Genomic DNA, 55,511 nt, shown 5'->3' on the forward strand with positions numbered 1-55,511 from the left:
GCGCGCGGTGTGGAAGGGCGCTTCGCCGAGATCGAGTTCGACTTCCAGCTGCAGCAGGCCGTTTCCGCCGACGCCGAAGACCGCAGCAACCGCCCCCGCGCCTTGCAGCAAGCCTGATTCTGCGACCGCTCCAATCCTGCGCCGTAGGATGGCGTGGAGCGAAGCGATACCCATCAATCCGTGCACCGACCGCATGGGTATCGCTGCGCTCCACCTATCCTACGAAAGGCCGCTTAACTCAGCCTTTGCGCTCGCGATGCATCAACCATAGGAAGTACGGGCAACCGATGAACGCCGCCAGCAATCCCGCCGACACCGGCCACGGATAGGCGATATTCCGCCCCAGCCAGTCCGCGACCACCATGATCAGCGCCCCGGCCACCGCGCTCAGCAGCACTTGCGGCGCGGCACGGCGCACGCCGAGGTGGCGGGCGATGTGCGGGCCGATCAGGCCGACGAAGCTCAGCGGGCCGACGATGATGGTCGCGGTAGCCGTGAGCACCGCGGCCGTCAGCAGGATGGTCAGGTGGCTCAGCCGCAACCTCAGTCCCAGCGCGGTCGCTGTACCATTGCCCAGCGTCAGCAGGTCCAGCGGGCGAGCCAGCAGCAGGCTGACACCAATCATTACGGCGCCGACCAGCAGCCCGGTGGTCGCCGACAGCACATCCACCTGATAGGTCGAGCCGGTCATCCAGCTCATCATCGCCGTCATGCGCGGATCGCCGCTGGCCAGCAGCAGGGTGCTCAGCGAGTGCAGCAGGGTGGTCAGGCAAACGCCGGTCAGCAGCAGGCGCTCGGCATTGAAGGTCTTGCGCCAGGCGAACCACAGCAGCAGGCCGAGGGTCAGCAATGCGCCGATGCTGGCGGCCGGAACCATGTAGGCCTGCGGCTGCGGCATCACCAGGAACAGCACCAGCACCGCGATCGCCGAGCCGGAGGTGGCGCCCAGCACTTCCGGGCTGGCCATGGGGTTACCGGTCAGGCGCTGCACCAGCAGGCCGGCCACGGCGAGCATGGCACCGGCAGCCAATGAGCCGAGCACACGCGGCAAGCGCCATTGCAGGATGGCGTCGCTCAGGCCGGCGTCGCCCCAGTGCCAGCCATTGGCGTCCACCGCGAAGTAGATGGCCGGCAAGGTCAGCAGGCCGAGCAATATCGCTGCACCGATGATCAGCCGCCAAGGATGCTCGCGCTGCGGCTTGGCCGGCGCCAGGCGAGGGACGATGCCGCCGCTGCGCTGGCGACTGAGCAGCCACAGCAGCAACGGCACGCTGAAGACGCCGGTGAGGATGCCGGCGGGAATTTCCCCGGCGAAGCGCGACAGCTCGCGGGCGATCTGGTCCACCACGCAGAGCAGCGCAGCGCCTAGTAGCGGCGCCCAGATCAGACGCTGCCTGAGCGTACGCGCACCGCACAACCGGGCAATCGCTGGCGCGGCAAGGCCGACGAAAGCCAACATGCCCACGGCGCTGGTGACGAACGCGCTCAACGCCACGGTCACGGCCAGGCCCATGACACGGGTGCGCAGCAGGTTCACGCCCACCGCGGCGGCACCTTCATCTTCCAGCCCCAATGCGGCCAGCGGGCGCACCATCAGCAGCGCGATGACCATGGCCACCGCCAGGCGCGGGGCGAGGTACAGCACGCCGTCCCAGCCGCTCTGGTTCAGCGAGCCGGCTTGCCAAAGCAGCAGGTCGATCAGGTAGTCGTGGTTGAACAGCACCAGCAGCGCGTTGAGGGACACGCAATAAAGGCTGATGACCATGCCGGCAAGGATGAAACGCAGCGGTGACAGGGTACGGCCCCAGGCGAAGGCGAACAGCAGGCAGGCCGCCAGCGCAGCGCCAGTGAGGGTGACGGCTTCCAGGCCATGCACCAGCAAGGTGGGGGCGAAGATGGTGGCGGCCGACAGGGCGAGGTTGGCGCCGGCGGACACTCCCAGGGTCACCGGCTCCGCCAGCGGGTTGCGCAGGATCTGCTGGAACAGCGTGCCGGCCAGGGCCAGCGCGGCGCCAGCCATCAAGCTCACCGCCAGGCGCGGGAAGAAGCTGAAGTGCAGCAGTACCTGGCGCACGTCGTCCAGGTTCGGCGACCACAACGCCTGCCACCAGAGGTCGCGGGGCAGGGCGCCTTGCAGGCCATGGAACACCAGCAGGCCAGCAAGGATCGTCAGCAGCAGCGTGCAGATCGCCGGGCCCAGCGGCAGGCCACTGCGCGGGGCGGAGAGGTCGAGGGTCGATTCAGACATGGGCGACCTCCGTGGCGCTGTCCAGGTAGGCCGCGATGCGTTCGGCGAGGTCCAGCACCGAGGCGGCGCCGGCATAGGGGTAGAAGCGCTGCAGGGTCAGGGTGTGGCCCTGGCGGACGGCGGGCAGGTTGGCCCAGAGGTCGTTGGGTTGCCGCAGGCTCTGCAGGCGTGCCGAAGTGGTGGGAATATCGACATACACGAGATGCGCGTCCGGCCGTTCGGCCAGCCGCTCGATGCTGACCATGGCCAGTCCCACGGGGCCGACCGGTCCCTGCCAGGCATTCTCGACGCCCAGTCGGTCGAGCACGTCCTGCACCATGCTGTTCTTGCCGTAGACGGCAGCGTGGCGGCCGTCCTGGTTGAGTACGGCGACGCACACGGAGGGCAGGCTGCGTTTTGCCAGCTTCGCCCCCAGCTCTGCCAGGCGCAGTTCGCCTGCGGCGATGTAATCGGCGGCGACTTGCTCGACGCCCAGCCGCCGCGCCAGGTCGTTCATGAAGTCGGTAGTGGCTTTCCAGGCGCCCTCGGGAGCGGGGTAGATCGCGACTTTCTCGGTGGGTGCAATGCCGTTGAGTCGTCGCTGCAAGGTCGGTGTCATCGGGTCGCTGAGGATCAGTTGCGGCTGCAGCTGCTGGATCAGCTCGAGGTTGGGTTCCCAGTACGGCCCCACGTCACGCACGCTTTCCGGTAGCGCCATGGTGGGCATGCGCACCCGGTAGTAGCGGTCGTCGGAGATCGCCAGGGGTGGCACGCCCAGCGTCAGCAGTGTCTCGGCGGCCACCCAGTTGAGCGCGACGATCCGCGTCAGGCGCTCGCCGGCGAACACCGGCAGGCCGGACGCGCAGGCCAGCCCGCCGATGGCGAGCCCCTGCAACAGATGGCGACGGGTGAGGGACATGCACTACTCCTCGCTTGAAGCAACAGGCTTCTGAAACAACAGTCTTCTGAAACAAGAAAGGCCCCCTGCGTACAGGGAGCCCGGAAAGAGCGCGTGGAGGAGACGCGAGCCGCCTCCACGAGTGCCTTACCAGCTGTACTTCACGCTGGTCATGACGGTCCGGCGCAGGCCCGGGTAGCAGGAGATCGGGCTGTCGCAGGTCGCGGCATATTCCTCGTCCAGCAGGTTCTGGGCGTTCACCGAGAGGGTCACGTTCTTGTTCAGCGGGTAGCTCACACCGGCGTCGAACAGGGTGTAGTTGTCGACGTGGTAGGTATTGGCGTTGTTACCGTAGAGCGAGCCGGTGTAGCGCACGCCGCCGCCGATGGAGAGGCCGTCGACCGCACCTTCGTGGAAGGTGTAGTTCAGCCAGCCGTTGGCCATGTGCTCGGGCACGTTGGCCGGGCGGTTGCCTTCGTTGGCATCGTTGCTCTTGGTGATCTTGGCCTTGGTGTAGGTATACGAGGCCAGCAGGTCCCAGTTCTGGTCCAGCTTGGCCTTCAGCTCGGCCTCGATGCCGCGCGAGCGCTGCTCGCCGGTGGCCTCGCTGAAGCCGGTCGGTACACCGTTGGCGTTCAGCTGGTTGGTGAGGATGTTTTCCTTGGTCAGCTCGTAGGCGGCCAGGGTGATCAGCAGGGTTTCGTCCGGCTGGAACTTCACGCCCGCTTCGTACTGGTGAGCTTCGCTGGCCTTGAAGGCGCTGCCGTCAGAGCTGATGCCGGTGTTGGGCACGAAGGACTCGGAGTAGCTGACGTAGGGCGCCAGGCCGAAGTCGGTCAGGTAAGTCAGGCCGACCCGGCCGGTGAAGGCGTTGTCCTTCTGCATGCTGTGGGCGCCGACGTGGTTGTCCAGGTCGTTGCGCACGTAGTCGTAGCGGCCACCGGCAGTGAGGATCCAGTGGTCGTCGAACTTGACCTGGTCCTGCAGGTAGGCGCCGATCTGCTCGATGTTCTGGTCGTAGTCGATTGCCTGGCCGGCGAGGGTGGTGTCCTTGGTCGGACGCGGCACGCTCTGGCCGTACACCGGGTTATCCAGGTTCAGCGACGGGCCGAGGGTGCGCCAGCGAGCGATATTGGCGTCCTGCCAGCTGTAGTCCGCGCCCATCAGCAGGGTGTGCTTGATGGCGCCGGTGTCGAAGTTGGCCTGCAACTGGTTGTCGAGGTTGAAGGTGTCCATGTGCTGGTCGAAGCGATCCGCGGTGCGGATGATGTTCCGACCGACCTGCAGTTGCGGCAGCAGGTTGTTGAAGATCAGGTCGACCTGGCCGTAACGAGCGTTCTGGCGGAACTCCCAGGTGTCGTTCAGACGGTGGCGAAACTCGTAGCCCAGGGTGTACTGGTCCTGGTCGAAGTGGTTGTAGTTGTGGTCGCCCAGCAGCGTGCCGGTAGGGTGGCCATTGACGCTGTAGTCGAAGATCGAGCCGGAGTTACGGTCCCGCAGAAAGTCGGTGAGGATCGTCAGGCTGGTGTCTTCGTCCGGCGCCCAGGTGAAGGACGGGGCGATGTAGTAGCGGTTGTCCTCGACCTCGTGGCCGTCGTCGTACTCGGCCTGGGTGTTCGAGTCGCGGGCCAGGCCCACCACGCGGTAGAGGAACTGGTTCTGGTCGTCCAGCGCGCCGCCGAGGTCGAACTGACCCTGCTTGCGGTCATGGTTGCCGCCCGTCAGTTCGACTTCGTTGATGTGGTTGGCGGTGGGCTTCTTGCTCACACGGTTGACGATGCCGCCGGCGTCGCCCAGGCCGAACAGGCTGGAGGACGGGCCACGGACCACGTCGATGCGCTCGAAGGCATAGGGCTCGCTGCGAAAGAAGGCGTAGCTGTTGTTCTGCTGACGCAGGCCGTTGAGGTAGTCGCTGGTGGCCTGGGCGTTGAAGCCGCGGATATACAGCCAGTCGAAGCCTTTCGGGTCGAGGCCATAGGCTTCCACCTTGACGCCGGGCACGTAGCGCAGCGCTTCGGTCACGGTCTGGGCCCCCTGGGCGTCCATCTGCTTGCGGGTGATCACCGAGATCGACTGGGGGATTTCCAGCAGCGGGGTATCGGTCTTGCTGCCGCTGTTGGAGGTGCGCGGCACGTAGCTGTCTTCACCCTCAACAGTGCCGGTGATGACCTGGGCGGACATGTTCAGGGTGTCGCCGCTGGCGGAGTCGGCACCCAGCAGAGTCACGCGGCTGCCTTCGACCTGGTACTTGATGCCGGTGCCCTGCAACAGGCGCTCCAGCGCCTGGGTGGGCTCCATCTCGCCGCGCACGCCGGGGGCGCGCAGGTTCTGCACCTGGGTCTGGTTGAAGACGATCTGCAGGTTCGACTGCGCGCCCAGGCTGGTCAGGGCGGACGCCAGGGACTGGGCCGGGATGTCGATGCGGACCGGGGCGGCCTCCACGGCGGAAGCCGCCAGGACCATGCCCAGGGCGGTGGCGCGAACCAGGTGTGCCAGAGGCTTCACCTTGTGCTGGGATTGCAGCGCAGTGCGGGTGCGACTCACTTGTTTAGCTCCTATGATCTTAATGCAGTTTCTAATAAGAATGATTCAGCTTTATGTGACGCGCCGGCTGGAAAAAACCGGAAAAATCCGTTCGATCTTTTTTGTTGCTGAGTGACGGCGTTATGAAGAGGGCGGCCATCCGGACCGCCGGCCGTCAATGCATCGCCATGCCGGAACCGCCCCGTGGCGCCTTGGCGCGGGGCTCCGCGATTTCCACGATCTGCCCGGCGCTCATGCGAAGCAGGCGATCGGCGACGTCGAAATAACGGTCGTCGTGGGAGATCACGATCAGCGTCTTGCCCTGGGCGCGCAGCTCGGGCAGCAGCTCGGTGTAGAAAATCCGGCGGAACTCCGGGTCCTGGTCCGCCGCCCACTCGTCGAACACCAGTACCGGGCGTTTCTCCAGCCAGGCCTGCACCAGGGCCAGGCGCTTGCGCTGGCCGGTCGAGAGGTCGGTGGTGGAGAATTCCTGGCCCTGCAGGCTGACCTTGTGGGCGATTTCCAGGCGCTCCAGGTAGCGGCCGGCTTCGGCCGGGATGTCCTGGCTGCCCTTGAGCAGGTCTTCGAAGAGGAAGTAGTCGGCGAAGATGGTGGTGAACAGTTGGCGGTAGTCATCGCGGTTGGCGTCGCCCACCGGCTGGCCGTTGAGCAGCAACTCGCCACCACGCGGGGTGTAGAGGCCGAGCAGCAGCTTGATCATCGTCGTCTTGCCGCAACCGTTCTCACCGGCGATGAAGAGGGTCTCGCCTCGGCTGACCTTGAGGTTCAGCGGGCCGACGCCAAAGCCACGGGAACCGTCGTCGGTGGGGTAGTGGTAGGCCAGGTCGCGCAGTTCGATGGACTGGAAGTCCAGCGGCTTGCGACCGTCGTCGGCCAGCAGCAGGTTCGGCTCTGGCGAGGAGAAACGCACCGACAGTTCGGCAATCCTGCGGAACGCAACCTGGGCGCGGGTCACCACCGGCAGCTGGCCGATCAGCCCCTCCAGCGGGCCCTTCATGTACAGCAGCACCAGGATGAAGCCGGACAGCGTCGCCTGGTCGGTGCTCGGCCACAGCGACTGATAGGCCAGCGCCACACCGATGACGATGAAGAACAGCGTCGAACCGAAACCCTTGGCGACGTTGAACAGGTTGATCGAGCGCAGCTGGATGTCGCAGATTTCGTCGGCGGTGCCCTGCAGGCGTTCGCTGTAGTGCTGGAAGCGGCGCGGGCGGCTGATGCGCAGCTCCTTGGCACCCTCGGCAATGGCGCGGTAGTGCTTTTGCAGCTCGTCTTCCTTGTCCCGTGCTTCGAAGAAGCCCTTGATGCCTTTCGCCCGTGCGACGTACTGCACGGCGCTGCCGACAACGATGGCCACAGCGGTGGCGAGGAACATCGGTGGTGACAGCCAGGCCAGGTAGCCCAGGCAGCCCAGCGTGGTGGTCAGCGCGACGGCCAGCGGCGCGAAGGCGAAGGCGAAGTCGCTGATGGTGTCGATGTCATGGGTCAGCACCGGGATCAACCGGTGGCTGCGGTAGCGCTCGATCTGCTCGATGGGTGCGGCGATGATCTTGCTGCCCAGGTCCTTGCGCAGGCTGGCGATGACGTGCTGGCCGACATAGTTGGTGCCGCGGTCGGAGATGATCGAGCCGATCAAGGCTACGGCGCATAAGCCGGCGAAACCCAGCAGCAACGCGGCGGACATGCCTCCTTCGGAATGCAGGCCGTAGTTGATGGTGGCAAGCAGCGCGGTAATCGCGGCGCCGCCAAGAATTCCCAGCAGGGTAGCGAGGGCCAGCGGCAGCCAATAAGGCCGCAGCAACTTGAGCATTTCGCGGAAAGCGCTTGGAGCGGGAGTCTGCATCGTCTTTTCCTGGACCCGACCCGCCGGAAGGCGGGCCGCACAACGGGACGAGACGGTGCGCGAATCAGGAAATCATCGGCAAATCCGAATCGTTCCTATCAAGACGAATGAGCGGAGCGAAAGCTGAAGAGAATTTGCGAATTTGTCGCAAATGAGTCGGCGCAGCTGCCGAGGTCTCTGTAGGGGTTAGAGCTGCACGTATCGGCTGGCGAGGACGGTGCGGCCCTGGTTGTCCTTGCGCAGTTCCAGCGGCAGGACCTTGGGCAGGGAATCCACCAGCGCCTGGAGGTCGTCGGTGCGGTAGATGCCGCCAATGCGCATGGCGGCGACGGTGGCGTCGTCGAGGAATACCGGCTGCTTGAGGTAGCGGTTGATCAGCGGGATGGCCGACTGCAGGGTCAGGTCATCGATCACCAGCTTGCCCTCGATCCAGGCGATGGCGCCGGCAGGGGCAACCTGGGCCAGTTCGATGCGCTGGCTGCCCTGGCTGTAGCGCGCCTGCATGCCCGGTGTGAGCTGGGCGCTGTTGCCGTCGACACTGTCCGGCGGGCTGACCACCACCGAGCCCTCGAGCAGGGTGACCAGCATCTGGTGCGAGTCAGTCCAGACGTTGAAACGCGTACCGGTGACCCGCACGCTGCCGTTGTCGGTGTAGACCGAGAACGGCTGCAGGGTGTCGTGGGTCACCCGGAAGTAGGCCTCGCCGCCGCTTTTCAGCCAGGCACTGCGGCGGTCGCGGAAGTCGGCGAAGAAGAGTTGCGAATTGCTGTTGAGCTCGACTTTCGAGCCGTCGGCCAGTTCCACCTCGCGTGCGCCTGGTTGCGCGGCGTAATAGCCAACCCTGGACGGCAGCAGACCGGCGGACCAGCCTGCCGACCACAAGGCTCCGACCGCGACCAGCACGCCAGCGGCCACGGCGGCAATGCGCTTGCCGCTACGTGGGCGGCGCGTGCTGCTTCGGGGGCGGCGCTCGCTCAGTGGTGTCGGTGCTATCGCTGCGGATGCAGCGCGCGGTGTCGGTGGCAGCAGTTCCGAGAGCTGCCAGATGTCCAGCATCGCCGCGTACTCCACCTCATGCCGCGGGTCGAGCGCGAGCCACTGCGCGAACTCGGCGCGTTCGGCATCGCTGCACTCTTCGTCGTGCAGACGCGCGCACCAATGCGCAGCTTCGGCGCTGATGCGGTCATCGTCGAACGGGGCGGGGGAGCTGGTCATCAGGAATCTCGGTAAGGCCGTTTGCGGCCGATATCACACTTTCTTTTCGCGTTGATGCGAGTGATTATAAATAAGCCTGACTCGGACTGTCAGCAGGTGCCTACAGCCTTGGCTGTTTTTTCATTAGGATGCCGCCTGGGTGGAAAGCACGTTCATCCGTTACTACAAGGAACTGGTCCTCTACCTGAACCGCAGCCTTGGCGACCGCCAGGCGGCTGCCGATGTCACTCAGGAGGCCTTCCTGCGCCTGCTCGACCGCAAGGGCGACGAGCATATCGAACAACCCCGCGCATTTCTCTATCGCACGGCGGTCAACCTCAGTATCGACCTGCACCGGCGCGGCCGTGTACGCCGCACCGAAGAGCTGGAGACCCTGGATCGCGAAGGCTGCCTCGACGAGCGCTGCCCGCAGGAGGAGGCCAGCCGCCAGCAGCAATTGCAACTGCTCCAGCGCGCCCTTGGCGAACTGCCCGAGGTCTGTCGCCGTGCTTTCCTGCTGCGCAAGGTCGAGGGCTGCAGCCATGTCGAGATCGCCGAGACCATGGGCATCTCTCGCGACATGGTGGAGAAACACATCGTCAACGCGATGAAACATTGCCGGCTGCGCCTCAAGGCCTGGAGCGGGCAGGGGTAGCTACTCCAGGTTCCCTGCCATTGTCTGCTTCGCGAGCATGGACTGGGCGTCCCCCTCGCTCCTACGAAGAACGCCCGAACCCCGCCTGCAGGAGCGAGCTTGCTCGCGAACCGCGCGGCGCCCATCGCAATTACATACACAGACGTATGGCCTGCGCCGGGAATTAATTTCTGCGTGCCCGCACGCAGACTGCTGGCGCCGCTCAACTCTCCGTCATTCTGAAATTTTCATGACTTAGTGAGAATCATTCTAAATTTCCCAAAGCCTGTCTCGTCTCTCCAGATAACGCGCTATCGACAGCGCAAATCATGGGCGACACGCAGGAGCGAGCGCTGACCGCCGGATGGCGGGGCGCTCCAGGCAGAGCAGTAAGCCGCCGACTCCCGCGTGGTCACGCCCCACGGCCATCGCGACACAGGACATTGGCACCATGACCCAGATGATCACCCCGACCTACGACGTGCTCGGCATCGGTTTCGGCCCCTCCAACCTGGCGCTGGCGATCGCCCTGCAGGAGCAGGCGCGACGCGAGGGTCGCCATTACCACGCGCTGTTCCTCGACAAGCAGGCCGACTACCGCTGGCACGGCAACACCCTGGTGGCGCAGAGCGAGCTGCAGATTTCCTTCCTCAAGGACCTGGTCACCCTGCGCAACCCCACCAGCCCGTACAGCTTCGTCAACTATCTGCACGCCATGGGGCGGCTGATCGACTTCACCAACCTGGGCACCTTCTACCCGTGCCGCATGGAGTACAACGACTACCTGCGCTGGGTCAGCGAGCAGTTCGCCGAGCAGCGTGTCTGCGGCGAAACCGTCAGCCGCGTCGAGCCGGTGCAAGGCCCTGACGGCATCGAGCTGGTCAAGGTGCTCTCCACTGACGCCCGTGGCCACGAGCGCTTCCGCCTGGCGCGCAGCGTGGTGGTGAGCACCGGCGGCACGCCGCGCTTCCCGTCGGCTTTCAGCCACCTGCGTGACGACCCGCGGGTGTTCCACCATGCCCGTTACCTGGAGTGCATGGCCAAGCAGCGCTGCAACCAGAACGAGCCGATGCGCATCGCGGTGATCGGCGGTGGCCAGAGCGCGGCCGAAGCCTTCATCGACCTGAACGACAGCTTCCCTTCGGTGAAGGTCGACATGGTCCTGCGCGCCGCGGTACTCAAGCCGGCCGACGACAGCCCCTTCGTCAACGAAATCTTCGCCCCGCGCTACACCGACCTGGTGTTCAACGAGCCCAAGGCCGAGCGCGAGAAATTGATCCAGGAGTTCCACAACACCAACTATTCGGTGGTGGACCTGGACCTGATCGAGCGCATCTACGGCATCTTCTATCGCCAGAAGGTGGCCGGCGTGGACCGCCATGCCTTCCTTTGCCGCCGCAATGTGGAGGCCGCCAAGGCCGACGCCGACGGTATCGAACTGACCCTGCGCGACAGCGCCACCGGCGCCGTGGAAACCCATCGCTACGACGCGGTGATCCTCGCCACCGGCTACGAGCGCAAGTCGCACCGCGAACTGCTCGCACCGCTGCAGGACTACCTGGGCGACTTCGAAGTGGGCCGCGATTACCGCGTACTGGCCGACGAGCGCCTGCACGCCGGCATCTACCTGCAGGGCTTCACCCAGGACAGCCACGGCCTGAGCGACACGCTGCTGTCGGTGCTGCCGATGCGCGCGCAGGAAATCGCCGCGTCGATGTTCGAACACCTGCCGCCGCACGAGACCGCACACAAGCCGACGCGCCCGCTGACCGCGGAAAGCGCGTGATCCGCAGGTCTGGGATCGATTCCCGGGCCGACTAAATTTCTGCCGACCCTGCTCGTCATACGGGCGGGGTCGTTGCATTCATGAAAGGGAACCCACCATGACGCCCAGTTTCTCGCTTCCATTGCCGGACGGCCGCAAGCTCTCCGCCGACCACGGAACCCAAGGCCTGACCCTGCTCCTCGACGGCCAGCCGCTGCTGAGTGCGCAGCGCGAAGGCGAGTGCTGGCAGCTGAGTTCCGCGCCGACCGTGGAGGCATTGTGGGCGCTGGCCTACTGGACCTTCGCGGGCGATGCGCAGAGCGAGCGGGTGCAGTTCGCCGCCGCCAACCTGCCCGCCGAGGCACTCGAAAAAGGCCTGGTGAGCCGCGATGAAGTCGGCGGACGCCTGCAGATCGAGCGCACTGCGTTCTGGCAGCTGGGGGACGCCTGGCACAAGGGCGCGGCCAGCGCCAACTACCCGCAGGTCTATCGCATGAGTGGCGGCCGCCGCCATCCGTTGCGCGCACCCAAGCCGCAGGGCGAGGTGTACCGCCGCTTCGACGCCAGGCTGGGCCAGTGGATTTCCCTGCGCACCCTGGATATCGAACTGGACCTCGAGCGCTTCAACCGCTGGCAGAACAGCCCGCGCGTGCTGGAGTTCTGGCAGGAAGGCGGCACCCTGGAGCAGCACCGTGCCTACCTGGAAAAAGCCGCCGCCGACCCGCACACCACCACCCTGATCGGCTGCATCGATGACCAGCCCTTCGCCTACTACGAAGCCTACTGGGCCAAGGAAGACCGCATCGCGCCGTTCTACGAAGTGGACGACTATGACCGTGGCATCCACATGCTGGTGGGCGAGGAATCCCACCGTGGCCCGCACAAGGTGGAAAGCTGGATGACCGCCCTGGTGCACTACCTGCTGCTGGACGACCCGCGTACCCAGCGCATCGTCGCCGAGCCGCGCGCCGACAATGCGAAGATGATCGGCCACATGCAGCGCCTGGGCTTCTGGCGCGAGAAGGAATTCAACTTCCCGCACAAGCGTGCCGCACTGATGGTGCAGAGCCGGGAAACCTTCTTCGAGCGTTGCGGCCTGTGCTGACGGCGCTTCTCTGCCTGACTGAGGGCTGTCGGTGATCGCGGCCCTCGCACCCTTGTATTTCGGCGAGTTCGCCAGCTACCGCGAGGTGCTGGTGACCCGCGATGATCCACGCCCCTCTGTCCCCGCGCGCACCTTGCTAGAGCGGGAAATGCTCGACAGCGTGCTGCGCCGCTTCGACCCGACCCACGCAGACGGCGACCGCCGCGCACTGGCTTCGCAGTGGTCCAAGTGGTACCTGGTCCGCCTCATTCCGCCGGTGGTTGCCGCTGCGCTGGTGCTGGGCCGCACGTTGCCGTTGGCGTTCGATGACATCGAAGTGGTGCTCGACGCCCAGGGCATTCCCGAAGCCTTCAAGCTGCCGGGGGAGGGTGGGCCATTCACCGCGCCACCCGGCGATCCGTTCGAGCGCTTTGCCCATCTGCTGGATGATCACCTGCAGCCCTTCGTGCAAGCGCTAGCCGCTGAGGTGCGCCTGTCGCCCAAGGTGCTCTGGAGCAACGCCGGCAACTACTTCGAGTGGTTCATCACCGAGATGGCCAAGCTGCCGCCGCTGGCCCCGATGCTCGGCCACGGCCGCGAACTGCTGGAGGCTGAGCGCCGTCCGGACGGCACGCGCAATCCGCTGTACAAGCCGATCCAGTATATCGAGGTGTCCTGCGAGCAGCGCCCGGACGGGCTCTGGCGGCAGCGCCGGACGTGCTGCATACGCTACCGGCTGGGCAGCATCGGAAACTGCGACAATTGCCCGCTGATCGACGAGCCTCCGGCCCAGGCAAGCGACCTGTAACGGAACTCCCGTAGGGCGCATAACCTGTCCCAGGTTATGCACCGACGAGGCTTCATCCTGTGCCGAACGGCCCCTCTCTCGCTGTGGGAGAGGGGCTCCCGGCCATGCCCGCGAGGGGCGTTTCCGTTCACACAGGGATTAGGGTGGCGCAAGGACATAGGATGGTGTGGAGCGCAGCGATACCCATCGAGATCCGCGCACACGCAGCAGCATGGGTATCGCAAGCTCCACCCATCCTACAGATGCGCTCGCGGGGAAGGCTGGCAGGGGACGGTTCGTCCCAGCTGGGGCTTAGCGCAGGTAGCTGATCGGAGACCCATCCACCGGGTTGCTCAGCACGCCCATGGGAATCCCGTAGATATCTTCCAGCGTCTCGCCGCGCATCAGTTCGGCCGGCGTGCCCTGGGCCAGCAGGCGGCCGCCGTGCAGGGCGATGAGGTGGTCGCAATAGCGCGCCGCCATGTTGATGTCGTGCAGCACCACCAGGATGCCCAGGCCCAGCTCGCGGCTGAGTTCGTGGACGCGGGAGAGCACTTCTACCTGGTGGGCGATATCCAGCGCCGAGGTCGGCTCGTCCAGCAGCAGGTAGCGGCTGTTCTGCGCCAGCAGCATGGCCAGCCAGACGCGCTGGCGTTCGCCGCCGGAGAGCAGGTCCACCGGGCGGTCGGCGAAGGCGAGGGTGTCGGTCAGGTCCAGCGCGCGGTCGATCTGCTGGCGGTCCTCGCCGGTGAAACGGCCGAGAGCGCCGTGCCAGGGATAACGGCCGAAGGCGACCAGCTCGCGTACGGTCAGGCCGTCGGTCTGCGGCAGTTGCTGCGGCAGGTACGCCACCTGGCGCGCGAAGTCGCGGTTGCCCCAATCCTGCAGCGGCTTGCCGTCCAGGCGGATGCTGCCGCTGCTGGCCTGTTGCTGGCGGGCCAGCAGCTTGAGCAGGGTGGATTTGCCCGAGCCGTTGTGGCCGATCAGGCCGATCATGTTGCCGTCGGCCAGCTGCAGGCTCAGCGGTTGCAGGAGGGTGCGGCCGGGGACGCTGAAACTGACATTTTCCAGTTCGAACATGAGGTCTTCCATCAGGGTGGCGAGGCCGGGAAAAGCGGGAGCCCGACTCTAATCCAATCGCTAATGGTTATCAATTTTCCGGAGCCTCGCGGAACCGCCGGATCGATTGCCTGTCCCTGACCGAAAGCGCTTATGATTCAACGCTGTAATTGATCGGATGGGCCCATGGAGTCTGCTGTCGAACGCTATAAACGCCTGCTCGCCGAGACCCTGGCGCGTTATTTCCCCCGCACTACCGAATACCTGCGCGCCGAGCGTGAAGCGGCGCAGCCGCAGCCTGGCGGGCGTGGCAAGGGCAAAGCCAAGGTCAAGACGCCGGCCAAGCGCGCCGCCAAGGCGAAAAAGGAGGGCGACGCGCCCACACCCAAGCGTCCCCGTGCCCCCGCGGCTGCCGGCATCTATGGCACTGCAAAGGCACCGGACGAGCAGCACGCCCTCGACATGCGCCAGCGGGTGGCCCAGGCCGCCGCCCATGGGATAGTCAGCCTGCCGTCGGACGAGCAGTGGGCGATGATTCTCGCTCCCGAGCCGCTGACCCGCATCTTCGCCGGCGCCGGTTCCGGCAAGTCGACGACGCTGGTTCTGCGCGTCGTCTACATGCTCTGTCATCTGGGCATCGATGCCGAGAAGGTAACGGTGATTTCCTTCACCAACGCCTCCTGCGCGCAGTTGCGCGAGCAACTGGTCAAAGTGCTTGGCTACTGGGGCCATCCGTTCGATGCGGCGCAGGCGCGGCAGTGCGTACGGACCTTCCACTCGGCCATGGGTACCCTGGCGAAAGTTGCGCTGAAGAATCCTCGCTGGTTCGAACAACTGGACGAACGCACTCCAGCCGACGAGCTGGACAACCCACTGCTTGCCGGCCGCCTGCGCCCGGCCCAGCAGCGCCTGCTCAAGCAGGTTTACCAGCAGTGCTACATCGAGCAACACGAATTCCGTGGGCTGGTGCATCAACTGTTGGAGCTGCCGCCACCGCCCGAGGCGGGGGAAGACGGCAAACCGCCGCGCATCGGCAAGGCGCCCCTGGATGCCTTCAAGCTGGCCGGCGAATTCACCGCGCTGCCGCTGTTCGAAGCTTTCTATGCCCAGTCCGGCTTTATCGAAAGCATCGGCCTGCGCATCGCCCAATTGCAGCCGAAGCAGCTCGGCTGCCCGCCGCGCGAGCGCCAGTTCATCGAGGCGCTGCAGCTGTTCTGGGCGGCCTTCGACACGGCTTTGCAGGAGCAGGGCCTGCTGACCTTCAACCTGGCGTTCCAGCGCCTCACCGACCAACTCGGCGACGGCAAGCTGCCGGCGGAAGCCCTGGCACCGTTCCAGCACCTGCTGATCGACGAGTTCCAGGACGTCTCGCCACAGATCGTGCAATGGTTGCAGGCGCTACATCGCGACCTCGCCAAGCGCGGCGAAGCCGTCAGCCTGATGGCCATCGGTGACGACTGGCAGTCCATCTACGCCTGGCGCGGCAGTTCGCCGGAGCTGTTCATGGACTTCGACCGGCACTTCCCCAGCAAGGGCCGGCGCAAGAGCCGCGTACTGCTGCTGGAGACCAACTACCGCAGCATCGACCCGGTGATTCGTGACGGTGAGCGCGTGCTGGTGGGAGTGGCCAATAAGCAGGCCAAGACCTGTCGCGCCTTCAAGTCGGCGGAGGCGGGTGATCACGGGGTGAAACTGGTGCAACGCTTCGATGCGCGCAACAGCCTGCCGATCCTGCTGGAGGAGATCCGCAAGCAGTGCGAGCACGTCGCCGCGCGCGGGTCACGGGAGAAGACCGCCGTGCTGCTGCTCAGTCGGCGCAATGAAACCCTGCAGACGATCCTCGGTGAACTGGACCGCAAGCTGCCGGTGAAGGGCATGACCATTCACCGCGCCAAGGGCTTGCAGGCGGAAGTGGCGATCATCGTCGACGACTGCGCGCCGCCGGAAAAACACCCGCTGCGCAGCGCGCTGTACGCGGCGTGCGGCTTCTTCACCAGTAGCTACGACCAGGCCCAGCAGGACGAACAGCTACGCCTGGCCTATGTGGCGATTACCCGTGGCGTGAGTCGGGTGTTCTGGTTCACCCGCAAGGCTCAGGGGCCGACGGCGATCCTGGCCATGCGGCGTCAGGTGGAAACGGCTCCCGCCTGAGCCTGGATAAGCATCAGTCGTCGCGGGTGAGGACTTCCAGCAGTTCGATCTCGAACAGCAGGTTGGAATTGGGCTGGATGTGCGCGCCGACCTGGCGCTCGCCGTAGGCCAGGTGCGCCGGCACGAAGAGCTTGCGCTTGCCGCCGACCTTCATGCCCATCAGGCCCTGGTCCCAGCCCTTGATCACCCGGCCGGTGCCGATCACGCACTGGAACGGTCGACCCTTGTCGTACGAGGAGTCGAAGACCGTGCCGTCCTCCAGGGTGCCCTTGTACTGGGTGGTGATCAGGGCGCCCTTGACCACGGCCTTGCCGTCACCGACGACGACATCTTCGATCTGCAGTTCGTTGCCCATGGGCATTCTCCTGATGTGCTGGCGGCCTGTTGCCGTGAGGGCGTGCGTTGTCGCAGGAAAGCACGGCGAAGGCAAGTCCTGGTGGCAGCCTGTACCCCGTCCGACCGTCCGTCGCAATCCCTGTGCGGGGCAGGCAATTCAGCGAATCCGGGCAATGCTCAGCAGGCTGGGTGGCATGCGCCGCCGGGGTCGGCAATCAACCCAACCAAGGAGATCGCCATGCATCGCATCAACCATGGATTCCTCATCGGCTTCATCGTGTTCGCCCTCAGCGCCTGTGCCGGGATGGATGGCGGGGGCAGCGGCGGTGCGAGTGCGCCGGGGGAAATGGAAATCCGCACCGGGGTGGTCGAGCAGGTTACCGACACCCAGGTACAAACCAACCACGACACCGGAGTGGGTGCCATTCTCGGGGGCTTGGGAGGCGTGGCGCTGGGCAGTCTGATCGGCCGGGGTACCGGCCGCGACGTGGCGATGATCGCCGGTGCGCTGGCGGGCGGAGTGGGCGGCAACTACGCCGAGCAGCGCCAGTACGACAAGCCTCAGGAAGCCCAGCAGATCATCGTGCGGATGAAGAGTGGCGTACTGGTCTCGGTCACGCAACCGGTCAATGCCGACCTGAAACCCGGCACGAAGGTCTACATCGAGGGGCAGGGTGCCGGTGCTCGCGTGGTGCCGCAGAACGACTGAGTCAGCCGGCCAGTTCCCGCAGGATCCAGTCACGGAAGCCCTTGACCCGCGGGTCGTCCGCGCTGGCCAGCGGGTACACCAGGTTGTAGGCGTAGTCCTCGGCGACCCGCACGCCCAGCTCGAACGGTTGCACCAACAGGCCCTGCTCCAGTTCACGAGCGACCATGGCGTGGTCGGCCAGCCCGACTGCGCCGCCCTCCAGCACCGCCTGCACCACGTGGCTGGTGTCCTCGAAGGTCACGCAGCCGCTGGCGTCGAAGTCTTCCACGCCGGCCGCTGCCATCCAGCGCGACCAGTCCGGCCAGGCCGCACCTTCGGTTTCGCACACCACGTGGCACAGCGTATGGGCCTGCAGGTCACGCGGCTCGCGCAAGGGTGGGCCGTCTTCCAGCAGGCTGGGGCAGCACACCGGAACGATCTGGGTATCGAACAGGCGCTCGGCCTGCAGGCCGGGGTAGCGCCCGCTGCCGAAACGGATTGCCAGGTCGATATCGTCGACAGCGAAATCCCGCAACTCGTCGCTGACGTCAAAGCTGAGCTTCAAACCAGGATGCAGCGCGCGGAACTTCGGCAGGCGCGGCAGCAGCCAGTGGGTGGCGAAGCGTGCGGTGAGCGATACCCGCAGTTGCTCCGAGGTGCGCGCCAGCCTCCGCGCCCGCACGGTGGCGCGGTGCAGCAGCTCAAGGGATTCCGCTGCCGCTTCCAGTAGCAAGGCGCCCGCCGGGGTCAGCTGGATGCTGCGACTGGTACGCACGAACAGGCCGAGGCCGAGCTGGTCTTCCAGCTCCTTGATCTGGTGGCTGACCGCCGCTGGCGTGAGACCGACTTCATCGGCGGCGCGGGTGAAATTCAGGTGGCGGCCGGCGGCCTCGAAGGTGCGCAGCGAGCGGATACCGGGAAACGAGCGGCTCATCGATCTTCAAATCCTGCTTGATGATCCGTCGAGAAATACTCGTTTCTCCCGGCTTCGTCAAAGGCCGATAGTGGGACCACCTTGAAGATTCCCTTGAAGGTTCTCCAGAAGAAAACCGAGCAGAGGAAGCCAGCGCCATGTCAGCCGCCATCCATCCCTACATCACCCAGCGCAACACCCAGCCCGCCAGTGCCGACGACCTCGCGCCCCTGGCTTTTGCGGGCTATGCCCACTTCACTGCCATGCAGGTGCGCGGCGGTGGCATCCGCGGCCTGGACCTGCACCTGGAGCGCCTGCGCAAGGCCTCGCAGCGCCTGTTCGGCCAGAGTCATGCCGACGAGGAAATCTGCGCCGCCTTGCGCGCTGCGCTGGAGCAGGCGCCGGACGATACTTCGCTGATGGCCACGGTGTACTCGCCCGCGGGGGAATTCACCGTAGCCGGCCCCGAGCACCGCCCCGAACTGCTGGTGCGTACCGCGCCGCCGTCGGACGGTCCGCAGGGCCCTCTGTCACTGGCCATCGCCGGCCACGAACGGGTGCTGCCGGAGATCAAACACGTCGGCGAGATCGCCAAGACCTGGTACCTGCGCGAAGCGGTGGCCGCCGGATTCGACGATGCAGTGTTCACCGACCACCGTGGCCGTTTCAGCGAGGCGACCATCTGGAACCTGGCGTTCTGGGATGGGGAAACCGTGGTCTGGCCAAGGGCGAAGATGCTCACCGGGACGACCATGGGCATCCTCCAGCGGCAACTGGAACACCTGGGCGTGCGCCAGGTGACCCGTGCCATCGACCCGCAGGATCTGCCCGGCCTGAGCGGCGCGGTGGTGATGAACTCCTGGACGCCAGCAGTACCGGTGAAGCGTATCGGCGATGCAGAGATCCCGTCGGCGCCGGAGTTCGTCGAGTTACTGCGCAGCGCCTTCGAAGCGGAGCCTCGTGTGAGGCCCTGAGGCGTGGGCGGTTCGCGAGCAAGCTCGCTCCTACAAAAAGCCGCGTGCATGCCCCTGTAGGAGCGAGCTTGCTCGCGAACATAAGGTCAATCCAGATGCGCTGCGAAGCCAGTGGCGCCCTGGTTGATCTCTTCCCGCAAGGTCAGCGCGGGAATTTCGTAGTCGCCGCCGTTCTGCCGGCGGAAGGGGATGGGTGTGGTGGTCTGGAGGTTGTCCAGGCGCTCACCCAGCTCCCGCTCGATCTGCGCGTAGCGCTCGGCATCCACACGGCTGGTGCGATAGACCAGGTAGGGCGGCAGCACGTCGAATCCGGGGTAGTGCAGCACGCCGTGGTGGATCGGGAACAACAGGTCGTCGATCGGCCCGTTGATGCCGCGCGCGCTGTAGTGGGATTCCCAACCACCGGTGGTGACCACCAGCATGGCACGCTTGCCGGCCAGGTTACCTTCGCCGTAGCGGTCGCCCCAGCGAGCATCGGAGTGCTCGCCGACGCCATAGGCAAAACCATAGGCGTAGACCCGTTCGAACCAGCCCTTGAGGATTGCCGGCAGGGTGAACCACCACATCGGGAACTGCAGGATCACCGTGTCGGCCCAGCGCAGTTTTTCCTGTTCGGCGGCAATGTCGCTGCTCTGCCGGCCTGCGGCGTAGGCGCGCTTGGAGTCCAGCGATGGATCGAAACGCGCATCGGGGTCGCGGTCGAGGCTGTCGGAGGAGTCCAGCGTGGCTTTCCAGTTCATCGCGTAAAGGTCGGAGACCTGCACTTCATGGCCGGCGGCCTGCAGGTGGCGTACGGCGAAATCCTTCAGCGAACCATTGAGGGAGCGCGGTTCGGGGTGTGCGTAGACAATCAGTACGTTCATGGAGGCGGTCATCCGTCAGGTGGGAATGGACGCAGGATGGGATGTTCAGCGGTATAGTTGAAATGAATATCCGAAATCCCAGGTATATGGATGACTAATCTACGGCGTCTCGACCTCAACCTGCTCGTCACCCTCGACGTGCTGTTGCGTGAGCACAACGTGACCCGCGCAGCCGAACAGCTGAACTTTTCGCAGCCCTCGGTAAGCGTGCACCTGGCCAAGCTGCGCGACATGTTCGGCGATCCGCTGTTGTTGCCAGGACCGCGCGGCATGCGCCCGACAGCGCGGGCCGAGTCCTTGCGCGAACCCCTGCGCATCGCCCTGGAGGCGCTGGAGCAGGCGGTGGCGCCGTCAGCACCCTTCGACCCGGCCCAGGCGGACAATATCTGGCGCATCGCCGCGACGGACTACGGGGAATCCACCATCCTGCTGCCGGCGTTGAGCGCCATTCGCGGCAGCGCTCCAGGCACTCGTCTGGCGCTGCTGGAGCTATCCCCGCCGCGCATCGCCCGGCAGGCGGAGCAGGGTGATATCGACCTGGCCTTCCACACCACCGAGGGCAGCCCGCCGGGAATGCGCCGCCGAACACTGTTCAGCGAGCGCTATGTGCTGGCCGGCCGCGCCGGGCACCCGAAGCTCAAGCGCAAGCCGACCCTGGCGCAGTTCTGCCAGCTGGAACATGTGATGGTGTCGCCCGATGGCGGCGGATTCAGCGGCGTGACCGACGAGACGCTGGCGGCGGTCGGCCTGAGCCGACGCGTGGCGCTGTCGGTGCCGCATTTTCTCTTCGTCATCTCGGCACTTGCCAGTAGCGACCTGGTGGCGATGGTGCCGGCGCGGCTGGTGCGGGAAAACCCGGCGCTGCGCGTAGTGGAAGCGCCGGTGGAGGTGCCGGGTTACGAGATGTCGATGCTCTGGGACGAGCGTTCGCACCGCGACCCGGCGCATCGCTGGTTGCGCGAGCAGATTGCCGGGGCGGTGTAGCGGTACGCCGAAGTTGGCCCGCTCCTACAGGGAGATGCCGGTCAGCTCACTTCTTGAAGCGTGTCTGCAGCAGCTTCGTAGGATGGGTGGAGCGCAGCGATACCCATGCTGAGGTTCCGTGAGTGAAGGGTATCGCTGCGCTCCACGCCATCCTGCAAGCGTGCCTGGAGGTGGCGCTAGTCAACGAAGCGCGTCTGCAACAGATAGCGCAACGAAGCTCCCAGCGTTTCCCCATGGCTCAGGCCGTCAAAGGCATGGAACTGCGCCTGCACGCCTGGCACCTTGCCCAGTTCCTCCACCAGGTCCTGCGCTGCGCGGGGCGGGCTGGGCTTGACGTTGTCACGCGGGCGGGAAGGTTCCCCGGTGCCACGCATCAGCAGCAACTCCACCGGGTGCCCGGCCAAGCGTTGGGCAAAACCGGCCCTTTCTTCGAGGATGGCGCCGTCGCCCCACCACAACGAAGGGCTGGCGGGTGCGTAGAAGCTGAACTGTTGCGGCCGGGTAAGCAGCGCGTGGAGCGTCAGCAGGCCTCCGTAGGAATGCCCCCAAAGCGTCTGTTGCGCACGGTCGAGGGGGGCTTGCGCGGCCACCGCCGGCAGCATCCGGTCACGCATCAGGTCGAGGAAGGCATCAGCGCCACCGCTGGGGTCGCCGGTAAGCGGGTCTTTCTGCTCGGCGACGGCAGCGCGCGGCGGCGTGTAATCGCGGGTGCGGCCGGCGCGGTCGATGCGCAGCGGCGTCTGGTAGCCGACAGCAACCAGCAGCGGGGCCTTGCCCGCGTTAAGCTCGGCCAGCAGTTTCTCATCCAGCGCGCCGACGGCGGCATTGCCGTCGAGCATCCACACCACCGGGTAGCCGGCGGCGGGGGCAGGGTGGTTCGGGCGGGCAATCCACAACTGGTAATGACGCTGGCCGTCGGCGGAGTCCAGCTTCAACTCGCTGAAGCGGTAGGCCAGGTCGGTGCGTTGCAGCAGGTGGGTGTCCATTTTCTGGTCGGGGGCAGGCGCGGCATGCGCTGCCAGCCCCGGCACGGCGAATGCCAGTGCCAGGGCCAGGAGGCGAGGTCTCATCAGGTTTTTTCTCGTTCTACGAATCAGAAGGACGCGGTGAGGCTGGTGTACAGCGTGCGGCCCGGTTCGTTGTAGGTCGCGGCACCCGCACCTTCGATGTTCGCCACGCCTTGGGCGTTGCCCTCGCGGAACAGACGTTTGTCGAAGACGTTGTCGACGCCTGCGGTGAAGCTCAGGTTCTTGGTGAACACGTACGTGCCGCTCAACCCGGCGATGGCGTAGGGCGAGAGCTGGTTGTTGGCGGTGCCGGTGACTCGATCACCGTGGTAGTCGTACTTCTTCGGCTTCTGCTTGCCGTACCAGGCAACGCTGGCCTGCAGCGACAGGGCATCGGTGGCCTGCCAGTCGAGCATGGAGTTCAGGGTGTACTTCGGCGTCACCGAGAGCACATCACCGGTTTCCTTGTTCTTCGATTGCAGCATGTAAGTGAAGTTGTTGCTCCACTTCAGCTGCTCGTTCAGCGGGATGGTCAAGGTGCCTTCCAGACCTTCGACCAGCGCCTTGGGTACGTTCTCCCACTGGTAGATCGCCGCGTTGGCATAGCTGCCGGTGCCGCCGGTGGCCTGATCGATGGGCGACAGGCCCGACTCGATCTTGTTCTTGTAGTCATTGCGGAAGTAGGTCAGGCCGGCGATCAGCCCGTCCTGGTTGAACTCGATGCCCAGTTCCTTGTTGACGCTGGTTTCCGCCTTGAGGTCCTCGTTGCCCTGCAGGTAGCAACTGGTGCTCTGGCCGTAGCAGCCCTGGCCACGGCTATACAGCAGGTAGTCGGAGTTGAGCTGGTACAGGTTGGGCGCTTTGTAGGCACGGGCGATACCGGCCTTCAGGGTGACGGCGTCGGTCAGCGCATGGGACAGGTTCAGCGACGGACTGAAGTTGTCGCCGACGATGCTGTGGTGGTCCCAGCGCAGGCCCGGAGTGAGCATGGTGCCGGGCAGCAGTTCGATGTTGTCTTCGGCGAACAGCGAGAAGATCTGCGCTTGCGAGGTGGTGTCGCGGTTGCTGCTGGTAAGCCCCGGCACCGAACCGCCTTCGCTGGTGGTCTGGGTGTTGGCGCTGGGGTCGTCGAGCTTCTGCTGCACCCATTCGCTGCCCAGGGTCAGGGTCTGGTCGCGCCAGGCGTGCAACGGCAGGTTCACTTCGCCGTGGGCGGTCAGGTCGCGCAGGGTGGCGGTGTAGAAATCGGTGTTGCTGAAGATGCCTTCGGTGCCGCCGGCCAGGCCTTCGTTGATGCGGCTGTTGCGGGTCTTCTCGTACTGCAGGTAGGCCATGGAGCTGCCGAAGTCCCACTCGCCACGATGGGTGATCGAGTAGTTCTCGCGGTACATGCGGTTGGTCTCGTGACCGAGCATGGACTTCACGTTGGCGTTGCTGTTGGTGTTCTGCGTATCGCCGGTGTAGATGTTGCCCTGGCGGCTGAAGCCGGCTTCGAAATCGAGGGTCTGTTCGGGCGTCAGGTGCCAGCTGAGCAGGCCGTTGACGTCCTTGTTGCGCACGCCTTCACGACCGGCGGGGAGGGTGCCGACCTGGTTGCCGGTGCGGTTGGATTCGTGGCCGGCGTTGATGTCCCAGTCGTCCGAGTCGGTCTTGGCGACGTTGCCGTACACGCGGTAGCTCAGGGTGTCGGTCAACGGGCCGTTGAGGCCGAAAGTCATGCGCTGGGTGGCACCTTCGTCGCTGTGCTGCGGGAAGTTGCTGTAGACGGTGACGTCACCGTGGGTTTCCTTGCCGGCCTGCTTGGTGATGATGTTCACCACGCCGCCCGCTGCGCCGTTGCCATAGCGAGCAGCCGCCGGGCCGCGCAGCACTTCGATGCGTTCCACCTGATCGGCCGGCACCCAGTTGGTATCGCCGCGCGAGTCGCGCTCGCCGCGCCAGCCGTAACGTACGGCGTTGCGGCTGGAAACCGGCTTGCCGTCCACCAGGATCAGGGTGTTCTCCGGGCCCATGCCGCGGATGTCGATCTGGCGGTTGTTGCCGCGCTGGCCACTGGTGGAGTTGCCGGTCAGGTTGACGCCCGGCATGGTACGGATGATCTGCGACAGGTCGCTGGCCGGCGGGCGCTTCTTGATGTCCTCGGCAGTGATGATCGACACGCCCGGCATCTGCTTGGCTTCCTCGGCGGCGGTGGCGACGATGGTCTCGCTGTCGAGTTCGACAGGCTCGGAATCGGCGCTGGCGGCCTGTACGGCGAAGGACAGCAGGCAGCTGGAAAGCAGCAGGAAGGGCGGAAGGAACTGCATCGGACGGGACGACATCGGTGATCTCCGAAGGAGGACGATTACTAAGAGATCACAAATGATAATGACTGCTATTTGCTAGTAAAGCGCATTAACTTTCTAAACACTTGCGATGGAATGCTTGTCCGCGGCGGCGGGTAACAGCAGGTGCAGACAGAGCCCACGTTTGCCGTTCTCCGCCCACAGGCGCCCATCGGCCAGCTCGACGCCGCGCCGGGCGATGGCCAGTCCGAGCCCGAAGCCGCTGGATTCGGACGGTTGCAGCCGCTGGTAGGGCTGGAAAATACGTTCGAGGTCTTCCTCGGCGACACCGGGTCCGTCGTCGCTCACGCACAGGTGCCAGAAGTTGCCGTCGCGCCAGCCGTCCAGGCGCACGCTGCCGCCGCGCGGTGAGTGACGGATGCCATTGCGCAGCAGGTTCTCGATGGCCTGGGCGAAGCTGTCCAGGTGCACCTGCACCACGCATTCGGTGCCCAGCGAGCAGGGCAGGCGCTCGGTGTCCCAGCCGCTTTCGAAACAGGCGTCCTCGCGCAGCGCTTCCCACACCGAGAGCACCAGCACCGGCTCGCGCTCCAGCTGCGGGCGCTCGGTGTCCATCCAGGCAAGGTCCAGGGTGTCTTCCAGCAGACGCTGCATGTCGTTGATCTCGCGATCCAGGCGTTCGCGCAGCTGTTCCGGGGGCAGGTCGCTGTCGTGTGCGATGCGCAGGCGGGCCAGCGGTGTACGCAGCTCGTGGGACAAGGTACGTAGCAACAGTCGTTGCTGGGCAAGGCTGTGGCGCAGACGCTCGGCCATGTGATCGAAGGCCAGCGCCAGTTCGCCCAGCTCGTCACGGCGGTGGGCCAGCGGTGTGCCGGGCCCTTCGCTGTCCAGATCGTCCGCCCGCAGGGCATCGGCACGGGCGCGCAGACGATTGAGTGGCAACACCAGGTGGCGATAGATCAACAGGCCGAGGAGGGCGGCCAGCAGGGTCGGCACCACGCCATGGCTGAACAGGTGCGTCCAGGGCGTCAGGCCGCCAGGCAGCAAGCGCTCGGGGAGTTGCATGACCAGCCGGCCGCGCTCAGGGTGCTCGGGAAACTCGATGCTGACATAGGGCAGCTCGTCCTGCAGGCGCCGGCTCATCGGCCAGTCCAGCTTGCGCATGAAGGTCAGGTGGCTGGATTCCTCCGCCGTCAGCGGCGTGGTGCCCAGGCTCTGCAGGTGTTCGCCGATCACCGCGACCCAGGTGTCCTCGGTGGCGGACAGCTCACGGAGGAAGCGCTCCACGCCTTCGGCGCCCTGTTGCTCCCAGACCAGTTCGGCCTGCTCGGCGTAGCGTGCGAGATAGTCGCGGTCAGACTCGCCGAGGAAGTAGGTACTGCGCTCCAGCGACAGGCCCCAGGTCCAGATCAGCCAGGTCAGCAGCAGGCAGAAACCGACCTGCAGCGCGGCGAGTTTCCACAGCAGAGGGTGGCGGCGCATCAATGACGTTCCGCATCCACCAGGATGTAGCCTTGGCCGCGCACGGCCTGGATCTGTACCTGCTGCGCACCGATGGCGGCCAGTTTGCGGCGCAGGTTGCAGACGTGTACATCCAGCCCGCGATCCAGGCGCGTATAGGCGCGGTGCAGCACGCTCTGGTAAAGGAAGCTCTTGCTCAGCGCTTCACCAGCATGGGCGTTCAGCGTGACCAGTAGGCGGTACTCGGAGTGAGTCAGGCCCGCGTGTTCGCCATGGCGGGAAACGTCCTGCAGCTCGTCGTCGAAGTGCAGCGAGCTTTGTGCCCGTGGTGCCGTGCGCGCCCGATCCAGATTGACCCGGCGCAACAGCGCGTCGATGCGCGCGTCCAGCTCCGCGAGGCTGAAGGGCTTGGGCAGGTAGTCGTCGGCACCACGGGTAAAGCCGGTGATGCGGTCCTGTTCCGCGCCCAGGGCGGACATCAGCATCACGGGCGTGGAACGGGCGCTACGCAGCGTATCCAGCAGCGACAGGCCGTCGACGCCGGGGAGCATGATGTCCAGCAGGACCAGGTCGAAGTCATTCTGGTGGACGGCCACCAGCCCCTGGTCACCGTTGGCGCAGGTCGTGACGGCAAAGCCGCGCTGACAGAAATGACGTTCGAGGTCCAGGCGAAGACGGGAGTCGTCTTCCACCAGCAAGAGCGAAGGGGACACGATAAGCCTTGATGAGAACGTTTAGCATTTGCAAATATCTCATCTCTTTCTGTCAGAAGGCAATGGATATCTGTGAAATGCCTGTCAGACCCAGCGTCGCACCCGGCCGCAGAAGGCGTCGAACTCCGCACCAAACAGATCGCGCAGGGCACGCTCTTCCGGCCGGATCTGGAAGCGCCCGATGTAAAGCACGAAGACCGCAACGCCGAGCACCGCCAGTGCGGACCCCAGGAACACGCACCAGCCCAGCAGGACAATGGCGAAGCCCAGGTACATGGGGTTGCGCGTATGCCGGTAGATACCGACGACCACCAGCGAGGACGCGCTCTCCGGCTTCAGCGGGTTGACCGTGGTGCGGGCGCGTCGGAAGGACGCCACGCCCGCCAGACATACTGCAACTCCTGCCAATGCCACCAGCAGGGCGAGCCAGAGACGGCTGCCCGGCTCCGTGATCGGGCGAACCGCCAACCACATCAGCAGGCCGGTGATGATCGCCACCAGGGGCGGGGGAATACGGTGTTCCAGCCAATCCATGCTCGCGCTCCGGGCCAGTGCGGCGGTCTCCAGTGAGGTGCCAACACTAGCCCAGAATGCCGGGCTTAGCGCGGTCGACGAACTGCCCGCACCTTGCCGCTGTTGCCGCCACCGCAGTAGAAACGCTCTCCGCCGTCGGCCTCCAGGCCGGAGACATGCACGCCCTCGGGCAGGTCCAGCTGCTCCAGGACCGCGCCAGACTGTGGGTCGATGCGCCGCAGCTCGCTGTAGGTCGACTCCGGTTCCCAGGTGCCATGCCAGAGCTGACCCTCGACCCAGGTGACCCCGGTGACGAAACGATTTGAATCAATCGTGCGCAGGACTTCACCCGTTTCCGGGTCGATCTGATGAATCTTCCGCGCGCGGTACTCGCCAACCCAGAGCGAGCCTTCCGCCCAGGCCATGCCCGAATCACCACCATTGCCCGGTGCGGGGATGGTCGAGAGCACCTGGCCGCTGGCCGGGTCGATCTTCTGGATGCGGCTTTCGGCGATCTGGTAGAGGTACGTCCCATCGAAAGCCGTGCCGGCGTGGGCAGGGACCTCGATGGAGCGCTCCAGGCGACCGTCCTTCGGGTCGAGGCTCTGCAGGCGCTCGCCGACGGCGAACCAGACGCGCTGGCCGTCGAAGGTCAGGCCGTGGACGGCGCTGACACCGGGGAAGGGGCCATATTCCTGCAGCACCTGCGCCGGAGATTGCTTGTAGTGGGTAGTCATGGTGTAGCCCTTCACGTTGTGGGTGGGAGCCTTCAGCCTATTCAGACACCGAAGGGCGCGGGGAGTAACAAGGTCGTCGCGATTCCCGGAGCCGGTGGCAGGGTCCAGCGCCGCGCACGCCCTTGCCCCAGCGCCTGCACCCGACCGGCCAGGGCCAGCATTTCGAGGGCGCGCTGCACGCTGCGCTGGCTGGTATCCAGCGCCAGTGCCAGGGCCGAGCTGGCCCAGGCCTGACCATCGCTGAGCAGCGCCAGCACTTCAGCGTTGGCGTCCTCCAGGGGTGGCGCAAGGACCACCGGATTGGCGGCAACCAGCCCATAACCCTGAGGTGTCGATTCGATTCCCGCCCTGGGTTGCAGCAGGCGCCGCAAGCGGCCGATCTCCACCCGCAGGCGCGCCCGGTGGGTTTCGTCCGGATGACGGGTACGGAACACCCGGCCGATCAGTTCGACGCGCGATACATCGCCGGGCCAGGCTTCGGCCAGCGCGCGGGCAAGGGCGAAGAGCACCGGCCGGCTGCCCAGTGACAGATCGCCAATACGGTTGCGGCCGGCGTCCACCACCAGGGCGTCGGAGCGCAGCAGGCTCTCCACTTCATCCAGCGACAGCAGACACGCGTTGTGGCGGTCGATCCGCCGCGCGGCCGGTGCCTCGAGCAGGCGCTGTGCCTGCTCGACTTCGGCGCGCAGGGCGGGAATGGCGGCCGTCGCAGCCGCCTCGGCGGCCAGGCGCAGAGCGCTTCGTGCCTCGCCCGCTCGAAGTCGGCGGACGGCGATGCCGGCGGCGATCAGCCAATGCACTGCGCGCAAGGGCGCCGACAGCGATTCCGGAACCGACTCGGCGAGCGCGGTATCGGCTCGATCGAATTGACCGATCAGCAGCGCGCGGCGAATCAGCAGGTAGCGGGCATGGGCGGCATTGATCGTATCGCCATGGGCCTGCAACACCTGCGCTGCCTGTTCCAGTGGTCCGGTCGGCCAGTTCAGCTCGCGGCTGGCCAGCGCCACTTCCGCCTCTGCCACCCGGCAGCGGGCGCGCTCCATGGGTTCGTGGCCACCGAAGGCGCGGGCGGCGCGGCGCAGCAGGGTGCGGGCACGAGGGAAATCACCCAGTTGGGCCATGGCGATACCCCGAAGCGCGAGAGCAGGCGCGTCTTCCCGCAGGGCCACTCGATTCAGCGCGCCCAGCGGATCTCCGGCGGCCAGCGCGCAGGCCGCCGCCGTGATCAGCGAATCCATGGAAATCCCACCCCCCTTGCCACCCCCGCCATGAGCCTGAGGCCCAGTCTATGCCATGGCCTTCACCCAGGCCTGCCGGCGCCTTGCGCGTACTGGCTGGAACGCTGTCGGATCACATGAATTGGCGCGGTGGCGGATCAGCGTCCACGCTATTCCCGCCGCCATGCCCTGGAGAAAAGGAGAGCAGCATGCACGAGATATTCTGGCCCGAAGGCTACCTGCCGGGACTGACCGACAACTTCGCGTCCAATGAAGTCATCGTGGCGGGCCTGGGCGCCGCCGAGGTCTGGCCGCAATTGGCCGACACCCGAGCCTGGCCGACCTACTACAGCAACGTCGCCGCTATCGTCTTCCACGACGGCAGCGGTCCGCGCCTGAACCTGGGTGCGCGTTTCGCCTTCAAGACCTTCGGCTTTCCCATCGAGGCCGAGGTCACCGAATACGTACCACCGCGTGATGACGAACCGGGTCGGGTGGCCTGGCACGGCTGGGCGGAAGGAGACAGCGATACGCGGCTGGACGTTCATCACGCCTGGCTGATCGAAAACCTGCCCGGTGGACGGGTACGCATCCTCACCCAGGAAACCCAGGTCGGCAAACCCGCCCAGGAGCTGGCGCGGACCCGGCCGAACCCGATGATCAACGGCCACCAGGAGTGGCTGGACGGCCTGGTCAGCGCGTCGCGCGGCTGATCCGTCGCACGCGAAGCAGCCGCGGGCCTCAGGTTCCGGCGGCTTCGTGGCGTCTGGCGCGGCTAGCGCCGACTATCACCGGCGTGCCGCTGAGCGGGTCGCTCATCAGGGTGCAGCGCACACCGTACAGTGCCTCCACCAACCCGGCAGTCACCACTTGTGACGGCGCGCCCTCGGCCAGCAGGCGCCCGTCCTTCATCGCCACCAGGTGGTCGGCATAACGGCACGCGCTCGACAGGTCGTGGACCACCATGACGATGGTCTTGCCGGCCTCCGCCAACTGGCGGATCAGCTCGAACACCTCGATCTGGTGGCCCAGGTCCAGCGCCGAGGTGGGCTCGTCGAGCAACAGCAACGGCGTGTCCTGGGCGATGGCCATGGCGATCCAGGCGCGCTGGCGCTGGCCGCCGGACATCGACTCCAGCGGGCGCTCAGCCAACTCGACCAGATCCGCCGCGCGCAACGCCGATTCGATGATGCGCTGGTCATTCTCGCTCCATTGCTGGAACAACCCCTGGTGCGGCTGGCGACCGAAGCGAATCAACTCGGCGACTGTCAGGCCTTCCGGCGCGCTGGCATCCTGGGGCAACAGCGCCAGGCGCCTTGCTACTTCGCGAGTGGGCAGGCTGCCGATGGCCTTGCCATCGAGCAGCACGGCACCGCCGCTGGGTTTCTGTAGCCGTGCCAGGCCTGCGAGCAGCGTAGACTTGCCACAACCGTTAGGACCGACGATGGCCGTGACCTGGCCGGCCGGCAAACGCAGGTTCAGGCCCTCGATAATCGAGCGCTCGCCGTAGGCCATGCTCAGCGCGCGGGTTTCCAGCGGCGCGGTGGTGCTGGGGGAAATGGAGGTCATGGCTGTCTCCCGGCAGGCTGACGCAGGATGATCCAGAGCAGGTAGGGGGCACCGATCACCGCCATGACGATGCCCACGGGGATTTCCACCGGTGCCAGCAACGTGCGACCGAGCCAGTCGGCCAGCAGCGTCAGGAGGGCACCGGCCAGGGCGGCATTGAGCACTGGCACGCCATGACGGCCACCAAGGTAGCGCGCCACTTCCGGTGCGATCAGCGCCACCAGCCCCACGGGCCCGGCCACAGCCACGGCCAGACCGGTGAGCGCCACGCTCAGCGCCAGGGTCGCCGCACGCATGGCGGAAAGGCGCACGCCGAGGCCGATGGCGACGCTGTCGGAAAAACGCATCAGCATCAGCGCCCGCGCCAGCAGCTTCGCCAGCGGCAGGCCGAGCGCGAGGCCGCCGGCCAGCAGCCACACGGCCAGCGCCGGGCGGGCGTTGAGGCTGCCGACGGTCCAGGGATAGGCCGCGTTGGCGGCGTCGATGTCGGCGCGAGCCAGCATCAGGTTGGTGGCGGCACCGAACAGAGCGCCGATGCCCAGCCCGACAACGATGAAGCGATAGCCCCGCGCGCCGGCACCGGCGGCGAGAACGAAGGTCAGCGCAGCGGCGGTCGCCGCGCCACTCAGGGCCAGGGCGGACGGTGCCAGGGTGGTGGGCACGGCGACGATGGAGGCGACCGCGAAGGCGGTGGCACCGTTGTCGATGCCAACCATGCCCGGCGTGGCCAGGCGGTTGCGCGCCAGGGTCTGCATCAGGCAACCAGCGGCGCCCAGCGCGGCACCACTGAGCAAGCCGGCGAGCAGGCGCGGCAGGCGCAGTTCACGCACCAGCAGGGTCTGCATCTCGTCGCCCCGCCCCAGCAGCGCGGCCAAGGCCTCACCCATTCCGAGATCGCCCGAAGTCAGGCAGAACACCAGGCTCAGGAGCAGCATGGCCGCCAGGGCCATGCCCACGGTGGCGCTGCGCCGGTGCCAGAGCAACGAGTGTCGGCCGGTGTGCAGCACGCCATGGCCTGGAGGAGTGGTCGGGACGCTCATCGGCTTTGCAGGGTCGGCAGGCGCTGGGAGCGCACCACCGCAATCAGGATGGGCGCGCCGACAAAAGCCGTCACCACGCCCACCGGCAGTTCATAGGGTCGCACCAGCAGGCGCGCGATGATGTCCGCCAGCAGCAGGACACAAGGGCCGAGCAGCAGGCACAAAGCGAAGCAGCGGCGGATGTCGGTACCCACCAGGCGGCGGGCGATGAAGGGCACGATCAGGCCAAGGAAGGCAATCGGACCAGCGGCGGCGTTGGCGGCGCCCACCAGCAGCGCCACGGCCAGCAAGGTTGCGACGCGCACCAGCTGCGGATGATGGCCGAGCCCGGCGGCGACCCGTTCGCCCAGTGCCAGGGCGGCCAGCGGGCGAATCAGCGGCAGCGCCACGGCAAGCCCCAGGACCAATCCAGGCAGGCAGCCGCGCAGGGTTTCCAGCGGGCGTCCGGCGAGGCTGCCGACTACCCAGAAGCGGACTTCGTCGGCGGTACGCTGATCCCAAAGCAGCATCAGGCTGCTGAGCGCGGTGAGCAGCCCGGAGAAGGCCACGCCGGCCAGTACCAGGCGTACCGGGTCTTCCCCCACGCCACGCAACTGCGAGACCAGCAGCACCAGCAGGCAACCGCCGAGCGCGCCGAAGCTGGCCACGGCGAGATTCATCCCGGCGGCAGTGGCGCCCAGGTTGATCGCCAGCACCACGGCGAACGAGGAACCGGCGCTCACACCGAGCAGGCCGGGCTCGGCCAGCGGGTTGCGCGTGACCGACTGCAGCAGCAGGCCGGCGGCGCCCAGTGCCACGCCGACCAGCAGGGCCAGTTCGGTGCGCGCCATGCGCAGCGTGTGAACGACAAAGCGAGTGTCGTCATCGGCACCGCCCAGCAGTGCGAGCAGGCTCTGCCAGGGGCCGGCATCTCCGGCACCCACCAGCAGGCTGGCGAGGATCAGCAGAACGAGCAACGCTGCCGCGAACGCCAGGGCCCGTGGCAGCGCGAGACGGTTGGCGGGCATCAGTGCAGCAGGGCCTTCTCCACGTCATCCAGCACTTGCTGGGCGGCGAGGTAGCCGGAGCTGCTGCTCCAGATCTGTCCGTCGACGCTGGCCAGGTGCCCGGCTTCGACCGCCTTCAGGCGGGTGAACGCCGGTTGCTGGCGCGCTTCGGCCAGGGCTTTCTCACCATCGGGGTTGAGGGTGGCGAGGAATATCCAGTCGGCGTCGGCCTTGGACAGGTTTTCCAGGCTGAGGATGTCGGTGTGCGGGCGCTTGTCGGTCTGCTTCGCCAGCTCATTGGCCTTGAGGCCGAGCTGATCGAGGAGCTGCCCGACGAACAGGTGGCCGGACATCATCATCGGCCCCTGCGGATTCCAGCGCACCACACTGACGCTGGTGTCTGCGGGCAGGCGTGGGCGCAATGCGGCGATGCGCTGGTCGATCTCGGTCAGTCGCTGCTCGCCTTCGGCTTGCTTGTCCAGCGCATCGGCATAGACACGGAAGGCCCCACGCCAGTCGTCCAGCGAGCCGCCCTTGGGCACCACGGTGGGGGCCAGCAGGCTGAGCTTGGCGTATTGCTCGCGGGTCAGGCCGGGAGCGGCGAGGATCAGGTCGGGGCGCAGCTTGAGCACGGCTTCGAGGTTGGTTTCGCGCACGGTGCCCACCAGCGGAAGCGGGCCGGATTTCGCCTTCAGGTAGGCGGGCAGGTCGGTGCCGCCGCGGCTGGCGAGGGAACCAACGGGTGTCACGCCCAGGGTCAGGCTGGCATCCAGGGCGTTCTCGCCCAGAGCGATGACGCGTTGCGGATTGTCCTTCACCTTCACCGGGCCGAAGGCAGTGTCCAGGCTGCGCTCGGCAGCCTGGACCGGGAGGCTCAGCACCAGGCCGGCGAGCAGCAGGGCAGTGCAGGACAGGAAGCGGCGGGGAAGCGAGGCGCTGACGTGCATGACGAGGGTCCGTTGGCGAGGAATTCCATCAAGGTACGAAATTCACAATCACGAATCACTCGCATTTACGGATTGTTTACATTTGCCATGACATGCATCAAGCACGCAGAAACCTAGTTGGCGGCGCGGCGGAACGCTCCCGGTTGCTGTCCGGTGGCCTTGTGGAAAGCGCGGGTGAACGCAGCGATGGACTGGTAGCCGACCGCCGCGGCCACTTCCGCCACGCTCTGGTCGGCCTTCAGCAACCGGCATGCCTGGCCCATGCGCAGGGCCAGCAATACCTGGCCGGGGGACTGCCCGCTGGTTTCGTTGAAACGCTTGAAGAACGCCGAGCGCGACAGGCCCGCACAGGCCGCCATGTCTTCCAGCGTCCAGGGCAGTTGCGGTTGCTGGATCATCCGCTCCAGCAAGCCGGCGAACTGCGGTTGGCGGGCGAGGGCGACCAGCCCGCCCAGGGTCGGATTGCCTACCACCTGCTGGCGCAGCACGTAGAGGAACAGCAGGTGGCTCAGGCGTTCGAGCATCTGCTGCGACGGTGTCGGCTGCCGCTGGCATTCCTCGAGGATCAGCTCGAACAGACTGCGCGCGGCCCGCTGGGACGGCTCCTCGGCACGCAGCACGAGGAAGGCGGGCAGGGCGTCGATGATCAGTGCCGACAGCCCCGAATCGAAATGGAAGAACCCGCAGACCAGCCCCACGCCATCCTCGGCCTGCAACTCCAGGGCGGTCATGCTCTGGCGCGGTTGGCAGGCTGCCTCCTCGGCGCTGGACTCGCTGGACAGCCGATACGGCACATCGCGCAGGATGAACACCGCGTCACCGCTTTCCAGCCGGTACGACGGCTCGCCGTCCAGGTGCAGCCAGCAGTGGCCCTGTACCACGAGGTGAAAACTGGCCCGCGCCAGACCCTGGGTCGAAGCGTTCCAGCCGCCGCAATAGCGCCCTACGTGAAACAGGCTCGCGCTCAGTTCAAGGCTGTCTAATAACCAATCAACCAGGGGGCTGGACGAAATCATCTAATGGAAAGACTCATGAGCAAGTGATAGCGACTTTAGAATATTGAATGGATTTCTTATTACCAACAGACTTTTTCGACACCCCATTTCAACGGAGTCGAACCATGTCCCGCCTGCCCATCCAGACCCTCGACAGCGCCCCGGAAGCCGCCAAGCCGTTCCTCGAGAATGCGCTCAAGGGCTCCGGCTTCATCCCCAACCTGCTGGGGGTGCTGGCCAACGCGCCGGCCGCGCTGGAAACCTACGTCACCGTATCCGGCCTCAACGGCAAAGCCGACCTCGGCCTGCCGGAGCGCGAAGTGGTCCAGCTGATCGCCGCCACCACCCACGGCTGCGACTTCTGCGTGGCCGGGCACACAGCGGTAGCTTTCAACAAGGCCAAGCTGCCTGAGGAAGTGATAGCCGCCCTGCGCGAACAGCGCGAACTGCCCGATGCGCGCCTGGAAGCCCTGGCCGCGTTCGCTCGCGAATCCATCGCCACCCGCGGTGCGGTGAGCGATGCGGGCCTTGCTGCCTTCCGCGCTGCCGGTTTCACCGATGGCAACGCCCTGGAAGTACTGCTGGGTATCAGCCTGGCGACCTTGTGCAACTTCGCCAACGTGCTGGCCCAGACCCCTCTGAACCCCGAGCTGGGCAAGTACCGCTGGGAACAGGCGGCGAACTGATTTTCGTGTGACCGGGCGGCAAGTGCCGCCCAAGCAAGGAGAGCAACATGCTCGACCCGACCCTGAGCCGCTGGCTCGATGAGCACGCCGAGGGCCTCGACCTCGGCCACACCGACCCACAGAGCGTGCTGCCGCAACTGGCTGCGGCCGGGCTGTTCGCCATTGGCGTGCCCGAAGAGCGCGGCGGCAGCGGTGGCACCGTGCTCGATGCGATCGACGCCATCGCCGATGTAGCGGGCCATTCGCTGACGGCCGCCTTCGTCTTCTGGGGCCAGCGCGCCTTCATCGAATACCTGCTGCAGAGCCCCAATCGCGAGCTGGGCGACCTTCTGCTCGGCGAACTGCTGGACGGCAGCCTGGCCGGCGCCACCGGTCTGTCCAATGCCATGAAGTTCCTCTCGGGCATCGAAAGCCTGCAAGTGAACGCGACGCCGACCGGCGATGGCTGGAGCCTCGACGGCCGGCTGCACTGGGTGACCAACCTGCGCAAGGGCCGCTTCGTGGTCGCGGCGGCCATCGAGCGAGAGGGCGCGGCACCGCTGGTGGCGGCGATCCCTTCGGACCGCGCGGGCCTGACCCGCTCCGACGACCTGCAACTGCTCGGTCTGCAATCGAGCAACACCGCTGCGCTGGACTTCGCCGCGGTCGAACTGCCGCGCGCCTGGCTGCTGCACGAAGATGCCCGCCACTACCTGCCGCGCGTGCGCCCGGCCTTCCTCGGCCTGCAATGCGCCATGACCATCGGCCTGACGCGCAAGGCCCTGGAGTCGGTACGCGAGCACCTGAGCGACCGGCGTTCGGTGCTGCGCGAGGAAGAGCAGCGCCTGGCTGATGAGCTGGACGAGCAGGTGGCACGCTTGCGTGAAGGCCTGCTGGATAGCGCCTTCCTGACCGAGCCGGCGCGGTTGTTCCGCATCCGCATCGGCCTGGCCGAAGCTGCAGCTGCCGCCGTCCAGCTGGAGCTGCAAGCCAGCGGCGGCAAGGCCTATCTCACCGAGCACGGCGCGGCTTTCGCCCGTCGCTGGCGTGAGTCGGCCTTCGTGCCCATCGTCACACCCAGCCTGGTGCAGCTGCGCGCCGAATTGCAGAAGCAGGCCAAGGCATGAGCCAAGCGATCCTGCAGGCCAGCGACGTTGCCCTGGGCTATCCCGGAGACAACGCTTGGCGCAGCGTGCTGGAAGGCTTCGCCCTGGAGCTGGCCGCCGGAGAGGTGGTCTCCATCCTGGGCCCCAGCGGTGTCGGCAAATCCAGCCTGCTGCGCGTGCTGGCCGGCTTGCAGAAGCCCGCGGCTGGCGTCGTGCAATTGCTCGGTCAGCCGATCGACGGCCCGCACCCTCGCGTCGCGGTGGCCTTCCAGGACCCGAGCCTACTGCCCTGGCTGAACCTGACGAAGAACGTCGCCTTCGGGCTCGATTTCGCACGCCAGCCGAGGCTGGACAAAGCCACCCTGCAATCCCGTGTGGACGAGGCAATAGCCTCGGTCGGGCTGGACCACGCCCGCGACTTCCTGCCGGCGCAACTCTCCGGCGGCATGGCCCAGCGCACGGCGCTGGCCCGTTGCCTGGCGCGGCAGCCGCAGGTACTGCTGCTCGACGAACCCTTCGGCGCGCTGGACGAGGTGACCCGCGCCGACATGCAGCAATTGCTGCTGACCGTCATCCATGAGCGGCGTACCGCCGCCGTGCTGATCACCCATGACATCGACGAAGCGCTGCTGCTATCCGACCGCATCCTGCTACTGGGCGACACCCCGGCGCGGACGTTGGGCGAGTGGCACATCGACCTGCCGCAACCCCGTGCGGAGCTGGTCGAGGAACTGGGCGCCCTGCGGGTCGACATCCTCAAAACCCTACGGCGGGCAAGCCGCACCCACGCAAACACTACTTCTGCGCAGGAGCCTGCCCATGTGCCTGGACGACCCCACACACTCCCGACGTGACATTCTCAAACTTGGCGCGCTGCTCACCGCCGCCGGTGCGTTGCCACTGCTGACCAGCCTGCAGGCACGCGCCGCCAGCGAACCGGATGCCCCGGTACGCATCGGCTACCTGCCGATCACCGACGCCACACCGCTGCTGGTGGCCCACGCCAACGGCCTGTTCGATGCCGAGGGCATCAAGGCCGAACGCCCGGTGCTGCTGCGTAGCTGGGCGCAGGTGATCGAAGCGTTCATCTCCGGCCAGGTCAACGTCATCCACCTGCTGTCGCCGATGACCGTCTGGGCGCGCTACGGCAGCAAGGTGCCGGCCAAGGTGGTGGCCTGGAACCATGTGGGCGGCTCCGGCCTGACCGTGGCGCCGGACATCAGCGACGTGAAGCAGCTGGGCGGCAAGACCCTGGCGATTCCGTTCTGGTACTCGATCCACAACGTGGTGCTGCAACAGCTGCTGCGCGACAACGGCCTGCAGGCGGTGAGCAAGCCAGCCAATGCCGCGCTGGCCGCCAATGAGGTCAACCTGGTGGTGCTGCCGCCGTCGGACATGCCACCGGCGCTGGCCGCCAAACGTATCGCCGGCTACATCGTCGCCGAGCCGTTCAACGCCCTGGCGGAGAACCTCAAGGTCGGGCGCATCCAGCGCTTTACCGGCGATGTCTGGCGCAACCATGCGTGCTGCGTGGTGTTCATGCATGAGCACGACCTGAACAACCGCCCGGAGTGGTCGCAGAAGGTGGTCAACGCCATCGTCAAGGCGCAGCTGTGGACCCGCGACAACCGCGCCGAGGCGGCCAAGCTGCTGTCCAAGGACGGCGAGAACCGCTACACGCCCCATGCGCCGGAAGTGCTCGGCCGGGTGTTGGCGCCGGCCGCCAGCGAACGCCAGCAGTACCTGGCCAACGGCGCCATCCGCCATGCCGACTGGCACGAGGAGCGCATCGACTTCCAACCGTACCCGTTCCCCAGCTACACCGAGGAACTGGTGCGCCGTCTGAAGGACACGCTGATCCAGGGTGACAAGGGCTTCCTCGCGGCCCTGGAGCCGACACAGGTGGCCAAGGACCTGGTGGACGACCGTTTCGTGCGCAATGCCATCGCCAGCGTCGGCGGCCTGAGCGCCTTTGGCTTCCCCGATAGCTTCGAGCGCAGCGAGGAGATCGCCACGTGACACCCGTTGTGCTTTCTACGCGCCGCCACTGGGCGCTGGGCCTGGCCGGGCTCATCATCCTGCTCGGCCTCTGGTGGCTCGGCGTGCGGCTGTTCGGTGGCGACGGCCTGGGGCAGCTGTTCTCGCCCCAGGCGACCTTCACCAGCCTGGGCGAGCTGCTGGCCCGCCCGGAGCTGTACGAGCATGTGCTGGTCAGCCTGAAACGGGTGCTGCTGGGCCTGCTGCTGGCCCTGGCGGTCGGCGTGCCGCTGGGCTTGCTGGTGGGCGCCTCGCGTCACCTGGAGGCGGCGACCACGCCGGCCTTCCAGTTCCTGCGGATGATCTCGCCGCTGTCGTGGATGCCCATCGCAGTAATGCTGATGGGCGTGGGCGACTCGCCGATCTACTTCCTCCTGGCGTTTGCCGCAGTCTGGCCGATCCTGCTCAATACCGCCGCCGGCGTACGCCAGCTCGATCCGCGCTGGCTGCAGTTGTCGAGGAGCCTCAGCGCGACGCCGTTCGAAACGCTGCGCAAGGTCATCCTGCCCGGCGTGCTCGGTCACGTGTTGACCGGTGTACGCCTGGCCATCGGGATTCTCTGGATCGTGCTGGTGCCCTGCGAAATGCTCGGCGTCAGCGCGGGGCTCGGTTACTACATCCTCGACACGCGGGATCGCCTGGCTTACTCGGAACTGATGGCCATGGTGTTGCTGATCGGCGTGCTGGGCTTCGCCCTGGATGCTCTGGCGCGCAGCCTGTACCGACGTCGAAGCTGAAACGGCAGGAACGAAAAGCCGGATCTCGTGATCCGGCTTTTTCAGGTCAGGCCGCCTTGCGGTAAGCCGGCCGTAGCTTCGTGAGCAGCGCCGCCACCAGATCCAGCGCCGAACACAGCACGAAGTAGAGCAGCGCGACGAACAGGAAGACCTCGGTGGGATGCACCATCACCCGGTTGCTCACCTGCGTTGCGACGAAGGACAGCTCGCCGACGCCGATCACGTAGGCCAGCGAAGTGTCCTTGATCAGCGAGACCCATTGGTTGAGGAAGGACGGCAGCATGATCGGCAGCGCCTGCGGCAGGATCACCAGCGTGAGCACCTGCCACGGCCGCAGCCCCAGCGCGCGGGCGGCGTCCCACTGGCCGTTGGGCAGGCTTTCGATGCCGGCATGCACCGAGTGCGCAAGGTAGGCACCGCCGATCAGCGACAGCGCGCAGACCACGGTGCCCAGCGCTGGCACGTCGACATGGAAGACGATGGGCAGCAGGAAGTAGGTCCAGAAGATCAGCATCAGCACCGGGATGGCGCGGAAAAAACCGAGGAACGCCACCAGCAACAGGCGTGGCTTGCCGCGCAACACCGACAGCGCAATGCCCAGGACCAGCCCGATCACCGCCGAGGCGATGCCGGAGGCCAGCGCGAGGACGACGGTCAGCGCCGCGCCACCCAGCGGGCCGTCCGGGTAAGCGCCGATGAGGCAGTAGGACAGGTTGTCCGAGATCACCGAGAACTCCATGTCAGGCTCCCTGGCGATAGCGGCGGGTCTGCTGGATCGCCTGGCCCAGCGCTTCGATCAGCGCGATGGCGCCGATGTACAGCAGGGTGGCGATGCCGAACGCCTGAAAGGTCTTGAACGTCTGCGTCTCCACCTGGCGCGAGGCGTAGGACAGCTCGGCGAGCCCGATGGCCATGGCCAGCGAGGAGTTCTTCAACGCGTTCATGTATTGCCCCATCAACGGCGGCAGCGCCGTACGCAGCGCCTGGGGCAGGATCACCCAGCGCCACACCTGTAGCGGGCGAAGGCCCAGCGCCATGCCGGCCTCGCGCTGCTGCGGGCGCACCGAGGCGATGCCAGCGCGGAACTCTTCGGCGATGAAGGCCGTGGTGTAGAGGGTCAGGCCCCAGGCGGCGGCGAGGAATTCGAACGACGGCCAGGTCAGCCCGGCCAACTCATGGGGTGAGTTGAGCCAGAACACCAGTTCCTCTGGCATCAGCGCCGGCAAACCGAAGTACCAGAAGAACAGTTGCACCAGCAGCGGTGTGTTGCGAAACAGAGCGAGATAGGCCCGAGCGGGCCACGACAGCCAGCGTGACTTTGCCTGCCGGGCGATGGCCAGCGGCGCGCCGAGCAGGGTAGCGATGACACAGCAGAACAGGGAAATACCCAGCGTAAGCAGGAAGCCGTCGAGCAGCCAGCTCAGGTAGGTCGGGGCGAGCAGTTCGCCGAACATGTGGCGCATCCATCAGCGGGAGAAACGGACACGCCCCGGCGGGCCGGGGCGTGGGGGAGTGCAGGGTCAGAGGTGATCAGCTCTTGTCGCCGATCTTGTACAGGCGGGCCAGCGGGGTCTTGGTGCTGGGGCCGAACCAGGTGTCGTAGATGGTCTGCGCCTGCCCGTTGGCCTCCAGCTCCGTGAGGCTCTGGTTGACGAACTCGGTCAGGGCCTTCTCGCCCTTGGGAATGCCGACGCCGATCAGGTCGTTGGAGATGGTGAAAGGCGGCACTTCGTACTTGTCCTTGTCCGGCACGTTGGCCAGCAGGCCGATCAGTTTCGGGCCGTCCTGGGTGATGGCCTGGACTTGGCCGTTGCGCAGGGCGGTGAAGGCGAAGGGCGTGTCGTCGTAGGCGATGACCTTGGCACCGGGGAATTTCTCGCGCAGCACGCCCTCGTTGACCGTGCCCTTGTCGACGCCGACGCGCCATTTGTTCAGTTCGTCCGGCGACTTCAGGCTGCCCTTGCGCACGATGAACTGCTGCCCGGAGGAGAAGTAGGGGATGCTGAAGTCCACCTGCTCGGCGCGCTCGGGGGTAATGGTGAAGTTGGCCAGCACCAGGTCGACCTTGTTGGCGGTCAGCAGCGGGATGCGGTTGGCCGGGTTGGTCGGCAGGACCTGCAGCTTGACGCCGAGCTTGTCGGCCAGGGCCTTGGCGTAATCCACATCGAGGCCTTCGATCTGCTTGCTCTTGCCGTCGACGAAGCCGAATGGCGGGTTGCTGTCGAAGGCGGCGACGCGCAGCACGCCGGCCTTCCTGATGTCGTCCAGGCGGTCGGCATGGGCCAGTCCGGAGAGGACGGCCAGGGCGAGGGCGGTAACGGCAGTGAGTTTCTTCATGAACATCCAGCTCCTTGTCGGGCCGCGCTCGTTTGACGGGGTCCCGGAATGATCGAGAGCGGGCGCTCGAGGGTGGGAGAAGCCCGCTTTAGAGCGGCGGGGGTCGCCCGCCGGCGAGGCCGAGTGTGGCAGCGTGATGGTGGCGCGGAGAAGGAATGAATTGGTCTATCTAATAACCAGAAGAAATATAAAATAACAACATGGATAACCATTTTGGTGGATCAATATCCAGGGCAGCAGCCTCGCTCCTACGAAGAACGCCGCCTCAGCGCGTAGGATGGGTGGAGCTTGCGATACCCATCATCGAAGTGGACAGGTATCGATGGGTATCGCTTCGCTCCACCCATCCTACGAAAACAGTCAGGGCCTCCAGCGGGCAGCGTTGATATCCACGGCGCGCGGCAGGATGCGCTCGGCGAGGAACAGGTCGGCGGTGCGTTGCTGCGCGGCGATGTCGGCATCGCCCAGTGGGTGGATAGGCGAAGGAGGGCGGTGCTTGAAGGTTTCCGCAATGACTTCCGGGGAGAGCCCGGTGACGCGCGCCATGATCGCCACGCTGCCGGCTTCGTCGCTGCGGGTCAGGGCTTCGGCCTGATTGAGGCTATCCAGCACCTGATGGATGAAGTCGGGATGGGCTCCGGCGTACTCACGGCTGGACAGGTAGAACGGCCCGCTCAGGCCAACCTCGGTTCCGTCCGCCAGTAAGCGCGCGCTGCCGCCCAGCAGCAGCGCCGAGTACCACGGGTCCCAGATCGCCCAGGCGTCCACCTTGTCGCTTTCGAAGGCGGCGCGGGCATCGGCCGGCGTCAGGTACAGCGGTTGGATATCGCGCAGGGCCAGGCCGGCTTGCTGCAACAGGCGCAGCAGCAGGTTGTGCGAGCTGGAGCCCTTCTGGAAAGCCACACGCTTGCCTTTGAGGTCGGCCACGCTGCGGATCGGACTGTCCTTGGGCACCACCACGGTCTCCGCCTGCGGTTTGGGCGGCTCGACGCCGACATAGAGCAGGTCGGCGCCGGCGGCCTGGGCGAAGATCGGCGGGATATCGCCAGTGGAACCCAGGTCCAGGCTGCCGACGTTCAGGGCTTCGAGCATCTGCGGCCCGGCGGGGAATTCGATCCATTGGATCTGTGTCTGCGGGAAGCGTTTCTCCAGCAAGCCATGCTCCTTGGCCAGCACCAGGCTGACCGAGGCCTTCTGATAGCCAATGCGCAGTTGCGCCGGGTCTTGCGCCTGCGCTGTACCTGCCACGATCAGCAGCAGCCCGGCGAGCAATCGATGAAACAGCGTCACAGGCTCATTCCTTCCAGTCGTGGGAGGGCTTTTCCCAGAGATTGATCCCGCCTTCCACGGCGAAGCGGTCGATCTCCGCCACTTCCTCCACGCTGAAGGTCAGGTTATCCAGCGCGGCAACGTTCTCGATGATCTGCTCCGGCCGGCTGGCGCCGATCAAGGCAGAGGTCACCCGGGCGTCGCGCAGCACCCAGGCCAGTGCCAGTTGCGCCAGGCTCTGGCCACGGCGTTGCGCGATGTCATTCAGCGCGCGGGCGCGCCGCAGGTTGTCTTCGGACAGGTGCTCCGGTCGCAGCGAGGCGCCACCGGGTTGGTTCACTCGCGCATCCGCCGGCACGCCGTTCAGGTAGCGGTCGGTCAGTAGCCCCTGGGCCAGTGGAGTGAAGGCAATGACGCCCGTGCCCAGCTCGTCGGTGGTGGCCAGCAGGTCCTTTTCCACCCAGCGGTTGAACAGGTTGTAGGCCGGCTGGTGGATCAGCAGCGGTACTTTCCAGTCCTTCAGCAAGACAGCCAGCTCGGCGGTCTTGCCGGCGGAATAGGACGAGATGCCCACGTACAGCGCCTTGCCCTGCTGCACGGCGCTGGCCAGTGCGCCGGCGGTTTCTTCCAACGGCGTGTCCGGATCGAAACGGTGTGAATAGAAGATGTCCACATAGTCCAGGCCCAGACGTTTCAAGCTCTGGTCGAGGCTGGAGAGCAGGTACTTGCGCGAGCTGCCGCCCTGTCCGTAGGGACCGGGCCACATGTCCCAGCCGGCCTTGGTCGAGATGACCAGCTCGTCGCGGTAGGCGGCGAAGTCTTCGCGCAGCAGGCGGCCGAAGTTGAGCTCGGCGCTGCCGTAGGGCGGGCCATAGTTGTTGGCCAGGTCGAAGTGGTTGATGCCCAGGTCGAAGGCGGTGCGTAACAGAGCTCGCTGGCGGTCCAGCGGCACGCTGTCGCCGAAGTTGTGCCACAGGCCGAGGGAAAGGGCCGGCAGTACCAGCCCGCTGCGGCCGACGCGGCGGTAGGGGACGCGCTGGTAGCGGTCAGGGTGGGCGAGGTAGGTCATGGAGGCTCCTGGGTAGAAGGGCCGCAGTGGGGACGGCCCGCGGATCGTCAGATCGTGTAGCGGTTGGCCGGGCGCTTCAGCCCGAGGTGGTCACGCAGGGTGCTGCCGCTGTAGTCGCGGCGGAACAGTCCGCGTCGCTGCAGCTCGGGGACGACGTGATTGGCCACATCCTCCAGGCCGCCGGGCAGGTGCGGCACCAGCACGTTGAAGCCGTCGGCGGCGCCGCCTTCGAACCAGGCCTGGAGCTCGTCGGCGATCTGTGTCGGCGTGCCGATCAGGCTGTAGTGCCCGCGTCCGCCAGCGATGCGCCGGCCCAACTGGGCAAGGGTCAGGTTCTCGCGCCCGGCCAGTTCGGTGAGCAGCAACTGGCGGCTGCGCTGGCCACTGTCGGTGAGCGGCAGTTCGGGCAGCGGGCCGTCCAGCGGGTAGGCGGAGAGGTCGAAGTTGCCGAGCATGCGCGACAGCAGCGCAACGCCAACCTGCGGTTCCACCAGCTCCTGGAATGCCTCGAATTTCTCCTGCGCCTCGGCCTGGCTCTGGCCGATCACCACGAACACGCCGGGCATGATGCGCAGGTCATCCGCGCTGCGGCCGAAGCGTGGCAAGCGACCTTTCAGGTCGTTGTAGAAGTCGCGCGCGGCGGCCAGTGAAGTCTGCGCGGTGAACACCACCTCGGCGGTCTGCGCGGCCAGCTCGCGGCCGGTTTCGGAGCTGCCGGCCTGGACGATCACCGGGCGTCCCTGGGGCGGGCGCGCCACGTTGAGTGGCCCCTGCACGCGGAAGTGCTCGCCCTCGTGGTTCAGCACATGCAGCTTGGCCGGGTCGTAGTACTGGCCGCTGGCCTTGTCACGGGTGAAGGCGTCGTCTTCCCAGCTGTCCCACAGGCCGGTGACCACCTGGTGGAACTCCCGTGCGCGGGCATAGCGCTCGGCGTGGCCGAAGTGTTCCTGACGGTTGAAGTTCAGCGCTTCGGCAGCGGCGTCGGAGGTCACCAGGTTCCAGCCGGCACGTCCACCGGACAGGTGATCGAGCGAGGCGAACTTGCGCGCCACGTGGTACGGCTCGTTGTAGCTGGTGGTCACGGTGCCCACCAGGCCGATGCGTTCGGTCACCGCCGCCAGCGCCGAGAGCAGCGTCAGCGGCTCGAAGTGGTCGGAGCGCGCCATGCGGCTGGCGATTTCGGCCGTGGGCGCGGCCACGCTGTCGGCAACGAAGACGGCGTCGAACTTCGCGGCCTCGGCTACTTGCGCCAGGCGCTTGTAGAGAGGGAAGTCGAGGCCGCCGTTGGCCGGTACATCCGGGTGGCGCCACGCCGAGACGTGGTGACCGGTGGCCATGATGAAGGCGCCAAGGGAAAGGGTGCGTGTCATTTCGGTTGTCCTGTGTGTCCGTTGGGGAGGACGCAAGGCTGCGGGTTCGATCTCATGGACGGCGCCGGGGCGAGCCGACGCCGCGTATTGCTCGCGATCAGAAGTCCTTGCGCAGCTCTACGCCGAAGTAGCGACCGTCGTCGCGCGGCACCATGCGGTAGATGTAGCTGCCGCCGCTGGCCAGCAGGGGCGAGTAGGACTTGTCGGTGAGGTTCTTGCCCAGCAGGGCGACACGCCAGCCGTCGTTGTAGTCGGCCAGGGCGATGCTGGCGTTCCACAGGCCGTAGGCGCCCTGGATGGTGTCGGGGTTCTGGCTGAGGTCGTACTGCACCTTGTCCTGCCAGCTGTAGTCGGTGCCCAGCTCCACATCCAGGCCGCTGTCCAGCGGGATGCTGTAGTCGGCGCGCACGTAGCTCTTCCAGTCCGGGGTAAAGGGCAGCGGCTTGCCGTCGACGTTGCAGCTGGACGCCGCGCCAGCCGGGCAGGCGAAGCTGTCCACGCGGGCCTTGGTGTAGGCGAGGGCGCCGGAGAACTTGAGCTGGTGCGTGGCCTGGTAGCTGAAGTCCAGCTCGGCGCCTTCGGTCTTCACCTTGCCGGCGTTGATCAGACGAGTCACCACCTGGCCTGCGACTGTGTCGTAGAAGTTCGCCTGATAGTTGTCGTAGACCGTGTGGAAGACCGCGAGGTTGGCGGTCAGGCGGTTATCCAGTGCGGTGGCTTTCAGCCCGGCTTCCCAGGAGTTGGAAGTCTCCGGCTTGAGTGCCTCAGTGTCGCGCGGCTGCATGTTGAAGAATACGTTGTACGCCGGGCCCTTGTAGCCGCGCGAGTAGGTGACGTAGCTGGTGAGCTGCTCGCTGAGGTCGTACTGCAGGCCCAGACGGCCGGACCAGCCGTCCTCATCGGTGGAGCCGGAGCTGGAAGTGGAGGGCTGGATGCCGGTCACCGCCGTAGCCGAAGTGGAACGGCGGCGGTGGTCGTACTCCAGGTCGTCGTGGGTGTAGCGCAGGCCGGCGATACCACGGAAATCCTCGGTGAAGTTCAGCGTGCTCTCGCCGAACACCGCGTAGGTATCGCTGCGCGTGCTGTAGTCGGCCACGCCGGTGTTCTGCGCAGTCGTGGAGGTCACCACGCGGCGGTAGGTCTCGTCGTCCACGGCGTGCATGTAGTACAGGCCACCGACGTATTCGAGGAATTCGCCCTTGGGCGAGGCGAGGCGCAGTTCCTGGGAGTACTGGTCGTAGTTCAGCTCGCCCTTGTCGTGGGAGCTGGGGATGCTCGCGGTGACCTGCGACAGGCGGTCGCCATCCTGCCACTGGGTGTTGTCCCAGCCGCGCCAGGCGCTGATGGAGGTCAGGGTGTAGTCGCCCAGGTTCCAGTCCAGTTGCGCCGACAGCCCCTTGTTGGTGTCGTCGACGTGGGTGCGGTAGTCGCTGTTGATCTTGCGGTTGTCGCTGTCCGGCGTCACCGGGCGCAGGGCGTTGGCGAAAGCCGGGCTGGTGGTGCTGGTGATGACGCCGCTGGGGCCGTCGTCGTTGCCCTTCATGTAGTCGGCGATCAGCGTGACCTTGAGGTCGTCGTTGGGCGTGATCTCGAACTTGGTGCGTGCGCCGGCACGGTTGTAGCCGTTCACTTCGTGGCCGTTGTAGACGTTGTCGACATTGCCGTCGTAGCTGCCCAGCAACGTAGTGACGCTGGCCTTGAGCTTGCCGGGGATCAGCGTGCCGCCGATGCCGAAGCGGGTACGGTTCTCGTTGCCGCCACCGAAGTGCGAATAGTCGATGTAGCCGGTGGTTTCGTCCGGCACTTCGCGGGTCACCACGTTGAGCACGCCGGCCGAGGCGTTCTTGCCGAACAGCGTGCCCTGCGGGCCGCGCAGCACTTCGATGCGCTCGACGTCGAGCAGGTCCAGGGTCGCCTGCCCGGGACGGCCGAGCACCACGCCGTCGATGACCGTCGACACGCTCGGCTCGACGCCGGGGGAAGTGGAGATAGTCCCTACGCCGCGAACGAACAGCGAGGTGTCCTTGTTCGAGGCACCGGTACGAAAGTTCAGGCTCGGCACCTGCTGGACGATGCTCGATACGCTGTTGCGGTTGTCGCGCTCCAGCTGCTCACCGTCGACCACGGAAACGGCCACCGGCACCTTCTGCAGCGATTCCTCACGGCGGGTGGCGGTGACGGTCACTGCCTTGAGCGTTGGTGCCGAGTCAGCGGACTGGGTGTCGCTGCTGGTGGTTTCGGCGGCCTGCACGCTGCAGGCCAGTGCCCCGATCACGCTGGCGATACCCAGGGCCAACGCACTGCGCCGGCCGGTGAATTGCGGACGGCCGAGCGTCCCCCGATGTTGCGATTGCATAGCCACTCCTTCGTACCCTGGTCCGCCCTCGGTGCTCTTTTGCCGGGGCGACTTTTTTCTGCGGGACTGTCACGAGCGCTCGCTCGTGCGAGTGGCTGGATCGTTGCGGACAGTTTGTGTTGTTAGCGCTAACATCGGCGAGTATCCTGAATCGCCTGATAGATCGTCAAATAATTAAAAATTACGTTTATATTCCTAAGTTGACATTCCATCACTCAGCAGCAGGAGAGTCGTGTTGGCCAGCCAGACCCCTCGCAAGCGCCGTGGCGCAGGACGCGTGACGCTGACCGCAGTCGCCGAACGCGCTGGCGTTTCTGCCATCAGCGTGTCGCGCTACTTCAATCAACCGGCGCAGCTGTCGGACGACCTGCGCGAGCGCATTGGCGCGGCGGTGGAGGAGCTGGGCTACGTGCCCAACCAGGTAGCCGGTGGGCTGGCTTCGGCGCGGGGCAGGGTAGTGGGGATGGTGGTGCCGAACATTTCCGGGCCAATTTTCGCCGACACTATCCAGGCCTTCAGTGACACCTTGGCCGCCCACGGGTACCAACTGCTGCTGGCCTCCAGCTATTTCTCCGAAGACAAGGAAGAAAGCGCCGTGCGCGCCTTCCTTGGCTGGAACCCGGCGGCACTGGTGCTCACCAGCCACTTTCATACCTCGGCCACCGAGAAACTGATCGCTGGCGCGGATATGCCGGTGGTGGAGGTTTGGGATTACCAACCCGAACGCGCGCCGATCCAAGTCGGCTTCTCGCACTATCAGGTCGGCGTGGAGGCGGTGCGTCACCTGCACGCCAAGGGCTACCGGCGCATAGCGTTCGTGCAGAACAGCGCGCCCGGAGACTTCAGTGCGCTGGACCGCCGAGATGGCTACGCCGATACCCTGCGCGAGCTGGGTGGCGAGCCCTGGATGTTCGTGCCCACCGAGAGCGCGCCCTTCGAAGCCGGACGCCAGGCCATGGAAGCGCTGATGGCAAGAGGAGCGCAGCGGCCGGAGGCGATCATCTTCGCCAACGACAACCTTGCCGCTGGCGGCCTGCTGGCCGGCCAGCGCGCCGGGCTGAAGATTCCCGAAGATTGCGCGGTGCTGGGCTTCGGCGACTATCCCTTCGCGCCGATGCTGTTGCCGAGCCTGTCGACCATCAAGCCACCGGCCCGCGAAATCGGCGAGATCGCCGCGCTGCGAGTGCTGCAGTCTATTGGCGTGGCGCCGCTGGAAGGCCCGATGGAGCGGCTGAATCTGCTCAGTTGCCGGGTGCTGGAGCGGGAGAGCGGCTGATAGCGGCTACTTGGCCAGCAGGTCAATCACTTCCTGGTCGCTGAGCGGGCGAAAGTCGCGGTAATGATCACCCACCGCACGGAACGGCGACGGGGTATCCAGGCAGACCAGCGCATCCACCTCATCGCGCAGCTTCTCCACGGTTTCCGCCGGGCCCACTGGCACAGCGAGCACCACCCTGTGCGGATGGTGCTCGCGCAGGCACTTGAGCGCGGCGCGCATGCTGCTGCCGGTAGCCAGGCCGTCGTCGACCACGATCAGGTCGCGGTCTTCCAGTTGCGCCGGAGCCTTCACGCCGCGATAGAGCACCCGGCGCCGCTCCAGTTCGCGGATCTGCTCCAGCACCTGCTGCTCGAACCACTCCGGCGCGGGGTCGAAGCGCTCGAGCATCTGCTCGTCCACCACCCAGTTCGGTTCTGGGCCGTCGACAATGGCGCCGACGGCGAATTCCTCATTGCCCGGCGCGCCGATCTTGCGCACCAGCAGCACATCCAGCGGGGCGCCGAGGGCGCGGGCAATTTCCTTGCCGACCGGCACGCCGCCACGGGGCAGGGCGAGAACCAGCGGATTCTCCAAAGGCATGTCACGCAGGACCATCGCCAGCGCCACGCCGGCATGCCGGCGGTTGGTGTATTGCACTGAAGGCATCTGAGTCTCCTTTCGCGAGTCACAGCAGCGTGTCCAGGGTCAGTGGCCGCTCGCGGATGCGTTTTCGCTTGGAGGTTAGACGGACCTTGCAGCGCCCGCGACCTGCCGGAAAGCGATTGCACCCGCCTGGCCCGGATCAATCGGGCGCGCGCAGGCCTGCCGTGGGCTGTGAGTCGCAACCCTATCGAAGGTTCAGGTATTGCGTGTGAACGGTCGTCGGCACCAGGTTGAACATCGGTACGCACTGTCACTGGACTAGCTCAGTACAGAGCGCCAGAGCGAGGGCACGGAGAGTGTCTGGGCAGGGCAAAAAGAAGGCCCCGTCGGAGGGGCCAGGGGAAAATCCGTGAAGTGTCCTTACCCTAACAGGCTGGGCAGTCGCACCAAGCAACTTGTGGCGATAGGCCGTTCCGGTTGACGGCATATGGGGCCGGGTCCAGCCGCTGCGCGGCCACTGCATCGGGCATTGTGCATCGAACCCATCTCGTATTCGGGCATTCTGCTGCTGGCACCGTGCGATCTTCGGGATCGCCAATGGCTCTGCGACGAGACTCTGGCCGTCAGCAGAAAACAGGCGTGGAACTTGCTGCACGACCGTCTCGATAAGCCCACACTCGAAAAGGGAGAGGCGCAACATGCAAGCATTCGACAGCAAGATGGTCTTGGTCCTCGAGGAAACACCCGAACAACTGCAACGCCTGGAAGACCATCTGCTCGGCCAGGGGCATGCGGTGCTCAGCGCCCTCAGCGAGCAAGAGGCCATCGAACACCTGACTTCATCCTCGGTCATCGACCTGTTCCTCATCGATGAGCAACTCACCGGGCCATTGACTGGCGCAGCCCTGATCGAAGCCTGTTTGCCGCTACGCCCGCGCATGCGCGTGCTGGTGCTCTCACCCTGGGCGGAGAAAGGTGAGGAGGGCGCACCTTATCCCGTGCACCCCAAGTCGGCGGACTTCGCCGACCTGGAGGGCGCCATTCAGCGCACGCTGCTCAGTCCGCCCGTACAACCCTGGCTGCTGAACTAGACTCCTGCGCACAAAGGCCATCCGATCAACGGAACGGTCGCCTTCACGGGGAGGAAGCACCATGCACGCGTACCTGATCCGCTACAGCCGCAATGGCCAGCCCATGAGCACTGTGCTGCGACAGGAGAGTTTGAGTCGCGAGCAGGCGCAGCGGTTCGTCCGCGCGCTGCACGGCCCGGTCGGGCGCGATTCGCGCTCGGATATCCAGGTGAGCGAGGTGCTCTGCACCCAGTGATGGGGCGTCGCCGCCTTTGCTTCACGAAACAATGCCCATGAAAGTGGCCAAGGAAAAACGGCGCCGATCCTTCGGCGCCGTTTGCGGGGGAAATAACGGTTTGCGGTGAGCTGGCGAGCGCCGGAGCGCCTCTCCAGCTCGGGGTCAGTGGCCGCCGTGGCTGCGCTGACCTCCCTTGCGGCCCGCGTCGGATGCGCGCGCCGGATCATTCTTGAAGTTACCGCCGCTGTGCTGGCCGCCTTTCCTGCCGGCTTCGGAAGCACGCTGGGGGTCTTCTGCAAAGTTGCCTTTACCGCCTCTATGTTCGGCCATGGGAACTACTCCTTGGGAAATGTCCGTGAGAAATGAATAACTGAATGCCGGGCATTCCCTTCATCCGAAACATATCGAGTAGCGGTGTTCGACTCTTTTTCAGAACGATCCGTCATCGCTTCGACGAAAAGTCGTTATATGTAAAGTCCTGCCGTCGGTCCGGGTTCTTTTATTGGCGAACCTGGAGAAACGCCGTTGCGCTGATTTCAAGCTGCTCAAATCGTTGACCTTTGCAGTGGCGGGGCGAAGTCGGCGAAGTCGGTAGTGGCCTATGGCCGCGGTTCCATTCGCAGCGCAGCGGCGCAGGATGGACGCAGCAACGCAGGAGAACCCGATGAATCCGCCAAGCTGCCATGACGTCGCAGAACTCCTTCACCGGAGCTACCCACTGTTCGACTTCACCTGCGACCGCCAGGAAGACGGCCGTTACCTGATCAGCCTGCAGAGCCGCTATACCTCCACGCCGCGAACCAACGTGATCGGCATTCACGGGAATGAACTGCGCACCGATCGCCAGGTGAGAGACCTTGGCATGGAACTGATCTGCGGTTTGATGTAGGGAGCTTGATTTGATGTAAGGAGCTTCAGACGACTCGTTTGCGCAGCCGGGCGATGAGCTTCTGACGCTGTTCGCTGTCCGCCTCCCAAACCTTGCCATCCAGGGCATGGCAGATCAGCCAGATTTCCTCGTTATTGAGCATCACCGCGCCGCCACCGGCCTCCGCCCGGCGCTTGCGGTACGCGGCCTGTTTCTCCGCGTTGGTCATGGCGCCTTCCTTGCGGGGGCGGCCTTTGCGCGGCGCTTCGAAGGCATCGAGCGTGGCTTTGTCCTTGGCGTCTTTCATCCTGGCTCCTGTCGAACTAGTAACGCGTTACTGCAATGCTGGCGTCTTTTTGGTAACGCGTTACCTATCATAGTGATTATTGCAGGCCCCGCCAATCGTCGGCTGGCGGGGTAGGGAAGAAAAAACCGGGCTATTCCTGCAATGCACACCCACAAGAAGCAATGGAGGCTGAAGTGGAACGACTGCGAAAGGTGCTGATGGTCTCGGCTTTCAACGACACCTGCGTTGTCCAGGTGCTGCGTGAAGCTGCACTCAAGGCTTGCACGCCGGATACTGCAACGGCACTGATGGCGGCCGCGCAGTTGCTGGAGCACGACGCGGAAACCCTGCTTCATGCCGCCCACCGGATCGACGTCGTCCTGCACCATGCATCCGCTGGAGGCGGCACACTCTCCCTGGTCGTGATGGACTGAACCGCTTGCCGATGGCCTGGCCATCATTCTCTTTGAACCGCCGACGCCGACGTCCTGTCAGTGCTTGAAATACAGCCAGAAACCTGGAGGCGTCATGTGGGACGAATCCCTGACAAAGCGTTACCACGTCAGCTTTGTGAGAGATGGACGGGAATTCGAATTCGAAGCCGAAGACGAGTCCATGAGCGAGGCGCGGGCGTGGAGCCATGTAGCGCGCCATCTGCATATCCCGACCCACGATCTGCGCGGCTACCAGAAGCGCTACCACACCATTCGGCGCAACGTGGAGGCGCACAACGTGCAGGACGTTTCCTTTCGTGCAGTAGGCGCTGGCGATTAGGAAGCTGCCTCAGGCCTGTGTGGAGGCGAGGCGTACGTCACTGATGGTGATGCCGCAGGTGCTCAGCCACGACTCGACCTTGGTAGAGCCGACCGGCAGAACTGGCTGGGAGAAGGATTGCCCCTGATCACTCAGGGGCAAATGCCGGCCATCGGCCGAGCGTTCTGGATTGCGCCTCAGGCAGCAGCGCCCGGGGCTTTTTCACGCCCGGCGCGCACGTCGAAGGCACCGCCCGTGAGCACACCGTCCACCGTCACGCGCCCCTTGCCGGGCAGCAGCGGGAACACCAGTTCAGCAAAGCGATAGGCCTCCTCCAGATGTGGATAGCCTGAAAGCACAAAGCTGTCGACACCCAGTGCGGCATACTCCAGCAGCCGCGCGGCAACGGTTTCCGGATCCCCCACCAGCGCAGTGCCGGCACCGCCGCGCACCAGGCCGACACCGGCCCAGAGATTGGGCGCCACTTCCAGCTTGTTGCGATCGCCGCCGTGCAGCGCGGCCATGCGCTGCTGGCCGACCGAATCCATCTTCGCGTAGTTGGACTGCGCGGCGACGATGGTGGCGTCGTCCAGGTGGCTGATCAGCTCATCCGCAGCCGCCCAGGCTTTCTCGTTGGTCTCGCGGACTATCACGTGCAGGCGCACGCCGAAACGCACCGTGCGCCCGAGGCGCGCAGCGCGTTCGCGTACGTCGGCGATCTTTGCGGCCACGGCAGCGGGCGGCTCGCCCCAGGTCAGGTAGGCATCCACATGCTTGGCGGCCAGATCGTGGGCGGCGGCGGAAGAACCGCCGAAGTACAGCGGCGGGTAAGGCTTCTGCACGGGCGGGAAGAAGTTCTGTGCGCCGTTGACCTTCAGATGTTTGCCGACGAAGTCCACGGTTTCACCTGACAGCAGGCGACGCCAGATGGTCAGGAACTCGTCGGATGCGGCGTAACGCTCGTCATGACTGAGGAAAACACCGTCAGCCTCCAGCTCAGTGCTGTCGCCGCCGGGTACGACATTGAGCAGCAGGCGGCCACCGCTGGCCTGATCAAGGGTCGCGGCTTGGCGCGCCGAAGCGGTAGGGTTGCCCAGCGAGGTGCGCAGAGCGACGAGCAATTTGATGCGCTGAGTGACCGGCACCAGGCTGGCCGCAGTCACCCAGGGATCGAGGCAACTGCTGCCGGTGGGAATCAGCAGGCCGTCATAGCCGAGTTGGTCGGCGGCCACGGCGATCTGCCGCATGTATTCGTTGGTGGCCGGGCGTCCGCTACTGGAATGACCCAGGTAGCGGGTGTCGCCGGAAGTCGGCAGGAACCAGAAAATATCGAGACTCATGGGATGTCCTCGTTGCCATCGTCGAAATGGGGCGTCGCCCCGTCGGTGCACGCGTGGCAAGTCTTCATTGGAATTCAGGCCCGGCAGCCGTCGTTGTCGGTTCGCTTGATCAGGCAGAGAAGAGGAGGGCGGCTGCATGGCGGGCACTGCATGGCAGCAAGGCCTGTGCCAGGGCGAGAGGGCACAGTTCTCGCGCCTCTGAAAGCAAGGCGGTGTTGCTGTAGCAACATCACTGTTGATTGACTGTTGCTGGGGAGACACTGCGTACTACGAAAAAGGCATTAGGTTATGCCTTCCGGCGATTTGTCCTGCGCGGCCCGACCGATCAGGATAGGCAAACGTGATTGAAAGCCCCCGTGGATCAAGGAACACAGAAAGCGATGAACGACGCCAACCGACTGCACGAGAATGGCCCGGTGAACTGGCAACTGGCACAGATCGTCGAGGACCTGCGTGGCGCACGCAACGAATGGCGCAGCCGCACGGGCCGCCACCCGGAGCAGGGCGGCCGTGAGCTGCCTTCGCGCCAGTCCATCGAAGAAGTGGTGGAGCGCCTGGCAAGCGCATTGTTCCCCATGCGTCTGGGCCCGAATGATCTGCGCGAAGAAAGCGAGGATTTCTTCGTCGGCCACACCCTCGACGCCGCACTGAATGCGCTGCTGGTACAGGCCCGCCTGGAGCTGCGCTATAGCGCGCGGCAGCGGGGAGATGTGGTTGATAGTCGGATCGATGAGCATGCCGTGGTGCTGGTGCGCGATTTCGCCCGAGCGCTGCCGGAGATGCGCAAACTGCTCGACGCCGATGTGCTCGCCGCCTACCAGGGCGACCCGGCCGCGCGCAGCGTGGACGAGGTGCTGCTGTGCTACCCGGGGGTGGTGGCGATCATTCACCATCGCCTGGCGCACCACCTGTACAACGCAGGCCTGCCGCTGCTGGCACGGATCATCTCGGAGCTGGCGCACTCGGCGACCGGTATCGACATCCACCCGGGTGCACAGATCGGCAGCAGCTTCTTCATCGACCACGGCACCGGTGTGGTGATCGGAGAAACCGCGATCATCGGCAGGCAGGTGCGCATCTATCAGGCCGTGACCCTTGGCGCCAAGCGATTCACCTCCGACGAAACCGGCCAGTTGCACAAGGGCGAACCGCGCCACCCGATCGTCGAGGACGAGGTGGTGATCTATGCCGGCGCCACCATTCTCGGTCGCGTGACCATCGGCAAGGGCTCGACCATTGGCGGCAACGTCTGGCTCACTCGCAGCGTGCCGCCGGGCAGCCAGGTGAGCCAGGCCAGCCTGCAGCACGATGAGAGTCGCTGCGGAAAGAACTGAGCCAGTCGCGCAAAGTAGGGCGAGGGAGTTGACAGCTCCCTCGCTCGTTCAGCAGTATCCGTCAGACATTTCGCGCAACGGCACTTTCATGTTTTCCATCTTCAACCACTCGCTCTCCGCTTCGGGCTTCCTTGCCCAGGCTGGCGCGTGCGTTGTCGTTGCCAAGAAATCGAAGAAACAGTCGCTCATTTGACCGGGGCGCTGTCCCGTCAGATGGGCTGACAGGACACAAGGCGCAAGGTCGAACCTCCCTCCCGCTTGATTCCCGCATCCCTTCCTGACGGCGACCCGACGGTCAGCCAACAGGAGTTTTTGCATGTCGAATTTTCGTGGGATCTGGGTGGCGCTGGTCACTCCCTTTCGTGATGGCGCGGTGGACTACCCGGCGCTGCAGGGCCTGG

The 55,511-nt window shown here is 65.7% G+C and carries 55 protein-coding genes and 1 pseudogene (1 of these 56 running past the window's edge); 23 read left to right on the forward strand and 33 right to left on the reverse strand.

The annotated features are described in order from the left end of the window. Nucleotides 1-117: pseudogene (locus tag FAS41_RS31185) on the forward strand (catechol 1,2-dioxygenase); the annotation flags it as partial. Between the two features lie 121 nt (nt 118-238). On the opposite strand, the gene fhuB reads toward FAS41_RS31185, so the two are convergent. The 5 genes from fhuB to FAS41_RS18260 form a co-directional block, all read right to left on the reverse strand. After that, nucleotides 239-2,248, reverse strand: coding sequence for a Fe(3+)-hydroxamate ABC transporter permease FhuB (gene fhuB, locus FAS41_RS18240; protein ID WP_138524685.1), 2,010 nt, complete (start codon nt 2,246-2,248; stop codon nt 239-241). Continuing rightward, complete coding sequence (locus FAS41_RS18245) at nt 2,241-3,146, reverse strand: ABC transporter substrate-binding protein (protein WP_138524687.1); 906 nt, start codon at nt 3,144-3,146, stop codon at nt 2,241-2,243. The genes fhuB and FAS41_RS18245 overlap by 8 nt, the downstream gene beginning before the upstream one ends. Nucleotides 3,147-3,272: 126 nt before the next feature. Further along, nucleotides 3,273-5,669: a TonB-dependent siderophore receptor gene (locus tag FAS41_RS18250; RefSeq protein WP_138524689.1), complete on the reverse strand. Its 2,397-nt coding sequence runs from the start codon at nt 5,667-5,669 to the stop codon at nt 3,273-3,275. Between the two features lie 154 nt (nt 5,670-5,823). After that, nucleotides 5,824-7,512, reverse strand: coding sequence for a cyclic peptide export ABC transporter (locus tag FAS41_RS18255; RefSeq protein ID WP_138524691.1), 1,689 nt, complete (start codon nt 7,510-7,512; stop codon nt 5,824-5,826). A 186-nt stretch (nt 7,513-7,698) separates the two neighbouring features. Beyond that, nucleotides 7,699-8,727, reverse strand: coding sequence for a FecR family protein (locus FAS41_RS18260; protein WP_138524693.1), 1,029 nt, complete (start codon nt 8,725-8,727; stop codon nt 7,699-7,701). A 139-nt stretch (nt 8,728-8,866) separates the two neighbouring features. Between FAS41_RS18260 and FAS41_RS18265 the strand changes: the two genes are divergently transcribed. The 4 genes from FAS41_RS18265 to fhuF all read left to right on the forward strand — a co-directional run bounded on the left by FAS41_RS18265 (nt 8,867) and on the right by fhuF (nt 12,997). After that, nucleotides 8,867-9,361, forward strand: a complete 495-nt coding sequence (locus FAS41_RS18265; RefSeq protein ID WP_246084895.1) for a sigma-70 family RNA polymerase sigma factor — start codon at nt 8,867-8,869, stop codon at nt 9,359-9,361. 430 nt (nt 9,362-9,791) lie between these two features. Beyond that, nucleotides 9,792-11,126, forward strand: a complete 1,335-nt coding sequence (locus tag FAS41_RS18270; RefSeq protein ID WP_138524695.1) for a lysine N(6)-hydroxylase/L-ornithine N(5)-oxygenase family protein — start codon at nt 9,792-9,794, stop codon at nt 11,124-11,126. A gap of 97 nt (nt 11,127-11,223) precedes the next feature. Then, nucleotides 11,224-12,210, forward strand: coding sequence for a GNAT family N-acetyltransferase (locus FAS41_RS18275; protein WP_138524697.1), 987 nt, complete (start codon nt 11,224-11,226; stop codon nt 12,208-12,210). Between the two features lie 31 nt (nt 12,211-12,241). Then, nucleotides 12,242-12,997, forward strand: a complete 756-nt coding sequence (gene fhuF / locus FAS41_RS18280; RefSeq protein ID WP_138524699.1) for a siderophore-iron reductase FhuF — start codon at nt 12,242-12,244, stop codon at nt 12,995-12,997. A 291-nt stretch (nt 12,998-13,288) separates the two neighbouring features. On the opposite strand, the gene FAS41_RS18285 is transcribed toward fhuF, so the two are convergent. Then, nucleotides 13,289-14,056, reverse strand: a complete 768-nt coding sequence (locus FAS41_RS18285; RefSeq protein WP_138524701.1) for an ATP-binding cassette domain-containing protein — start codon at nt 14,054-14,056, stop codon at nt 13,289-13,291. Between the two features lie 165 nt (nt 14,057-14,221). On the opposite strand from FAS41_RS18285, the gene FAS41_RS18290 reads away from it, so the two are divergent. Continuing rightward, complete coding sequence (locus FAS41_RS18290) at nt 14,222-16,186, forward strand: DEAD/DEAH box helicase (RefSeq protein ID WP_138524703.1); 1,965 nt, start codon at nt 14,222-14,224, stop codon at nt 16,184-16,186. Nucleotides 16,187-16,199: 13 nt separating this feature from the next. Here FAS41_RS18290 and FAS41_RS18295 read toward each other — a convergent pair whose 3' ends face one another. Continuing rightward, a complete protein-coding gene (locus tag FAS41_RS18295) occupies nt 16,200-16,541 on the reverse strand; it encodes an FKBP-type peptidyl-prolyl cis-trans isomerase (RefSeq protein ID WP_138524705.1) in 342 nt (113 codons plus the stop codon). A 219-nt stretch (nt 16,542-16,760) separates the two neighbouring features. Between FAS41_RS18295 and FAS41_RS18300 the strand changes: the two genes are divergently transcribed. Continuing rightward, nucleotides 16,761-17,231, forward strand: a complete 471-nt coding sequence (locus tag FAS41_RS18300; RefSeq protein WP_138524707.1) for a glycine zipper 2TM domain-containing protein — start codon at nt 16,761-16,763, stop codon at nt 17,229-17,231. A gap of 1 nt (nt 17,232) precedes the next feature. On the opposite strand, the gene gcvA is transcribed toward FAS41_RS18300, so the two are convergent. Further along, complete coding sequence (gene gcvA, locus FAS41_RS18305) at nt 17,233-18,144, reverse strand: transcriptional regulator GcvA (RefSeq protein WP_138524709.1); 912 nt, start codon at nt 18,142-18,144, stop codon at nt 17,233-17,235. 137 nt (nt 18,145-18,281) lie between these two features. On the opposite strand from gcvA, the gene FAS41_RS18310 reads away from it, so the two are divergent. Then, nucleotides 18,282-19,097 carry an aminotransferase class IV family protein gene (locus tag FAS41_RS18310; RefSeq protein ID WP_138524711.1) on the forward strand — a complete coding sequence of 272 codons (816 nt, stop codon included), beginning with the start codon at nt 18,282-18,284 and terminating at the stop codon, nt 19,095-19,097. An 86-nt stretch (nt 19,098-19,183) separates the two neighbouring features. Here FAS41_RS18310 and FAS41_RS18315 read toward each other — a convergent pair whose 3' ends face one another. After that, nucleotides 19,184-19,960 carry an NAD(P)H-dependent oxidoreductase gene (locus FAS41_RS18315; RefSeq protein ID WP_138524713.1) on the reverse strand — a complete coding sequence of 259 codons (777 nt, stop codon included), beginning with the start codon at nt 19,958-19,960 and terminating at the stop codon, nt 19,184-19,186. 90 nt (nt 19,961-20,050) lie between these two features. Between FAS41_RS18315 and FAS41_RS18320 the strand changes: the two genes are divergently transcribed. Further along, complete coding sequence (locus FAS41_RS18320; RefSeq protein ID WP_138524715.1) at nt 20,051-20,944, forward strand: LysR family transcriptional regulator; 894 nt, start codon at nt 20,051-20,053, stop codon at nt 20,942-20,944. Nucleotides 20,945-21,120: 176 nt separating this feature from the next. On the opposite strand, the gene FAS41_RS18325 is transcribed toward FAS41_RS18320, so the two are convergent. The 7 genes from FAS41_RS18325 to FAS41_RS18355 all read right to left on the reverse strand — a co-directional run bounded on the left by FAS41_RS18325 (nt 21,121) and on the right by FAS41_RS18355 (nt 28,898). Next, a complete protein-coding gene (locus tag FAS41_RS18325; protein WP_138524717.1) occupies nt 21,121-22,014 on the reverse strand; it encodes an alpha/beta hydrolase in 894 nt (297 codons plus the stop codon). Nucleotides 22,015-22,037: 23 nt separating this feature from the next. Then, nucleotides 22,038-24,272, reverse strand: a complete 2,235-nt coding sequence (locus tag FAS41_RS18330; protein ID WP_138524719.1) for a TonB-dependent siderophore receptor — start codon at nt 24,270-24,272, stop codon at nt 22,038-22,040. Between the two features lie 81 nt (nt 24,273-24,353). Next, nucleotides 24,354-25,718 (reverse strand): HAMP domain-containing sensor histidine kinase, encoded by a 1,365-nt coding sequence (locus tag FAS41_RS18335; protein WP_138524722.1) that lies wholly within the window; start codon nt 25,716-25,718, stop codon nt 24,354-24,356. Further along, entirely contained in the window at nt 25,718-26,410 is a 693-nt protein-coding gene (locus FAS41_RS18340) for a response regulator transcription factor (RefSeq protein ID WP_138524727.1), read from the reverse strand. Before FAS41_RS18340 ends, FAS41_RS18335 begins: the two co-directional genes overlap by 1 nt. A gap of 84 nt (nt 26,411-26,494) precedes the next feature. Continuing rightward, nucleotides 26,495-26,944, reverse strand: coding sequence for a methyltransferase family protein (locus tag FAS41_RS18345; RefSeq protein WP_138524731.1), 450 nt, complete (start codon nt 26,942-26,944; stop codon nt 26,495-26,497). Between the two features lie 65 nt (nt 26,945-27,009). Next, the gene (locus FAS41_RS18350) at nt 27,010-27,660 is read right to left on the reverse strand and encodes a Vgb family protein (RefSeq protein ID WP_138524734.1); all 651 of its coding nucleotides are present in this window, start codon (nt 27,658-27,660) and stop codon (nt 27,010-27,012) included. Between the two features lie 41 nt (nt 27,661-27,701). Continuing rightward, the gene (locus tag FAS41_RS18355) at nt 27,702-28,898 is read right to left on the reverse strand and encodes a helix-turn-helix domain-containing protein (RefSeq protein ID WP_138524737.1); all 1,197 of its coding nucleotides are present in this window, start codon (nt 28,896-28,898) and stop codon (nt 27,702-27,704) included. A 188-nt stretch (nt 28,899-29,086) separates the two neighbouring features. Between FAS41_RS18355 and FAS41_RS18360 the strand changes: the two genes are divergently transcribed. Further along, nucleotides 29,087-29,590, forward strand: coding sequence for an SRPBCC family protein (locus FAS41_RS18360; RefSeq protein WP_138524741.1), 504 nt, complete (start codon nt 29,087-29,089; stop codon nt 29,588-29,590). A gap of 28 nt (nt 29,591-29,618) precedes the next feature. Here FAS41_RS18360 and FAS41_RS18365 read toward each other — a convergent pair whose 3' ends face one another. From FAS41_RS18365 to FAS41_RS18385, 5 genes are all read right to left on the reverse strand, one after another. After that, nucleotides 29,619-30,446: an ABC transporter ATP-binding protein gene (locus FAS41_RS18365; protein ID WP_138524743.1), complete on the reverse strand. Its 828-nt coding sequence runs from the start codon at nt 30,444-30,446 to the stop codon at nt 29,619-29,621. Further along, nucleotides 30,443-31,381: a FecCD family ABC transporter permease gene (locus tag FAS41_RS18370; protein WP_425049035.1), complete on the reverse strand. Its 939-nt coding sequence runs from the start codon at nt 31,379-31,381 to the stop codon at nt 30,443-30,445. Before FAS41_RS18370 ends, FAS41_RS18365 begins: the two co-directional genes overlap by 4 nt. Nucleotides 31,382-31,482: 101 nt before the next feature. After that, nucleotides 31,483-32,493 (reverse strand): FecCD family ABC transporter permease, encoded by a 1,011-nt coding sequence (locus tag FAS41_RS18375; RefSeq protein WP_138524749.1) that lies wholly within the window; start codon nt 32,491-32,493, stop codon nt 31,483-31,485. Next, complete coding sequence (locus tag FAS41_RS18380) at nt 32,493-33,419, reverse strand: ABC transporter substrate-binding protein (protein ID WP_138524752.1); 927 nt, start codon at nt 33,417-33,419, stop codon at nt 32,493-32,495. Before FAS41_RS18380 ends, FAS41_RS18375 begins: the two co-directional genes overlap by 1 nt. A gap of 113 nt (nt 33,420-33,532) precedes the next feature. Beyond that, nucleotides 33,533-34,435, reverse strand: a complete 903-nt coding sequence (locus FAS41_RS18385; protein WP_138524755.1) for an AraC family transcriptional regulator — start codon at nt 34,433-34,435, stop codon at nt 33,533-33,535. 104 nt (nt 34,436-34,539) lie between these two features. Here FAS41_RS18385 and FAS41_RS18390 point away from each other — a divergent pair, with 104 nt between their 5' ends. Genes FAS41_RS18390 through FAS41_RS18410 form a run of 5 tightly spaced genes read left to right on the forward strand, consistent with a single transcriptional unit; the run spans nt 34,540 to nt 38,959 of the window. Beyond that, entirely contained in the window at nt 34,540-35,100 is a 561-nt protein-coding gene (locus tag FAS41_RS18390) for a carboxymuconolactone decarboxylase family protein (protein WP_138524757.1), read from the forward strand. A gap of 47 nt (nt 35,101-35,147) precedes the next feature. Beyond that, complete coding sequence (locus FAS41_RS18395; protein ID WP_138524759.1) at nt 35,148-36,206, forward strand: acyl-CoA dehydrogenase family protein; 1,059 nt, start codon at nt 35,148-35,150, stop codon at nt 36,204-36,206. Continuing rightward, complete coding sequence (locus FAS41_RS18400) at nt 36,203-37,039, forward strand: ABC transporter ATP-binding protein (protein ID WP_138524761.1); 837 nt, start codon at nt 36,203-36,205, stop codon at nt 37,037-37,039. The genes FAS41_RS18395 and FAS41_RS18400 overlap by 4 nt, the downstream gene beginning before the upstream one ends. Then, the gene (locus FAS41_RS18405) at nt 37,005-38,204 is read left to right on the forward strand and encodes an ABC transporter substrate-binding protein (RefSeq protein WP_138524763.1); all 1,200 of its coding nucleotides are present in this window, start codon (nt 37,005-37,007) and stop codon (nt 38,202-38,204) included. Before FAS41_RS18400 ends, FAS41_RS18405 begins: the two co-directional genes overlap by 35 nt. An 8-nt stretch (nt 38,205-38,212) precedes the next feature. Continuing rightward, nucleotides 38,213-38,959 (forward strand): ABC transporter permease, encoded by a 747-nt coding sequence (locus FAS41_RS18410; protein ID WP_138524949.1) that lies wholly within the window; start codon nt 38,213-38,215, stop codon nt 38,957-38,959. Nucleotides 38,960-39,005: 46 nt separating this feature from the next. On the opposite strand, the gene FAS41_RS18415 is transcribed toward FAS41_RS18410, so the two are convergent. The 7 genes from FAS41_RS18415 to FAS41_RS18445 form a co-directional block, all read right to left on the reverse strand. Next, entirely contained in the window at nt 39,006-39,698 is a 693-nt protein-coding gene (locus FAS41_RS18415; protein ID WP_138524765.1) for an amino acid ABC transporter permease, read from the reverse strand. A gap of 1 nt (nt 39,699) precedes the next feature. After that, nucleotides 39,700-40,413: an amino acid ABC transporter permease gene (locus FAS41_RS18420; protein WP_138524767.1), complete on the reverse strand. Its 714-nt coding sequence runs from the start codon at nt 40,411-40,413 to the stop codon at nt 39,700-39,702. Nucleotides 40,414-40,489: 76 nt separating this feature from the next. After that, the gene (locus FAS41_RS18425; protein WP_138524769.1) at nt 40,490-41,296 is read right to left on the reverse strand and encodes an ABC transporter substrate-binding protein; all 807 of its coding nucleotides are present in this window, start codon (nt 41,294-41,296) and stop codon (nt 40,490-40,492) included. A 360-nt stretch (nt 41,297-41,656) separates the two neighbouring features. Then, complete coding sequence (locus FAS41_RS18430) at nt 41,657-42,586, reverse strand: sulfonate ABC transporter substrate-binding protein (RefSeq protein ID WP_171049507.1); 930 nt, start codon at nt 42,584-42,586, stop codon at nt 41,657-41,659. A 4-nt stretch (nt 42,587-42,590) separates the two neighbouring features. Further along, on the reverse strand, nt 42,591-43,634 hold the full coding sequence (gene mgrA, locus FAS41_RS18435; protein WP_138524773.1) for an L-glyceraldehyde 3-phosphate reductase: 1,044 nt from the start codon (nt 43,632-43,634) through the stop codon (nt 42,591-42,593). 47 nt (nt 43,635-43,681) lie between these two features. Then, entirely contained in the window at nt 43,682-45,004 is a 1,323-nt protein-coding gene (locus FAS41_RS18440) for an LLM class flavin-dependent oxidoreductase (RefSeq protein WP_138524775.1), read from the reverse strand. 97 nt (nt 45,005-45,101) lie between these two features. Then, nucleotides 45,102-47,360 (reverse strand): TonB-dependent receptor, encoded by a 2,259-nt coding sequence (locus FAS41_RS18445; RefSeq protein ID WP_138524777.1) that lies wholly within the window; start codon nt 47,358-47,360, stop codon nt 45,102-45,104. A gap of 235 nt (nt 47,361-47,595) precedes the next feature. On the opposite strand from FAS41_RS18445, the gene FAS41_RS18450 reads away from it, so the two are divergent. After that, entirely contained in the window at nt 47,596-48,636 is a 1,041-nt protein-coding gene (locus FAS41_RS18450) for a LacI family DNA-binding transcriptional regulator (protein ID WP_138524779.1), read from the forward strand. A 6-nt stretch (nt 48,637-48,642) separates the two neighbouring features. On the opposite strand, the gene FAS41_RS18455 is transcribed toward FAS41_RS18450, so the two are convergent. Next, nucleotides 48,643-49,284: a phosphoribosyltransferase gene (locus FAS41_RS18455; RefSeq protein ID WP_138524781.1), complete on the reverse strand. Its 642-nt coding sequence runs from the start codon at nt 49,282-49,284 to the stop codon at nt 48,643-48,645. A gap of 635 nt (nt 49,285-49,919) precedes the next feature. Here FAS41_RS18455 and FAS41_RS18460 point away from each other — a divergent pair. Continuing rightward, the gene (locus FAS41_RS18460) at nt 49,920-50,312 is read left to right on the forward strand and encodes a response regulator (RefSeq protein ID WP_138524783.1); all 393 of its coding nucleotides are present in this window, start codon (nt 49,920-49,922) and stop codon (nt 50,310-50,312) included. 61 nt (nt 50,313-50,373) lie between these two features. After that, nucleotides 50,374-50,547: a hypothetical protein gene (locus tag FAS41_RS30865; protein WP_171049508.1), complete on the forward strand. Its 174-nt coding sequence runs from the start codon at nt 50,374-50,376 to the stop codon at nt 50,545-50,547. Between the two features lie 144 nt (nt 50,548-50,691). Here the strand turns inward: FAS41_RS30865 and FAS41_RS18465 are convergent, their stop codons facing one another. Next, nucleotides 50,692-50,859, reverse strand: a complete 168-nt coding sequence (locus FAS41_RS18465) for a con-10 family general stress protein (protein ID WP_138215663.1) — start codon at nt 50,857-50,859, stop codon at nt 50,692-50,694. Nucleotides 50,860-51,193: 334 nt separating this feature from the next. Between FAS41_RS18465 and FAS41_RS18470 the strand changes: the two genes are divergently transcribed. Beyond that, complete coding sequence (locus FAS41_RS18470) at nt 51,194-51,418, forward strand: hypothetical protein (protein WP_138524785.1); 225 nt, start codon at nt 51,194-51,196, stop codon at nt 51,416-51,418. Nucleotides 51,419-51,443: 25 nt separating this feature from the next. Here the strand turns inward: FAS41_RS18470 and FAS41_RS18475 are convergent, their stop codons facing one another. Further along, complete coding sequence (locus tag FAS41_RS18475; protein ID WP_138524787.1) at nt 51,444-51,704, reverse strand: hypothetical protein; 261 nt, start codon at nt 51,702-51,704, stop codon at nt 51,444-51,446. A gap of 173 nt (nt 51,705-51,877) precedes the next feature. Between FAS41_RS18475 and FAS41_RS18480 the strand changes: the two genes are divergently transcribed. Together FAS41_RS18480 and FAS41_RS18485 are read left to right on the forward strand one after the other, a co-directional pair. Further along, on the forward strand, nt 51,878-52,117 hold the full coding sequence (locus FAS41_RS18480) for a hypothetical protein (protein ID WP_138524789.1): 240 nt from the start codon (nt 51,878-51,880) through the stop codon (nt 52,115-52,117). A gap of 94 nt (nt 52,118-52,211) precedes the next feature. Next, nucleotides 52,212-52,457, forward strand: a complete 246-nt coding sequence (locus FAS41_RS18485; RefSeq protein ID WP_138524791.1) for a hypothetical protein — start codon at nt 52,212-52,214, stop codon at nt 52,455-52,457. A gap of 176 nt (nt 52,458-52,633) precedes the next feature. Here FAS41_RS18485 and ssuD read toward each other — a convergent pair whose 3' ends face one another. Beyond that, nucleotides 52,634-53,776, reverse strand: coding sequence for an FMNH2-dependent alkanesulfonate monooxygenase (gene ssuD, locus FAS41_RS18490; protein WP_138524793.1), 1,143 nt, complete (start codon nt 53,774-53,776; stop codon nt 52,634-52,636). Between the two features lie 380 nt (nt 53,777-54,156). Between ssuD and epsC the strand changes: the two genes are divergently transcribed. Further along, on the forward strand, nt 54,157-55,110 hold the full coding sequence (gene epsC / locus FAS41_RS18495) for a serine O-acetyltransferase EpsC (protein ID WP_138524795.1): 954 nt from the start codon (nt 54,157-54,159) through the stop codon (nt 55,108-55,110). 48 nt (nt 55,111-55,158) lie between these two features. On the opposite strand, the gene FAS41_RS30870 is transcribed toward epsC, so the two are convergent. Beyond that, nucleotides 55,159-55,428, reverse strand: a complete 270-nt coding sequence (locus tag FAS41_RS30870) for a hypothetical protein (protein WP_171049509.1) — start codon at nt 55,426-55,428, stop codon at nt 55,159-55,161. On the opposite strand from FAS41_RS30870, the gene dapA reads away from it, so the two are divergent. Further along, nucleotides 55,427-55,511, forward strand: the beginning of a protein-coding gene (gene dapA, locus FAS41_RS18500; RefSeq protein ID WP_138524797.1) for a 4-hydroxy-tetrahydrodipicolinate synthase. It continues 782 nt past the right edge of the window; 85 of the gene's 867 nt are visible here — the first part of the coding sequence; its start codon is at nt 55,427-55,429; the stop codon falls past the right edge of the window. The two genes, FAS41_RS30870 and dapA, sit on opposite strands and share 2 nt — an antisense overlap.

The sequence above is a fragment of the Pseudomonas nicosulfuronedens genome, assembly GCF_005877905.1.
Lineage (GTDB): Bacteria > Pseudomonadota > Gammaproteobacteria > Pseudomonadales > Pseudomonadaceae > Pseudomonas > Pseudomonas nicosulfuronedens.

Coding starts and splice junctions, on each gene's coding strand:
- fhuB (WP_138524685.1), bottom strand. CDS start 2,248: ATGTCTGAATCGACCCTCGACCTCTCCGCCCCGCGCAGTGGCCTGCCG.
- FAS41_RS18245 (WP_138524687.1), bottom strand. CDS start 3,146: ATGTCCCTCACCCGTCGCCATCTGTTGCAGGGGCTCGCCATCGGCGGG.
- FAS41_RS18255 (WP_138524691.1), bottom strand. CDS start 7,512: ATGCAGACTCCCGCTCCAAGCGCTTTCCGCGAAATGCTCAAGTTGCTG.
- FAS41_RS18260 (WP_138524693.1), bottom strand. CDS start 8,727: ATGACCAGCTCCCCCGCCCCGTTCGACGATGACCGCATCAGCGCCGAA.
- FAS41_RS18270 (WP_138524695.1), top strand. CDS start 9,792: ATGACCCAGATGATCACCCCGACCTACGACGTGCTCGGCATCGGTTTC.
- FAS41_RS18275 (WP_138524697.1), top strand. CDS start 11,224: ATGACGCCCAGTTTCTCGCTTCCATTGCCGGACGGCCGCAAGCTCTCC.
- FAS41_RS18285 (WP_138524701.1), bottom strand. CDS start 14,056: ATGTTCGAACTGGAAAATGTCAGTTTCAGCGTCCCCGGCCGCACCCTC.
- FAS41_RS18290 (WP_138524703.1), top strand. CDS start 14,222: ATGGAGTCTGCTGTCGAACGCTATAAACGCCTGCTCGCCGAGACCCTG.
- FAS41_RS18295 (WP_138524705.1), bottom strand. CDS start 16,541: ATGGGCAACGAACTGCAGATCGAAGATGTCGTCGTCGGTGACGGCAAG.
- FAS41_RS18300 (WP_138524707.1), top strand. CDS start 16,761: ATGCATCGCATCAACCATGGATTCCTCATCGGCTTCATCGTGTTCGCC.
- gcvA (WP_138524709.1), bottom strand. CDS start 18,144: ATGAGCCGCTCGTTTCCCGGTATCCGCTCGCTGCGCACCTTCGAGGCC.
- FAS41_RS18310 (WP_138524711.1), top strand. CDS start 18,282: ATGTCAGCCGCCATCCATCCCTACATCACCCAGCGCAACACCCAGCCC.
- FAS41_RS18315 (WP_138524713.1), bottom strand. CDS start 19,960: ATGAACGTACTGATTGTCTACGCACACCCCGAACCGCGCTCCCTCAAT.
- FAS41_RS18320 (WP_138524715.1), top strand. CDS start 20,051: ATGACTAATCTACGGCGTCTCGACCTCAACCTGCTCGTCACCCTCGAC.
- FAS41_RS18325 (WP_138524717.1), bottom strand. CDS start 22,014: ATGAGACCTCGCCTCCTGGCCCTGGCACTGGCATTCGCCGTGCCGGGG.
- FAS41_RS18330 (WP_138524719.1), bottom strand. CDS start 24,272: ATGTCGTCCCGTCCGATGCAGTTCCTTCCGCCCTTCCTGCTGCTTTCC.
- FAS41_RS18335 (WP_138524722.1), bottom strand. CDS start 25,718: ATGCGCCGCCACCCTCTGCTGTGGAAACTCGCCGCGCTGCAGGTCGGT.
- FAS41_RS18345 (WP_138524731.1), bottom strand. CDS start 26,944: ATGGATTGGCTGGAACACCGTATTCCCCCGCCCCTGGTGGCGATCATC.
- FAS41_RS18350 (WP_138524734.1), bottom strand. CDS start 27,660: ATGACTACCCACTACAAGCAATCTCCGGCGCAGGTGCTGCAGGAATAT.
- FAS41_RS18355 (WP_138524737.1), bottom strand. CDS start 28,898: ATGGATTCGCTGATCACGGCGGCGGCCTGCGCGCTGGCCGCCGGAGAT.
- FAS41_RS18360 (WP_138524741.1), top strand. CDS start 29,087: ATGCACGAGATATTCTGGCCCGAAGGCTACCTGCCGGGACTGACCGAC.
- FAS41_RS18365 (WP_138524743.1), bottom strand. CDS start 30,446: ATGACCTCCATTTCCCCCAGCACCACCGCGCCGCTGGAAACCCGCGCG.
- FAS41_RS18370 (WP_425049035.1), bottom strand. CDS start 31,381: ATGCTGCTCCTGAGCCTGGTGTTCTGCCTGACTTCGGGCGATCTCGGA.
- FAS41_RS18375 (WP_138524749.1), bottom strand. CDS start 32,493: ATGCCCGCCAACCGTCTCGCGCTGCCACGGGCCCTGGCGTTCGCGGCA.
- FAS41_RS18380 (WP_138524752.1), bottom strand. CDS start 33,419: ATGCACGTCAGCGCCTCGCTTCCCCGCCGCTTCCTGTCCTGCACTGCC.
- FAS41_RS18385 (WP_138524755.1), bottom strand. CDS start 34,435: ATGATTTCGTCCAGCCCCCTGGTTGATTGGTTATTAGACAGCCTTGAA.
- FAS41_RS18390 (WP_138524757.1), top strand. CDS start 34,540: ATGTCCCGCCTGCCCATCCAGACCCTCGACAGCGCCCCGGAAGCCGCC.
- FAS41_RS18395 (WP_138524759.1), top strand. CDS start 35,148: ATGCTCGACCCGACCCTGAGCCGCTGGCTCGATGAGCACGCCGAGGGC.
- FAS41_RS18400 (WP_138524761.1), top strand. CDS start 36,203: ATGAGCCAAGCGATCCTGCAGGCCAGCGACGTTGCCCTGGGCTATCCC.
- FAS41_RS18405 (WP_138524763.1), top strand. CDS start 37,005: ATGTGCCTGGACGACCCCACACACTCCCGACGTGACATTCTCAAACTT.
- FAS41_RS18415 (WP_138524765.1), bottom strand. CDS start 39,698: ATGGAGTTCTCGGTGATCTCGGACAACCTGTCCTACTGCCTCATCGGC.
- FAS41_RS18420 (WP_138524767.1), bottom strand. CDS start 40,413: ATGTTCGGCGAACTGCTCGCCCCGACCTACCTGAGCTGGCTGCTCGAC.
- FAS41_RS18425 (WP_138524769.1), bottom strand. CDS start 41,296: ATGAAGAAACTCACTGCCGTTACCGCCCTCGCCCTGGCCGTCCTCTCC.
- mgrA (WP_138524773.1), bottom strand. CDS start 43,634: ATGACCTACCTCGCCCACCCTGACCGCTACCAGCGCGTCCCCTACCGC.
- FAS41_RS18440 (WP_138524775.1), bottom strand. CDS start 45,004: ATGACACGCACCCTTTCCCTTGGCGCCTTCATCATGGCCACCGGTCAC.
- FAS41_RS18445 (WP_138524777.1), bottom strand. CDS start 47,360: ATGCAATCGCAACATCGGGGGACGCTCGGCCGTCCGCAATTCACCGGC.
- FAS41_RS18455 (WP_138524781.1), bottom strand. CDS start 49,284: ATGCCTTCAGTGCAATACACCAACCGCCGGCATGCCGGCGTGGCGCTG.
- FAS41_RS18460 (WP_138524783.1), top strand. CDS start 49,920: ATGCAAGCATTCGACAGCAAGATGGTCTTGGTCCTCGAGGAAACACCC.
- FAS41_RS30865 (WP_171049508.1), top strand. CDS start 50,374: ATGCACGCGTACCTGATCCGCTACAGCCGCAATGGCCAGCCCATGAGC.
- FAS41_RS18465 (WP_138215663.1), bottom strand. CDS start 50,859: ATGGCCGAACATAGAGGCGGTAAAGGCAACTTTGCAGAAGACCCCCAG.
- FAS41_RS18470 (WP_138524785.1), top strand. CDS start 51,194: ATGAATCCGCCAAGCTGCCATGACGTCGCAGAACTCCTTCACCGGAGC.
- FAS41_RS18475 (WP_138524787.1), bottom strand. CDS start 51,704: ATGAAAGACGCCAAGGACAAAGCCACGCTCGATGCCTTCGAAGCGCCG.
- FAS41_RS18485 (WP_138524791.1), top strand. CDS start 52,212: ATGTGGGACGAATCCCTGACAAAGCGTTACCACGTCAGCTTTGTGAGA.
- ssuD (WP_138524793.1), bottom strand. CDS start 53,776: ATGAGTCTCGATATTTTCTGGTTCCTGCCGACTTCCGGCGACACCCGC.
- epsC (WP_138524795.1), top strand. CDS start 54,157: ATGAACGACGCCAACCGACTGCACGAGAATGGCCCGGTGAACTGGCAA.
- FAS41_RS30870 (WP_171049509.1), bottom strand. CDS start 55,428: ATGCAAAAACTCCTGTTGGCTGACCGTCGGGTCGCCGTCAGGAAGGGA.